Source organism: Comamonas sp. MYb69 (genome assembly GCF_037479315.1).
In the GTDB taxonomy this organism is placed as follows: Bacteria; Pseudomonadota; Gammaproteobacteria; order Burkholderiales; family Burkholderiaceae_C; genus Comamonas.
Genome location: NZ_JBBGZG010000002.1, coordinates 315,549 through 373,219 on the forward strand (window position 1 = coordinate 315,549; position 57,671 = coordinate 373,219).

At 62.3% G+C, this 57,671-nt stretch carries 47 protein-coding genes (1 of these 47 only partly in view); 38 read left to right on the plus strand and 9 right to left on the minus strand.

Going from position 1 to position 57,671, the window contains the following annotated elements; genetic code table 11:
* Nucleotides 1-299 precede the first annotated feature (299 nt).
* The 5 genes from WH303_RS03575 to WH303_RS03595 all read left to right on the plus strand — a co-directional run bounded on the left by WH303_RS03575 (nucleotide 300) and on the right by WH303_RS03595 (nucleotide 4,706).
* Nucleotides 300-1,532, plus strand: coding sequence for an ammonium transporter (locus WH303_RS03575; RefSeq protein ID WP_027010741.1), 1,233 nt, complete (start codon nucleotides 300-302; stop codon nucleotides 1,530-1,532).
* A gap of 191 nt (nucleotides 1,533-1,723) precedes the next feature.
* Complete coding sequence (locus WH303_RS03580; RefSeq protein WP_339517030.1) at nucleotides 1,724-2,044, plus strand: hypothetical protein; 321 nt, start codon at nucleotides 1,724-1,726, stop codon at nucleotides 2,042-2,044.
* 160 nt (nucleotides 2,045-2,204) lie between these two features.
* Nucleotides 2,205-3,545 carry an aspartate aminotransferase family protein gene (locus WH303_RS03585; RefSeq protein WP_339517031.1) on the plus strand — a complete coding sequence of 447 codons (1,341 nt, stop codon included), beginning with the start codon at nucleotides 2,205-2,207 and terminating at the stop codon, nucleotides 3,543-3,545.
* Between the two features lie 35 nt (nucleotides 3,546-3,580).
* On the plus strand, nucleotides 3,581-4,150 hold the full coding sequence (locus tag WH303_RS03590; protein ID WP_339517032.1) for a carboxymuconolactone decarboxylase family protein: 570 nt from the start codon (nucleotides 3,581-3,583) through the stop codon (nucleotides 4,148-4,150).
* A gap of 28 nt (nucleotides 4,151-4,178) precedes the next feature.
* Nucleotides 4,179-4,706, plus strand: coding sequence for a GNAT family N-acetyltransferase (locus WH303_RS03595; protein ID WP_339517033.1), 528 nt, complete (start codon nucleotides 4,179-4,181; stop codon nucleotides 4,704-4,706).
* 67 nt (nucleotides 4,707-4,773) lie between these two features.
* Here WH303_RS03595 and WH303_RS03600 read toward each other — a convergent pair whose 3' ends face one another.
* A complete protein-coding gene (locus WH303_RS03600; RefSeq protein ID WP_148293103.1) occupies nucleotides 4,774-5,292 on the minus strand; it encodes a PepSY domain-containing protein in 519 nt (172 codons plus the stop codon).
* A gap of 217 nt (nucleotides 5,293-5,509) precedes the next feature.
* Here WH303_RS03600 and tkt point away from each other — a divergent pair, with 217 nt between their 5' ends.
* On the plus strand, nucleotides 5,510-7,549 hold the full coding sequence (gene tkt, locus WH303_RS03605) for a transketolase (RefSeq protein WP_339517034.1): 2,040 nt from the start codon (nucleotides 5,510-5,512) through the stop codon (nucleotides 7,547-7,549).
* A 110-nt stretch (nucleotides 7,550-7,659) separates the two neighbouring features.
* Here tkt and WH303_RS03610 read toward each other — a convergent pair whose 3' ends face one another.
* Nucleotides 7,660-8,655, minus strand: a complete 996-nt coding sequence (locus WH303_RS03610; RefSeq protein ID WP_339517035.1) for a glycosyltransferase family 2 protein — start codon at nucleotides 8,653-8,655, stop codon at nucleotides 7,660-7,662.
* Between the two features lie 376 nt (nucleotides 8,656-9,031).
* Between WH303_RS03610 and gap the strand changes: the two genes are divergently transcribed.
* On the plus strand, nucleotides 9,032-10,033 hold the full coding sequence (gap, locus tag WH303_RS03615) for a type I glyceraldehyde-3-phosphate dehydrogenase (RefSeq protein WP_021026203.1): 1,002 nt from the start codon (nucleotides 9,032-9,034) through the stop codon (nucleotides 10,031-10,033).
* Nucleotides 10,034-10,186: 153 nt separating this feature from the next.
* Nucleotides 10,187-10,594, plus strand: a complete 408-nt coding sequence (locus tag WH303_RS03620; protein WP_339517036.1) for an OsmC family protein — start codon at nucleotides 10,187-10,189, stop codon at nucleotides 10,592-10,594.
* Nucleotides 10,595-10,769: 175 nt separating this feature from the next.
* On the opposite strand, the gene WH303_RS03625 is transcribed toward WH303_RS03620, so the two are convergent.
* The gene (locus WH303_RS03625; RefSeq protein WP_021026201.1) at nucleotides 10,770-11,012 is read right to left on the minus strand and encodes a hypothetical protein; all 243 of its coding nucleotides are present in this window, start codon (nucleotides 11,010-11,012) and stop codon (nucleotides 10,770-10,772) included.
* 324 nt (nucleotides 11,013-11,336) lie between these two features.
* Between WH303_RS03625 and WH303_RS03630 the strand changes: the two genes are divergently transcribed.
* Nucleotides 11,337-12,251, plus strand: a complete 915-nt coding sequence (locus WH303_RS03630; protein WP_339517037.1) for a pirin family protein — start codon at nucleotides 11,337-11,339, stop codon at nucleotides 12,249-12,251.
* Here WH303_RS03630 and dinG read toward each other — a convergent pair.
* On the minus strand, nucleotides 12,248-14,431 hold the full coding sequence (gene dinG / locus WH303_RS03635; protein ID WP_339517038.1) for an ATP-dependent DNA helicase DinG: 2,184 nt from the start codon (nucleotides 14,429-14,431) through the stop codon (nucleotides 12,248-12,250). The genes WH303_RS03630 and dinG overlap by 4 nt on opposite strands.
* 305 nt (nucleotides 14,432-14,736) lie before the next feature.
* Here dinG and WH303_RS03640 point away from each other — a divergent pair, with 305 nt between their 5' ends.
* The 13 genes from WH303_RS03640 (at nucleotide 14,737) to WH303_RS03700 (ending at nucleotide 30,549) form a co-directional block, all read left to right on the plus strand.
* Nucleotides 14,737-15,090, plus strand: coding sequence for a DUF2304 domain-containing protein (locus WH303_RS03640; RefSeq protein ID WP_021026198.1), 354 nt, complete (start codon nucleotides 14,737-14,739; stop codon nucleotides 15,088-15,090).
* A gap of 38 nt (nucleotides 15,091-15,128) precedes the next feature.
* Nucleotides 15,129-16,589 carry a mannose-1-phosphate guanylyltransferase/mannose-6-phosphate isomerase gene (locus WH303_RS03645; protein ID WP_021026197.1) on the plus strand — a complete coding sequence of 487 codons (1,461 nt, stop codon included), beginning with the start codon at nucleotides 15,129-15,131 and terminating at the stop codon, nucleotides 16,587-16,589.
* On the plus strand, nucleotides 16,586-17,395 hold the full coding sequence (locus WH303_RS03650) for an ABC transporter permease (protein WP_339517039.1): 810 nt from the start codon (nucleotides 16,586-16,588) through the stop codon (nucleotides 17,393-17,395). The genes WH303_RS03645 and WH303_RS03650 overlap by 4 nt, the downstream gene beginning before the upstream one ends.
* Nucleotides 17,395-18,609: an ABC transporter ATP-binding protein gene (locus tag WH303_RS03655; protein WP_021026195.1), complete on the plus strand. Its 1,215-nt coding sequence runs from the start codon at nucleotides 17,395-17,397 to the stop codon at nucleotides 18,607-18,609. Before WH303_RS03650 ends, WH303_RS03655 begins: the two co-directional genes overlap by 1 nt.
* Nucleotides 18,606-19,862: a class I SAM-dependent methyltransferase gene (locus tag WH303_RS03660; protein ID WP_339517040.1), complete on the plus strand. Its 1,257-nt coding sequence runs from the start codon at nucleotides 18,606-18,608 to the stop codon at nucleotides 19,860-19,862. The genes WH303_RS03655 and WH303_RS03660 overlap by 4 nt, the downstream gene beginning before the upstream one ends.
* On the plus strand, nucleotides 19,846-22,449 hold the full coding sequence (locus WH303_RS03665) for a glycosyltransferase family 4 protein (RefSeq protein ID WP_084635742.1): 2,604 nt from the start codon (nucleotides 19,846-19,848) through the stop codon (nucleotides 22,447-22,449). Before WH303_RS03660 ends, WH303_RS03665 begins: the two co-directional genes overlap by 17 nt.
* Nucleotides 22,446-23,426, plus strand: coding sequence for a glycosyltransferase family 2 protein (locus WH303_RS03670; RefSeq protein WP_027010735.1), 981 nt, complete (start codon nucleotides 22,446-22,448; stop codon nucleotides 23,424-23,426). Before WH303_RS03665 ends, WH303_RS03670 begins: the two co-directional genes overlap by 4 nt.
* On the plus strand, nucleotides 23,423-24,067 hold the full coding sequence (locus tag WH303_RS03675; RefSeq protein WP_021026193.1) for a class I SAM-dependent methyltransferase: 645 nt from the start codon (nucleotides 23,423-23,425) through the stop codon (nucleotides 24,065-24,067). The genes WH303_RS03670 and WH303_RS03675 overlap by 4 nt, the downstream gene beginning before the upstream one ends.
* Nucleotides 24,067-24,927, plus strand: a complete 861-nt coding sequence (locus WH303_RS03680; protein ID WP_339517041.1) for a hypothetical protein — start codon at nucleotides 24,067-24,069, stop codon at nucleotides 24,925-24,927. Before WH303_RS03675 ends, WH303_RS03680 begins: the two co-directional genes overlap by 1 nt.
* A 15-nt stretch (nucleotides 24,928-24,942) precedes the next feature.
* Nucleotides 24,943-27,162: a hypothetical protein gene (locus WH303_RS03685; protein WP_148293102.1), complete on the plus strand. Its 2,220-nt coding sequence runs from the start codon at nucleotides 24,943-24,945 to the stop codon at nucleotides 27,160-27,162.
* Between the two features lie 197 nt (nucleotides 27,163-27,359).
* Nucleotides 27,360-28,394: a GDP-mannose 4,6-dehydratase gene (gene gmd / locus WH303_RS03690; protein WP_021026191.1), complete on the plus strand. Its 1,035-nt coding sequence runs from the start codon at nucleotides 27,360-27,362 to the stop codon at nucleotides 28,392-28,394.
* Entirely contained in the window at nucleotides 28,394-29,362 is a 969-nt protein-coding gene (locus tag WH303_RS03695; protein WP_339517042.1) for an NAD-dependent epimerase/dehydratase family protein, read from the plus strand. Before gmd ends, WH303_RS03695 begins: the two co-directional genes overlap by 1 nt.
* A gap of 359 nt (nucleotides 29,363-29,721) precedes the next feature.
* The gene (locus tag WH303_RS03700; RefSeq protein WP_339517043.1) at nucleotides 29,722-30,549 is read left to right on the plus strand and encodes a glycosyltransferase family 4 protein; all 828 of its coding nucleotides are present in this window, start codon (nucleotides 29,722-29,724) and stop codon (nucleotides 30,547-30,549) included.
* Between the two features lie 33 nt (nucleotides 30,550-30,582).
* Here the strand turns inward: WH303_RS03700 and zigA are convergent, their stop codons facing one another.
* Nucleotides 30,583-31,824: a zinc metallochaperone GTPase ZigA gene (gene zigA / locus WH303_RS03705; RefSeq protein WP_339517044.1), complete on the minus strand. Its 1,242-nt coding sequence runs from the start codon at nucleotides 31,822-31,824 to the stop codon at nucleotides 30,583-30,585.
* Between the two features lie 174 nt (nucleotides 31,825-31,998).
* Here zigA and WH303_RS03710 point away from each other — a divergent pair, with 174 nt between their 5' ends.
* The 11 genes from WH303_RS03710 (at nucleotide 31,999) to WH303_RS03760 (ending at nucleotide 45,645) form a co-directional block, all read left to right on the plus strand.
* Nucleotides 31,999-32,259 (plus strand): hypothetical protein, encoded by a 261-nt coding sequence (locus tag WH303_RS03710; protein WP_339517045.1) that lies wholly within the window; start codon nucleotides 31,999-32,001, stop codon nucleotides 32,257-32,259.
* A gap of 27 nt (nucleotides 32,260-32,286) precedes the next feature.
* Nucleotides 32,287-32,715 carry a Fur family transcriptional regulator gene (locus WH303_RS03715; protein WP_339517046.1) on the plus strand — a complete coding sequence of 143 codons (429 nt, stop codon included), beginning with the start codon at nucleotides 32,287-32,289 and terminating at the stop codon, nucleotides 32,713-32,715.
* A 330-nt stretch (nucleotides 32,716-33,045) separates the two neighbouring features.
* Entirely contained in the window at nucleotides 33,046-33,780 is a 735-nt protein-coding gene (locus tag WH303_RS03720) for a metal ABC transporter ATP-binding protein (protein WP_339517047.1), read from the plus strand.
* Nucleotides 33,777-34,670: a metal ABC transporter permease gene (locus WH303_RS03725; RefSeq protein ID WP_339517048.1), complete on the plus strand. Its 894-nt coding sequence runs from the start codon at nucleotides 33,777-33,779 to the stop codon at nucleotides 34,668-34,670. Before WH303_RS03720 ends, WH303_RS03725 begins: the two co-directional genes overlap by 4 nt.
* Complete coding sequence (locus tag WH303_RS03730) at nucleotides 34,667-35,641, plus strand: metal ABC transporter substrate-binding protein (RefSeq protein ID WP_339517049.1); 975 nt, start codon at nucleotides 34,667-34,669, stop codon at nucleotides 35,639-35,641. Before WH303_RS03725 ends, WH303_RS03730 begins: the two co-directional genes overlap by 4 nt.
* Nucleotides 35,642-36,318: 677 nt before the next feature.
* Complete coding sequence (locus tag WH303_RS03735; RefSeq protein ID WP_339517050.1) at nucleotides 36,319-36,807, plus strand: type IV pilin protein; 489 nt, start codon at nucleotides 36,319-36,321, stop codon at nucleotides 36,805-36,807.
* A complete protein-coding gene (locus WH303_RS03740; RefSeq protein ID WP_339517051.1) occupies nucleotides 36,807-37,307 on the plus strand; it encodes a GspH/FimT family pseudopilin in 501 nt (166 codons plus the stop codon). Before WH303_RS03735 ends, WH303_RS03740 begins: the two co-directional genes overlap by 1 nt.
* 56 nt (nucleotides 37,308-37,363) lie before the next feature.
* Nucleotides 37,364-37,831, plus strand: a complete 468-nt coding sequence (locus WH303_RS03745) for a hypothetical protein (RefSeq protein ID WP_182344482.1) — start codon at nucleotides 37,364-37,366, stop codon at nucleotides 37,829-37,831.
* Nucleotides 37,832-37,841: 10 nt separating this feature from the next.
* Nucleotides 37,842-38,999 (plus strand): PilW family protein, encoded by a 1,158-nt coding sequence (locus WH303_RS03750; protein ID WP_339517052.1) that lies wholly within the window; start codon nucleotides 37,842-37,844, stop codon nucleotides 38,997-38,999.
* Nucleotides 38,996-39,580: a pilus assembly PilX family protein gene (locus WH303_RS03755; protein WP_339517053.1), complete on the plus strand. Its 585-nt coding sequence runs from the start codon at nucleotides 38,996-38,998 to the stop codon at nucleotides 39,578-39,580. Before WH303_RS03750 ends, WH303_RS03755 begins: the two co-directional genes overlap by 4 nt.
* Nucleotides 39,581-39,735: 155 nt before the next feature.
* Entirely contained in the window at nucleotides 39,736-45,645 is a 5,910-nt protein-coding gene (locus tag WH303_RS03760) for a pilus assembly protein (protein ID WP_339517054.1), read from the plus strand.
* 157 nt (nucleotides 45,646-45,802) lie between these two features.
* On the opposite strand, the gene WH303_RS03765 is transcribed toward WH303_RS03760, so the two are convergent.
* Together WH303_RS03765 and WH303_RS03770 are read right to left on the minus strand one after the other, a co-directional pair.
* Nucleotides 45,803-47,818, minus strand: a complete 2,016-nt coding sequence (locus tag WH303_RS03765) for a sensor histidine kinase (RefSeq protein ID WP_339517055.1) — start codon at nucleotides 47,816-47,818, stop codon at nucleotides 45,803-45,805.
* A complete protein-coding gene (locus tag WH303_RS03770; RefSeq protein ID WP_339517056.1) occupies nucleotides 47,815-48,525 on the minus strand; it encodes a response regulator transcription factor in 711 nt (236 codons plus the stop codon). The genes WH303_RS03765 and WH303_RS03770 overlap by 4 nt, the downstream gene beginning before the upstream one ends.
* Nucleotides 48,526-49,016: 491 nt before the next feature.
* Here WH303_RS03770 and lldP point away from each other — a divergent pair, with 491 nt between their 5' ends.
* The 4 genes from lldP (at nucleotide 49,017) to dld (ending at nucleotide 54,603) form a co-directional block, all read left to right on the plus strand.
* Nucleotides 49,017-50,699 (plus strand): L-lactate permease, encoded by a 1,683-nt coding sequence (lldP, locus tag WH303_RS03775; protein WP_339517057.1) that lies wholly within the window; start codon nucleotides 49,017-49,019, stop codon nucleotides 50,697-50,699.
* 150 nt (nucleotides 50,700-50,849) lie between these two features.
* Nucleotides 50,850-51,626, plus strand: coding sequence for a transcriptional regulator LldR (lldR, locus tag WH303_RS03780; RefSeq protein WP_312988237.1), 777 nt, complete (start codon nucleotides 50,850-50,852; stop codon nucleotides 51,624-51,626).
* A 60-nt stretch (nucleotides 51,627-51,686) separates the two neighbouring features.
* A complete protein-coding gene (lldD, locus tag WH303_RS03785) occupies nucleotides 51,687-52,823 on the plus strand; it encodes an FMN-dependent L-lactate dehydrogenase LldD (protein ID WP_339517058.1) in 1,137 nt (378 codons plus the stop codon).
* 25 nt (nucleotides 52,824-52,848) lie between these two features.
* The gene (gene dld, locus WH303_RS03790; RefSeq protein WP_339517059.1) at nucleotides 52,849-54,603 is read left to right on the plus strand and encodes a D-lactate dehydrogenase; all 1,755 of its coding nucleotides are present in this window, start codon (nucleotides 52,849-52,851) and stop codon (nucleotides 54,601-54,603) included.
* 91 nt (nucleotides 54,604-54,694) lie between these two features.
* Here dld and WH303_RS03795 read toward each other — a convergent pair whose 3' ends face one another.
* Nucleotides 54,695-55,609 carry a LysR family transcriptional regulator gene (locus tag WH303_RS03795; RefSeq protein WP_339517060.1) on the minus strand — a complete coding sequence of 305 codons (915 nt, stop codon included), beginning with the start codon at nucleotides 55,607-55,609 and terminating at the stop codon, nucleotides 54,695-54,697.
* Between the two features lie 636 nt (nucleotides 55,610-56,245).
* On the opposite strand from WH303_RS03795, the gene WH303_RS03800 reads away from it, so the two are divergent.
* The gene (locus WH303_RS03800) at nucleotides 56,246-56,500 is read left to right on the plus strand and encodes a hypothetical protein (RefSeq protein WP_312988232.1); all 255 of its coding nucleotides are present in this window, start codon (nucleotides 56,246-56,248) and stop codon (nucleotides 56,498-56,500) included.
* 96 nt (nucleotides 56,501-56,596) lie between these two features.
* Here WH303_RS03800 and WH303_RS03805 read toward each other — a convergent pair whose 3' ends face one another.
* On the minus strand, nucleotides 56,597-57,671 hold the 3' portion of the coding sequence (locus WH303_RS03805; RefSeq protein ID WP_339517061.1) for a CitMHS family transporter. Its footprint extends 362 nt past the window's final position; only the last 1,075 of its 1,437 coding nucleotides appear in the window; its start codon lies off the right edge, out of view; its stop codon occupies nucleotides 56,597-56,599.

A 57,671-nucleotide genomic window follows, 5' to 3' on the forward strand; every position in this document is an offset into this window, starting at 1 on the left:
AGGCGCTCGACCCGCGGGGGCTGATCACCCCGGCCACGGTACGGGCGGCGGACTGAATCCTGTTTTCGCCCTCTCCAACAGCGCCGGCGCTTGCAGCGATGCAAGCGCCGGTTTTCTTTTGGGGGCTGGTCCATCGCCCAGGGCACCGATGTGGTGCGATCGGGCTTTAGCCGGCAGCGCTGGCCAGCACTGCGCATGCCTGCAGGCCCCGTATCCAGGCGCTTTCCCGGCCGATGGCATAGAAACTGCTACCTTTTGAAACAAACCCGCAATGGATGACAACGTACAAAGGGGATGGCATGCAAATGGTGCAGATGGCTGCGATTGACAAGGCCGATACGGCCTGGCTCTTGGTCTCTACGGTGCTGGTGTTGCTGATGACACTGCCGGGTATTGCGCTCTTCTATGCCGGGCTGGTGCGGCGCAAGAACGTGGTCAACACGATGGTGGCCGTGTTTGCGGTGGCGGCCGTGGTGGCGCTCACCTGGTTTGCGCTGGGCTACTCGCTGGCCTTCAGCAAGTCCAGCGCCTGGCTGGGCGGACTTGACCGGGCCTGGTTCTCATCGATGCGCCTGGATGCGGCAGCGGGCACCGTGTCGGTCAGCCACCTGGCGCCCCATCTGCCCGAGTCGCTCTATGCGCTGTTCCAGATGGCCTTTGCCGTCATCACCACCACCTTGATCATTGGCGCCGTGGTCGAGCGCATGCGCTTTTCGGCGCTGCTGCTGTTCTCGGGGCTGTGGAGCGTGCTGGTCTATGCGCCGGTGGCCCACTGGGTCTGGGAGAGCGATGGCTGGCTCAACAAGCTGGGCGCGCTGGACTTTGCCGGCGGCGCGGTGGTGCACGTCAATGCGGGCGTCTCGGCCCTCGTCTGCGCGGCCATGCTGGGCCGGCGCCAGGGCTATGGCCGCCAGGCCTTTGAGCCCCACAGCCTGGGCTGGACGGCGATGGGCGCCGCGCTGCTGCTCATTGGCTGGTTTGGCTTCAATGCCGGCTCGGCGCTGTCGGCCGATGGCCGTGCCGCGCTGGCGATGCTGGTGACCATGGTGGCGGCCGCTGCTGGCGCGCTGTCCTGGATGCTGGTCGAGTGGTGGGTGCGCGGCGCGCCCACCTTGCTGGGCGTGCTCTCGGGCCTGATTGGGGGGCTGGTGGCCATTACCCCGGCGGCCGGCTTTGTGCAGGTGGGCGGCGCGGTCGCCATTGGCCTTATTGCGGGCGTGGCCTGCTTTTGGGGCGCCACCTGGCTCAAGCGCCGCCTGGGCGTGGATGACTCGCTCGATGTGTTTGGCGTGCACGGCGTGGGCGGCATTGCCGGCTCGCTGCTCACCGCCTTGTTTGCCGACCGCGCCATTGCCGGTGTGGATGCGACCGTGCTCAACCAATTGGTGGCTGTGGCGGCGGTGGCCGTCTACAGCGCAGCGGGCACCGCTATTTTGCTGACCATCATCCGGGTGCTGCTGCCTTTGCGGGTGACGGCGCAGCAGGAGCTGGATGGCTTGGACCAAAGCCTGCACCAGGAAAGCCAGCATTGAGAGTCGCTCACACGCCCCTGGATACGTCGTTGCAAACCCTTGTCGTACGCGGTGTACAGCCTACGGATTTGCGCCTCGTCTCCACCGCAAACCTGCGGTGTGCGGGGCCGTGTTAGCGCCTCTTATTGAGGCAGGTTGCGCCGCCTGGGGCGCGCAGCCTATCCATCAGGTTCTGCCACGGAGGAGCTTGTATGAATGACAGTGAACGCCTGGCGATCGCCGCGCATTTGCATGTGGCGCTGCGCCGCAAGACGGGCCGGGTCACCGATACCGAGTGGATGGCCAGCGATACCGCCTACGGCCAGGCCATGGCCCAGTTTGCGCTGAACCATGCCCGCAGCAACCAGGATGCGGAGCTGGAGCGGCTGGCGCTGCGTTTTGCGGCCAGCCTGCCGGGCGCGCCAGCACCGGCGGCAGCGGCCGTGGGTGCTGCGGCGGCGGGGCCGGCTGCGGATGCCGTTGCGCCGGGCCTGGTGGCTAGTGCCAAGCGCTATGTAGGCGGCTTGCGCTGAAGGGATAGCGAGAGAGGGAGGGAAGGGGAAGCCTGGGAACAGAAATTGATCGAAATGGAACAAATGATCCAATAATCTATTGAAAAATTACAAATGATCCTTATACTATGCGTATCGCTGCCGGCGCAGGGCTGGTGACGCATTGTGAAGGAGTGCTCGCATGAGCCATGTCATCCATCGTTCTCTGGCCCAGGTTCCTCTTGTTGCGGTTGGCGGCAAAGGCGTGGAATTGTTTGACCAGGCCGGTAAGGCCTACCTGGATGCCAGTGGCGGGGCAGCCGTGTCGTGCCTGGGCCATGCCCACCCGGATGTGCTGGCAGCGATGCACCGCCAGCTCGACCAGCTGGCCTATGCCCACACCAGCTTTTTCACCACCGAGGTGCAAGAGGCGCTGGCCGACCACCTGGTCGCGCATGCGCCAGCGGGCATGACGGATGTCTACTTTGTCTCCGGCGGCTCCGAGGCGGTGGAAGCGGCGCTGAAAATGGCGCGCCAGTATTTTGTCGAGATCGGCCAGCCCGAGCGCACGCACTTTGTCGCGCGCCGCCAAAGCTACCACGGCAACACCCTGGGTGCCTTGGCCGTGGGCGGCAATGAATGGCGGCGCAAGCAGTTTGCCCCCATCCTGATGGACGTGGGGCGCGTGGCCCCCGCCTATGAATACCGCGACCGCCTGGACGGCGAGAGCCAGCCCGCCTATGTGGCGCGCTTGCTGGCCGAGATCGATGCCAAGTTCCAAGAGCTGGGCCCAGACAAGGTGATCGCCTTTGTCGCCGAGCCCGTGGTGGGTGCGACCCTGGGCGCGGTGGCCGCCCCTGCCGGCTACTGGCAGGGCCTGCGTGCGCTCTGCGACCGCTATGGCATCTTGCTGATCGCCGATGAGGTGATGTGCGGCATGGGCCGCACCGGCACCCTGCACGCGGTCGAGCAAGAGGGCATCAGCCCCGACCTGATGACCATTGCCAAGGGCCTGGGCGGCGGCTACCAACCGATTGGCGCGGTGCTGGCGCAGCGCAAGATTGTGGACGCCATGCGGCGCGGCAGCGGCCTGTTCCAGCATGGCCATACCTATATCGGCCATGCAATGGCGGCGGCTGCTGCGCTGGCGGTGCAGCAGGTGATACAGCGCGACCAGCTGCTGCCCCAGGTGCTGGCACGCGGCGCCTATCTGCAAAAGCAGCTGCATGCGCGTTTTGATGCGCACCCGCATGTCGGCGATATCCGGGGCCGGGGCCTGTTCTGGGGCGTGGAGCTGGTGCAGGACCGCAGCAGCAAGGTCACGTTTGACCCGGCGTTCAAGCTGCATGCCAAGGTCAAGGCGCAGGCCATGGCCCATGGCTTGCTGTGCTACCCCATGGGTGGCACGATCGATGGCCTGCATGGCGACCATGTGCTGCTGGCGCCGCCTTTTATCAGCAGCGAGGCCGAGCTGGACCAGGTGGTCGAGCGCCTGGGCGATGCGATTGACAAAGTGCTGGCCCAGCAACCGGTAGCCGCCTGAACACGCTCCCGAAACGATCTGAAAGAACCCGCCCGATGACGCCTACCCAGGACCGCATGCCGCCCCTGCCCCCCGAGGCCTGGAGCGAAGAGCAGCGCCGCTATGCCCAGCCCATCATCGATGGCCCGCGCGGCGCGCTGATATCGCCCTTTGTGCCCTTGCTGCGCAGCCCCGAGTTGATGGACCACACCCAGCGCCTGGGCGAGTACCTGCGCTACCGCAGCGCCATCGGCGTGCGCCTGACCGAGCTGGCCATCCTGGTCACGGCCCGCCAGTGGACGCAGCAGGTGGAATGGGCCATCCATGCACCGATTGCGCTGCGCGAAGGCCTGAGCCAGGCCACCGTGGACGCCGTGGCCCAAGGCCGCCGCCCCGATGCGATGCCTGAGGATGAGGCCGTTGTGCATGACTTCTGCATCGAGCTGCACCTGCAGCGCCAGGTGAGCGACGCCACCTGGGCGCGCGCGCAGCAGCTGTTTGGCGACAAGGGCGTGATGGACCTGATCGGCATCAATGGCTATTACAGCCTGCTGTCGATGGTCATGAATGCCGCGCGCACCACGGTGCCGGCATCGACGGCGCAGCCGCTGGCGCCTTTGGGCTGATCGCTGCGGCATCGCCGACAATCGGCCGATGCGTTTTCATTCCAACGACCAGCCCCTTTGGTCTCTTGAACCCCTGACCGCGCAGCACCTGGATGGCCTGATGCAGGTGCAGCTGGCCTGCTATGGCGCGGACTTTATGGAGAGCGCCGCGCTGTATGCGGCGCGCTTGGCCAGCCCGGTGCAGTGCTCGCTGGTCATCGTGCAAGGCAGTGAGGTGCTGGCCTATCTGGCCGCCTACCGCTCCGTGCTGGGCAAGGTGACCCCGCTGCATGGCGGCTTTGCTGGTGCAGCGCCTGCTGACACGCTGTACCTGCATGACATGGCCGTGGCTCCTGCGCGCGCTGGCGAGGGCCTGGCCTCTGCGCTGCTGCAGGCCATGCTGCAACAAGCCCAAGCCGATGGGTTGCGCTACTCGGCGCTGGTGTCGGTGATGGGCTCGCAGCCGTACTGGCAGCGCAAAGGCTATGCAGCGCTGCTGCCCTGGTCGGCCCAGGAGCGTGAGGCCTTGCTGAGCTATGGCGAGGATGCGCAGTACATGGCGCAAGCTTTGGTTTGAGTCCAAACCCCGGGCGCAAAAAAGGCCAGCACGGGAGCTGGCCTTGGCATCTTGCATTTAATGCCGCTTACTGGTGGATATTGCCTTCAACGGCGTTGACGCGCACTTCCACCTCGGTATTGGCCGCGTTGAGGATCTTGACGTCATAGGTCAGCACGCCCAGGTGGTCGTCCAGGTCCACTTCGATGGCCTTGCCGGGGGTGTGCTTCAAGGCGGTGGCGATGGCATCGTTGATGCCGATCTTGGCGGCAGCCAGGCGGTCGGTATCCTTTTTCTCGGCGGCGCCATCGTCCTTGTTTTCCGTCACCTTGGCGGCGTCCAGCGCGCTGAACTTGAGCTTGATCTCACGGCCCTGGGCGTTGATGCCGCTGACTTCGTAGATGGGCTGCTTTTTCTTGGTATCGATCTCGGCCTTGAGCACCTTGAGGCCATGCTGGCTCTGCGCGCTCTGGACGGCCTGGGCCAGGTCGAAGCGGGCCGCTTGCACGGCGGCAATCTTGTCGGCGGTGCTGGCCAGGGCGCTGCCGCTCAGTGATGCCAGGGCGAGCGTCAAGGCCAGAGCGGTGGTGGAGAGGGTGCGTTGCATGGTCAATCCTTTCAAGCGGTAGCTAACAAACGATAGTCAGTATAAATAATATTAATAGAATTTTATTGGCGATAGCTTGCGCATTGTCAGTGTTTGCCCAAGCCCTTGGGGTAGGCGGTGGCCCTGCACCGACGTAGGCCAAGACTGGCGTATAGGACGCCGCGAACGGCAGGCCGCTAAAATGCGGCCTTTGTCGCTTTTTTCTTCCTCCACTCCCATGGTCAACAATCAGAATATGGCGAATGCGATCCGCGCACTCGCAATGGATGCCGTTCAACAAGCCAATTCCGGCCACCCCGGTGCGCCGATGGGCATGGCCGATATGGCAGTGGCCTTGTGGAGCAAGCACCTCAAGCACAACCCGCTCAATCCCCAGTGGATCAACCGCGACCGTTTCATCCTGTCGAATGGCCACGGCTCGATGCTGATTTACGCGCTGCTGCACCTGACCGGCTACGACCTGCCGATCAGCGAGCTGAAGAACTTCCGCCAGCTGCACAGCAAGACCCCGGGCCACCCCGAAGTGGACATCACCCCCGGTGTGGAGACGACCACCGGCCCGCTGGGCCAGGGCGTGACCAACGCCGTGGGCTTTGCGCTGGCAGAAAAGCTGCTGGCCGCTGAATTCAACCGCCCCGGCCACGATGTGGTGGACCACCACACCTATGTGTTCCTGGGCGATGGCTGCCTGATGGAAGGCATCAGCCACGAAGCCTGCGCACTGGCCGGCGCCTGGAAGCTCAACAAGCTGATCGCGCTGTACGACGACAACGGCATCTCGATCGACGGCAAGGTGCAGCCCTGGTTTGTGGACAACAGCGCCCAGCGTTTTGAAGCCTATGGCTGGAACGTGATCGGCCCGATCGACGGCCACGACCCCAAGGCCGTGAGCGACGCGATTGCCAAGGCCAAGAAGGTGGCAGACAAGCCCAGCTTCATCATCTGCAAGACCTCCATCGGCAAGGGCAGCCCCAACCGCCAGGACACCAGCAAGGCCCACGGCGAGCCGCTGGGCGCCGAAGAAATCGGCCTGACCCGCGCCGCGCTGGACTGGACCTCGGCACCGTTCGAGATCCCGGCCGATGTCTACGAAGCCTGGGACCACAAGACCTTTGGCGCCAAGGCCGAATCCACCTGGGATGCGCAGTTTGCCGAATACGCCAAGGCCTTCCCCGAGCTGGCCGCAGAACTGAAGCGCCGCATGGCCGGCGACCTGCCCAAGCAGTTTGCCCAAGTGGCCGTGGAAGCCGTGGCCCAGGCCCACACCCAGGGCGAGACCGTGGCCAGCCGCAAGGCCAGCCAGCTGGCGCTGGAAGCCTTTACCGCTGCCATGCCTGAGCTGCTGGGCGGCTCGGCCGACCTGACCGGCTCCAACCTGACCAACACCAAGTCGACCCCCGCTTTCCGTGTGGACGACAGCAGCGCTGTGGTGAAGACCGAAGACGGCAAGATCGGCCGCCACATCAACTACGGTGTGCGCGAGTTCGGCATGGCCGCCATCATGAATGGCGTGGCGCTGCATGGCGGCTTCATCCCTTACGGTGGCACCTTCCTGACCTTCAGCGACTACAGCCGCAATGCCATTCGCATGGCTGCGCTGATGAAGCGCCGCGTGATCCACGTCTTCACCCATGACTCCATCGGTCTGGGCGAAGACGGCCCCACCCACCAGTCGATCGAGCACGCCGCCAGCCTGCGCCTGATCCCCAACCTGGATGTGTGGCGCCCGGCCGATACGGCAGAGACCACCGTGGCCTGGAGCGTGGCACTGACCAACCGCAACAAGCCCACCGCGCTGCTGCTGTCGCGCCAGAACCTGCCTTATGCGCCCAAGAATGGCGACGCGATCGGCAACATCAGCCGCGGCGCCTATGTGCTGTCCGAGCCCTCGGACATTGGCCTGAACAAGAAGGCGCAAGCCGTGATCATCGCCACCGGCTCGGAAGTGCAGCTGGCCTTGAAGGCCCAGCGCCTGCTGGCCGAGCGCAAGATCGCCGTGCGCGTGGTCTCCATGCCCAGCACGACCACCTTCGACCGCGAAGACGTGGCCTACAAGCGCAGCGTGCTACCCGCTGGCCTGCCACGCGTGGCCGTCGAGATGGGTGTGACCGACTTCTGGTGGAAGTACGGCTGCGCGGCCGTGGTGGGTATTGATTCCTACGGCGAATCGGCCCCCGCTGGCGTGCTGTTCGAGCACTTTGGCTTTACCGCCGACAACGTGGCCAACACGGTGCAAGTGGCGCTGCAAAAGCGTTAATCGCTCAGCGCCTCAGCAACCAATAACGCAGGGATGCGGGCCGCAGGGCCTGCAGCCTGCGTTTTTTTATGCCTGTTGCTGGGTGATCGCGGTAGCGGGCAGGGCAGTGCTTATCGGCCCAGGCCTTCGCCGTCGTGGCGGTGCGATTGCGTGGGCTCGGACGCCACATCGAAAGCGATAAAGGCCAGCACGAGTTGGACGCCCAGGATGATGGGCAGCGCGCTGACCATGACGGTGCCCGCGGTGGTGGCCACATTGGAGACGATGGACTGGACCCAGTGGAACAGGCCAAACACGGTGCCCCAGGTGATGAGCAGCAGGCCCAGCGGCAGCTCCAGCGAGGCCACCGACATGCCGCGCAGGTAGTAGTTGTAGAAAATGCGCTTGCAGAAGTTGCGCAGATGGCCGCTCATGAACTCGGTCAGCACCTTGGAGATCTTGAGGTTGCTGACCTCGTCCTCGTAGCGCGAGTCGATGGGGATATCCAGGACTACTGCGCGCACCGTGTTCAGGCGGAACAGCATGTCGGTCTCGAAAAAATAGCGCTGGCTGATCTTGTGCAGCGGCAGCTGCGCGGCCGTGCTGGCGGCAATGGCGGTAAAGCCATTGGTGGGGTCAAAGCTGCTCCAGTAGCCGGTGGAGAACTTGGTCATGAACGACAGCACCGCATTGCCAAAGATGCGGATGCGTGGCATGCGGGCGATCTTTTCGAGGTTGAAAAACCGGTTGCCCTTGGTGTAATCGGCGCGGCCACTGGCAATGGGGGCCACAAAGCGGGGCACCAGGGTCGGGTTCATCTGCCCGTCGCCATCGATCTTGACGAGCACGCCATAGCCGTCTGCAATTGCTGCGCGGTAGCCCGCCATCACGGCGCCGCCCACGCCCAGGTTGACCTCGTTGAACAGCACCCGCACGCGCGCGTCGGGGCAGTGCTCCTGCACAAAGCGGCCGCTGCCGTCGGGGCAGCAGTCGTCGACGATGTAGATGCCATCGACCTCTGGGCCGATCTCGGCAATCACCGCCAGGATATGGCGCGTCACCTTGTAGCAGGGAATGACGACTGCCGTGCGCAGGCTGGAAGGCGAAGAGGGGAGCGACTGGCTCATGGCGTTTGTGAGGCGGCCCACCATCTGGGGCAGTGTTGCTGCAGGCTGTTGAAAGGATGCCGGGAGGGCGCCCGTGCTGGCAAGGATTGTTGCACAGCCTGGGGCCCGGGCCGGCAACGGCTGTTGCGCGCTGGCAGTCACGCCGGCGATAGCTGGCGCGGGGCGGGCAATGGCCCACTATTCCAGGGCCCAGCCAGTGTTCTCTACAATACGCGGCAAAATCAGACCGCCCCTCCTCGCACCTTCCCGGCCCGCTCTCTGTAGTGTGCCCCTGGCTGCGGTTTGGCAGGTCTGGCCCCTCCGGCAAGTGGCGCCAGCGGCAGCGAGCGTGGCCCAGGCCGGCGGGCATGCGGCATTTCATTACTTGGAGATCACTATGGCAATCAAGGTAGGCATCAACGGCTTTGGCCGTATCGGCCGCAATGTGCTGCGCTCTGCAGTGCAGAATTTTTCCGATATCGAGATCGTTGCGATCAACGACCTGCTCGAGCCTGACTACCTGGCCTACATGCTGCAGTACGACAGCGTGCACGGCCGCTTCCAGGGCACGATTGCCGTCGAAGGCAACACCCTGATCGTCAACGGCAAGAAGATCCGCCTGACGCAAGAGCGCGACCCTGCCAACCTGAAGTGGGACGAAGTCGGCGCCGATGTGGTGATCGAATCGACTGGCCTGTTCCTGACCAAGGAAACGGCACAAAAGCACATCGATGCGGGCGCCAAGAAGGTGATTCTGTCGGCCCCCTCGAAGGACGACACCCCCATGTTCGTGTTTGGCGTGAACTGCAAGACCTATGCCGGTCAGGCGATCATCTCCAACGCATCCTGCACCACCAACTGCCTGGCCCCTGTGGCCAAGGTGCTCAACGACAAGTGGGGCATCAAGCGCGGCCTGATGACCACCGTGCACGCAGCGACTGCCACGCAAAAGACCGTGGACGGCCCCTCGAACAAGGACTGGCGCGGCGGCCGTGGCATTCTGGAAAACATCATCCCATCGAGCACGGGCGCAGCCAAGGCGGTGGGCGTGGTGATTCCTGAGCTGAACAAGAAGCTGACCGGCATGTCCTTCCGCGTGCCTACGTCTGATGTGTCCGTGGTCGACCTGACGGTGGAGCTGAACAGCGAAGCGACCTACGAAGAGATCTGCGCCGAAATGAAGGCCCAGTCGCAAGGCGCGCTCAAGGGCGTGCTGGGTTACACCGAAGACAAGGTCGTGGCCACCGACTTCCGTGGCGAGACCTGCACCTCGGTGTTCGATGCCGAAGCCGGTATTGCCCTGGACAAGACCTTTGTGAAGGTCGTCTCCTGGTACGACAACGAGTGGGGCTACTCGAACAAGTGCCTGGAGATGGTGCGCGTCGTCACCGCCAAGTAAGCGCCTGGCGCGGTCTGTGCCCGGGCGATGGCCCGGGGCATGCGGCACACACAACCAGCACCGGCAACGGCGCTGGTTTTTTTGTGCCCGTTTGCAACCGTGCTTGGGCAGAAAGGCCTATATTGCCTTATCAAATTGAGGAGATCTACCGATATGGCGCAGCAGGCACAAGCCCAGGCACAGAGCACGACCAGCAATTACCGCGTGGATCTGCAAGATCCACAGGGCCATCTGTGGCATGGCGATGAGCCCCAGGCCGTGGGTGGGGGCGATACGGCCCCCAGCCCCATGCAGCTGCTGCTGTCGGCCCTGGGTGCTTGCACGACGATTACGGTGCAGATGTATGCACAGCGCAAGGCCTGGCCACTGACGGGGGTGAGGGTGGAGCTGGCGCTCAACCCCGATGGCGCCGCCGCAGCGGGCAACGACATCGTGCGCCGCATTCACCTGGAGGGTGATCTGAGCGACGAGCAGCGCAGTCGGCTCCAGCAGATTGCAGAAGCCTGCCCGGTGCACAAGTTGTTGGTGGGGGAGGTGCGGGTGGTCACAGCGCTGGCTTGAGGCTGGCCGGACACCCAATAAAGCGCGCAGGCCGTACAGAGCGGCATGCAGGTGAAAGCGCTTTGCAGCGCTTGAAAACGTTCAGAGTGGCTCACACAACCTAGGGACGATGCACAAAGCGGTTAAGGAAATTAACAGCTCTGTAGCAAGGTTTCAAAGGCCGTGGTCGTCGCTCTTATTGCACAACGATATTGTTGTGGTCGATGTGGTAGTCAAAGTCGGGCTTGGCCAGTGACACGGTCACGGGTTGGCCCTCGATGGTCCAGGACAGCACAAAGCTGGCGATGGCCGTCGAGACATCGACTTCCATGGGGCTTGGGATGGTTTCGAGCTGACCGTCGCCGATGCGGTGCTGAACAATGCCTACCACACGAGCCTTGAAGTTCTCGGGGTAGTTGTGGGAGTGTTGAGTCGTCATTGGTTGTCTCCTTTCAATGAGGGGGCACCGAATTCCAGCCTGGCATCATGCGTTGCCAAGCCGGAGTCATGGAAGCCGCCAGCACGACCTGGCAAATCTGAGAGTTGCACCGGCTGCCAGAGCGAATCCCTGGGAGCCTGTCGTCGCGCCGGCTGCTGCCGGGCGCTAACACGTTGGAATATGTGGCAGTGACGCCCTCTCTGGTCATCACTTCCGCACCACTTGTTTGTACCATACCTGCAAGGCAGTGATGTGTAGGTCTGTTTCGGCGGAATGTGCGCGCCTTCGCGCAAGCGCACCCGCCCCCGATGAAGGAGATGGAAAATGAGTATCGATAACAAGGCCTTGCGGCATTACCCCGGGCGCGTTGCGGATGTGGGCGGTGTGCCGGTGCTGCGCGCGCTGCCCCAGCGCGGACGGCGCATGGTGGGCGCCTGGTGTTTTCTGGACCATGCGGGCCCTTCGCACTTTGAGAGCGGGCCTGGCATGCAGGTGGGCCCGCACCCCCACACCTGTTTGCAGACCTTCACCTGGATGATCGAGGGCGAGATCCTGCACCGCGACAGCCTGGGCAGCGAGCAGCCGATCCGCCCCGGCCAGGTCAACCTGATGACCGCCGGCAAGGGCATTGCGCATTCGGAAGAGAGCCTGGGCAAGCCGGACTTTCATGCGGTGCAGCTGTGGATAGCGCTGCCCAAGGACCAGCGCTTTATGCCGCCGCGCTTTCAGCACTACCCGCAGCTGCCCCGGCTGCAGGAACAGGGCATCCAGATGACGGTGCTGGCGGGCGATTGGCTGGGCCAGCAGGCACCCACCGAGGTGCACAGCCCGCTGGTAGCCGTCGATATGGAAGCGGCGCAGGCCAGCAGTGCCAGCCTGGCGTTGCGGCCCGATTTTGAATACGCGGTGCTGTGCCTCTACGGTGATGTGCAGGTCAATGGCGAGCCGGCCCCCAGCAACGAACTGGTCTACCTGCCCGATGGCCAAACCAGCCTGGATCTGCAATGCGGCGCCGGCAGCCGCTGCATTCTGCTGGGCGGCACGCCCTATGAAGGCGGCGTGATGATCTGGTGGAACTTTGTCGGCCAGAGCCAGAAAGAGATCGAGGGCTTTTTGCGCGACTGGCAAAACGGTGAAGGCTTTGGGGCGCCGGTGGCCTCGCCCTTGCCGGCGCTGGTGCCACCGTCGCTCGAAGGCGTGCACCTGCGCAGTCCGGGCGAGGCGCCCGCCAAGGACTAAGCAGTGCTGGCTGTGCGGCGCTGCAGCGTAAAAGGCGGCAGGCTGGCCAGCAGCCGCTGGCCATAGCCGGTGCGCACCAGGCGTTTGTCGTAGCAGTAGACATGGGCCTGGTCCACCTCGGTGCGGATCGCGCGCCCGACCCACTGGGCCAGCCGGATGGCGGTGGCGGGCACCACAATCTCGCTGAAGGGGTCGCGGCCCGAGTTTTTCAGCCATTCGGCGCGGGCCTCATCCACGGGGTCATCGGGCGGCGCAAAGGGCAGCTTGGTGATGAACAGCGATTCGCACAGCGCGCCGGGCAGGTCCAGCCCTTCGCCAAAGCTTTGCATGCCAAAGATGATGCTGGGCATGCCCGCGGCCACACGCTCGCGGTGCTGGTGCAGCAGCTGGCTGCGTGGCAAGGTGTTTTGCACCAGCACATGCTGGCGCATCGCGGTGGGCAGTGCATCGACGGCCAGGCGCATCTGCTCGCGTGAGGTGAACAGCACCAGGCCACCCGATTGCACCTGGGCCAGGTCTTCCAGCAGCGCATCGACCATCTCGTTGGCAAACTGCTGGGGCGTGCGCGGATCGGCCTGGGTCTCGGTGACGATCAGGCTGCCTTGTTCGGCATAGTTGAAGGGGCTGGCGACCTCCAAGGTCGAGACGGCCGGGTCGTTGTTGAGGCCCGATTCGCGCAAGAAGAAATCGAACTGACCGCCGCTGGTGAGCGTGGCCGAGGTCAGCACCGCGCCGCGCACCTGGCTCCACAAGTGGTGGCGCAAGGTGGAGCCGGGGATTACTGGGCTTGCATAGGCCTTGATCGCGACAAAATCGCCCACGACATCCAGGGTGAACCATTTGGCAGCCGGCACGCTGCCCTGGGGCGCATCCTGCAGCAGCAGCTGGGTGGTGTCATGCACGGCCTCCAGGCGCGGGGCCAGGCTGCCCACCTGGGCATACAAGGTGGACAGGCGCTTGGCCTCGTCGGGCCGGTCGCGCATCTGCGAGCGCAGGGCCTTGGAGATGGCCTGCAGCACATCCAGAAAAGCGCTGGCATGGTGCGCGGCTTGGGCCAGCGGCTCGACCAGCGCGGGCGGCAGCTCGCCCCGCGGCAGGCGCACGCGGGCGGGGCCCCGGCCGCCCGACTGCAGCTGCTGGCGCATGCCCTCGCCGTATTCATCCATCAGCAGCCTGGCGCAATCTTGCAAATGCTGGCGCAACTGGCCCGAGTGGCGCGGGATATCGGCAATCTCGCTGACTTCGACCAAGGCGCCCACGCGCTGGGCGCGGCTGGCGAGCTTGTCGATCCAGGTGAGCTGGCTCAGGTTCATCTCGCAGGCGAACTGCGACAGCGCAGTGGCGGGCAGGTGGTGGGCCTCGTCCAGGATCAGCAGGCAGTTGTCCAGCTCGGGCAGCAGGCGTGCGCCCAGGGTGGACAGCAGCAGATCATGGTTAGCCACCAGCACCTGGGCCTGGACCAGGTCCTTGCGTTTTTCGTAATAGCTGCAGCTGCCAAACACCGGGCAGTGCTTGCCGGTGCAGGAGCTGCCTTCGGCGGCGACCGGGCTCCAGACCTCGGGCTCGGGCGGCGTATCCAGGCTGTCGCGGTCGCCATCCCAGCCCCGGGTGGTCAGCGCATCGGCCATGCTGGTGTAGAACTGCAGGCGCGCGGCGTTTTCTTGCGGGCTGCGCTGCGACTGGCGTGCCTGCGCCGCTTCTTCGGGAAAGAAATCGTCGTCGATGGGCTCGCCGCCCTCCGCACCATCCCCCTGGACCACGCTGGCCAGGCGCTCAAGCTTGAGCTTGCAGACATAGCGGCCCCGGCCCTTGGCCAGCGCGTATTTGAAGGGCTGGTCCATCTGCTGGGCCAGCGCCGGTAAATCCTTGTTCACCAGCTGCTCCTGCAGCGCGACGGTCGCCGTCGAGATCAGCACCCGGGTGCCCCGCTGCAGTGCCATCGCAATCGCCGGCACTGCATAGGCGAGCGACTTGCCCACCCCCGTGCCCGCCTGGATCACCGCAATGGCGCGCTGTGGCTCCTCGTCCTCTTCGAGCTTGCCCAGCTGGGCAGCTGCAAAAGTCTCGGCCACTTTCTCCGCCATCAGCCGCTGGCCGGGGCGCGAGCGAAAGCCACCCTCGACATTGACCATGCGATCGAAGGCGGAAACAGCGCTGCGGGCCCATTCGGAACTAGACATAGGCGGGGAGTGTGGCATGGATTGGCCGCTATCGCGGGTACTGGGGTTTTATGCGGTAGTCGCCGAAACCCAGGCGGCTGTCAGGAGGAAGACGGACGTGCCTATCCGCTAAGCAAAGGGCTTGTAGTGACATTTGGCTGCAATCCCCGGCGTCCCTGCACAGTAGAATCATGCGGCTGTTCAAATAAGCGATTTGAGCAGGGTAAAAGAATTTTCTGTTTCAGGCAGTAAAGACGCCGCCATGGGGCATGCGCCGCTTGCGCCTTATCCGGGCCTTCGGTATGTCCCTGTGAATCAAGGTTGGAATGGCCAATTATCAAATTACGACCACCGTTCTGGGTGTGCTTTTTGCTGCGGTGATTTTGTTTCTGATCCGCGGCGACCGGCTGTATTTGCGGCTGGGCCTGTTCTGGATGGCTGTTGCCCTGCTGGCCGTATTGCTGGGCGTGTGGCCGCGTCTGCTGGACCACTTTGCCGACGAGCTGGGGATTCGTTACTCCCCCACCTTGCTGCTGGTCTGTGCAGTCGGTGTGCTGTTTATCAAGGCCCTGCATGCGGATATGGTCAATACCCGTATTGAGCGGCAGGTACGGCGCCTGAACCAAAGCCTGGCGCTGCTGCAGCTCAAAAACCAGCAAGCGGCCAACGACAAGCGCTGAGGCGCTGCTGCAACTCCTATTTACCGAGATTGATTCGAATGCCAAAACTAACGCCTGTCATTCTGTGTGGTGGCAGTGGAACCCGCCTGTGGCCTTTGTCGCGCGAGCACTATCCCAAGCAGTTTTTGAGCCTGGGAGGCGATGGCCAGTCGATGTTGCAGAACACGGCGCTGCGCTTGAATGGCGTCCACCCCGGCATTACGCAAACCAGCCCTGTGCTGGTGTGCAATGCCGACCACCGCTTTTTGGCCGCACAGCAATTGCAGGAGCAAGGTATTGCTGATGCCAAGCTGGTGCTGGAGCCCGCTGGTAGAAATACTGCCCCTGCGCTGACCTTGGCCGCCTTGGCTGCAGACGCCGATGCGGTATTGCTGGCCATGCCGGCCGACCATGTGATGACGCGCCCCGAGCAATTGCACCGAGCCGTTGAAGCGGCTTGGCCGCTGGCCAGCGAAGGCGCGATGGTGACTTTTGGCATTGTGGCCAACCGCCCCGAGACGGGTTATGGCTATATCCAAAAGGGCGCTGCAGACAGCAATGGTGCTTTTGGCATCGAGAGCTTTGCCGAGAAGCCAACCCTGGAACTGGCCGAGCAGTACCTGCGCAGCGGCCAGTACCTGTGGAACAGCGGTCTGTTCATGGTGCGTGCCGACCAGTGGCTCAAGGCCATGGCCGCCCTGCAGCCCACGATGCTACAGGCCTGCGAGCAGGCCATGGCGCAGAGCAGCCGAGATATGGACTTTATCCGCCCCCATGCCGAACTGTTTGGCGCCTGCCCAGCCGATTCCATCGACTATGCGGTGATGGAAAAGTTGCCGGTTCGCCCCGAGCTGGGTGTGCCCGCACGCGTAGTGCCGCTCGATGCCGGCTGGTCCGATTTGGGGGCCTGGGATGCCCTGTGGGATGTATTGCCGCGTGATGCACAAGGCAATGCCGGCAGTGGCGAGACCCTGGCCATCGACACCAACAACAGCCTGCTGTTCTCGGAAAGCCGCCTGATCGCTGCAGTGGGAATGGACAATGTGGTGATCGTCGAGACCCCCGATGCGGTATTGGTGGCCGACAAATCCCGTACCCAGGATGTGAAGAAAGTGGTGGCTGAGCTCAAGGCCCAGAACCGTAGCCTGGCCTCGGCCCACCGCAAGGTGCACCGCCCCTGGGGTTGGTACGACAGCATCGACAGCGGCAGCCGTTTCCAGGTCAAGCGCATCGTCGTCAATCCGGGCGGACAACTGAGTTTGCAGATGCACCACCACCGTGCCGAGCACTGGATTGTGGTCAAAGGTACGGCGGAGGTGACCAAGGGCGACCAGACCTTTCTGCTCAGCGAAAACGAATCAACCTATATTCCGCTGGGCCATGTGCACCGGCTGGCCAACCCCGGCATGGTGCCACTAGAAATCATTGAAGTGCAGTCGGGCAGCTACCTGGGTGAGGATGATATTGTTCGGTTTGAGGATACCTATGGGCGTGCGCCCGATCTGGTGAGCGGCAAATGAGTTTGCCGGGCTTGTCGATGATGCGTGCGCTATGGGCGTACCGCAGTTTTGTGTGGAGCAGCGTCATGCGCGAGTTCCATGGCAAATACCGAGAGTCGCTGCTGGGTGCTTTCTGGTCGGTGGCCAATCCGCTGACGATGATCATCATCTACACGGTGGTGTTTGGGCAGCTGATGCGCAACACCTTGCCCGGCCATGAGCAGACGCCTTTCGCCTTCAGCATCTACCTGTGCGCCGGTGTCGTCACCTGGAGCCTGTTTGCCGAGATGCTGTCCCGGCTGAACAATGTGTTCCTGGAGCATGGCAACCTCATCAAGAAATCCAATTTCCCCAGGATCTGCCTGCCCGTCATCGTCACCGTCTCGGCGTTGATCAACTTTGGCATCGTCTTTGCGCTGTACCTGGCATTTCTTGCACTCATTGGCCACTGGCCGGGTATTGCGCTGCTGGCGGTGCTGCCGCTGCTGGCATTGCAGATCCTGTTTGCCTTGGGTCTGGGCGTTTTTCTGGGCACGCTTAATGTGTTCTTCCGGGACGTGGGCCAACTCACCGGGGTGGTGCTGCAGTTCTGGTTCTGGTTGACGCCGATCGTCTATACCCTGCCTGCGTTGCCGCTCCAGGTGCGGAGTCTGGTGGCGCTGAACCCCATGCAGCCCTTGATGGCCGCCTACCAGCAGATCTTTCTGGACAAGACGCTGCCAGCCTTTGGCCCGCTGCTGCCATTGCTGATGCTGACTGCGGGCTTTCTGCTGCTGGGCGCTTACTTTTTCCAGGCCCGCGTGGGTGAGCTGGTGGATGAGCTGTGATGACTGCGCTGACTGTTACCAATATCGGCAAGGCCTACAAACGCTACCCCAGCAAATGGATGCGGGCCTGGGAGTGGATCACGCAACGCACCAGCCACGAAAAAACCTGGGTGCTGCGTGACATCAATTTCACGGTGCAACCGGGCGAGGCGGTGGGCATCATCGGTGTCAATGGCGCCGGCAAGAGCACCTTGCTCAAGATCATCACCGGAACCACACAGCCCACTCAGGGAAAGATCAGCAGCCAGGGCCGTGTGGCAGCTTTGCTGGAGCTGGGCATGGGTTTTCACCCCGACTTCACGGGCCGGCAGAACGTTTTCATGGCAGGGCAGTTGCTGGGCTTGAAACAGGAAGAAATTGCTGCCAGTTTGCCCGCCATTGAAGCGTTTGCTGAGATTGGCGACTACATCGACCGCCCCGTGCGCATGTATTCCAGCGGCATGCAGATGCGCCTGGCATTCAGCGTCGCCACCGCTGTGCGCCCCGACCTGCTGATCGTGGACGAGGCCTTGTCGGTGGGCGATGCCTACTTCCAGCACAAGAGCTTCAGCAAGATTCGGGAGTTTCGGCAACTGGGAACGTCGCTGTTGATCGTCTCGCACGACCGTGGCGCCATCCAGAGCCTGTGTGACCGTGCCATTTTGTTGGAGCGCGGCTTTGTCATCAAGGATGGTGCTCCGGAAGAGGTGATGGACTATTACAACGCCTTGATCGCGGAAAAGGAAAACGCCACGGTGGAGGTCAAGCGGCTGCAAGATGGGCGCGCACAAACCCGGTCGGGGACAGGAGAAGCTCGGGTCCAGGGCATCAGGCTGCTCAATGCCAAAGGCGAGGCTGTTGAATATGTGAATGTGGGCGAGCCAGTGCAGCTGGACGTGCAAATCCGCCTGCATGCCGACTTGCCCGAGCTGGTACTGGGCTACATGATCAAGGATCGTCTGGGTCAGCCGGTCTTTGGCACCAACACCTACCACCTGGGCACGGACTTGAAGCAGCTCAAGCAGGGCGAGACACTGAATTTGCGGTTCTCCTTCCCGGCCAATATGGGCCTGGGATCGTATTCGGTGTCCACCGCGCTGCATACCTCGGACTCCCATCTCGCTGCCAACTATGAGTGGCAGGATCTGGCGCTGATGTTCAACGTGGTCAATATCGATCGACAACCGTTTGAGGGGCTCAATTGGTTACCTCCTGACGTGGAATGTAAAAGATGAGTGTTGCTGGTTTTTATCGCGCCTTTGAAGATCGCCACCGTGGCTCGCGCGAATTGATTCGTGAACGTCTCCAAGTCTATCTTCCCTACATCAAACCGCTGCTGGCGCTGCACCCGCCAGCGGCGGCCCTGGATCTGGGCTGTGGCCGTGGTGAGTGGTTGGAGTGGTTGGGCCAGCTTGGTTTTCAAGCGCATGGCGTGGACCTGGATGCCGGCATGCTGGAGGCCTGTGTCTCGTTGGGCTTGTCAGTGTCGCAGCGCAGTGCGCTTGTGCAGTTGGCTGATCAAGAATCTGAGTCGCTGAGCATCGTGTCCGGCTTTCATATCGCGGAGCACTTGGAATTTGCAGATCTGGAAAAGCTGGTGATGGAGGCGATGCGGGTACTCAAGCCCGGTGGCTTGTTGATCCTGGAAACGCCGAACCCCGAAAATCTGGTTGTTGGTAGCTGCAATTTCTACATGGACCCGACGCACCAACGGCCAATCCCACCTTTGCTGCTGAGTTTCCTCGCCGAACACCAGAATTTTGCGCGGGTTGGAACACTGCGTTTGCAGGAGTCTCCCAGCCTGTATGCGCAGAGGGACATCGGACTGATGGATGTGTTGGGCGGTGCCAGTCCGGACTATGCCATCGTGGCCCAGAAGCACGCTGCGCCTGAGGCGATGGCCGGTTTTGATGCGGTGTTTGAGGCCTCTTATGGCCTGCAAATCCATCAGTTGGCTCAGCGCTACGACAGCAAGTTGACTGAACTTAGCCAACGCATTGCCAGCACGGAGATGCAGTTAATCAGCCTTTCCCGGCTATCAGAGTGCGTTGAGGAAAAGATGCAATTGGCAGCAGCGCTGGAAGCGGATAACGCTGCGTTGCGTAGCAGCTGGTCATGGCGTTTGACTGCACCGTTGCGTTGCGCTATGGGCGGCCTTGTCGGGATCAGGCAAGGGCTCCAAGAGCCTGATGCTGGCAGCAAAGTACAACCATCCATCGTTTGGATGATGGCGCAGGTACTGCGTCATCCCCGTCTGAGTAACCTGATCAATATCGGACTCATCCGATTTGCACCGGGTTTGCATGCCCGCTTGCTGGCGGTGGGGCGCAACCATGGCATGGTGGAGCAGTCAGAGGCTGCACAGCAGGAGCCGGCGATGACCTGGGCGGAGTTGACGCCCCAGGCGCGAAGGATATATACGGATTTAAAGCTGGACACAGAGCCGCGCCAGGATAGCAAGGGAGGCCCGCATGCGGATCGTCATTGACATGCAGGGTGCACAGACGAGCAGCCGCCTGCGAGGTATTGGCCGGTACAGCATGGCGCTGGCCCAGGCCATGGTCCGCCACCGGGGCGAACACGAAATCATTCTGCTGCTCAATAGCATGTTCCCGGAGACGATTGCACCTATCCAGCAGGCCTTCGCCGGTCTTCTGCCGCGCAAGAACATCCGTACCTGGCATGCCCTGGCGCCCGTGGCGATGGATGTTGCCGACAATCAGCAGCGGCGGCATATTGCGGAGGCCATCAGAGAAGATGTCATCCACCAACTGCAGCCCGATGTTCTGCACATTACGAGTCTGTTCGAGGGTTTTGGGGACAATGCCGTCCACAGCATCAGGGCCTATGAAAAATCGCCGCTGGTAGCGGCCACTTTCTACGACCTGATTCCGCTGATCCAGAAGGACATCTATCTCGACCCTAACCCCCGATTCAAAAAGTCCTACGGCGAAAGAATAGAGCATCTGAAACGTGCCGATTTGCTGCTGGCGATCTCCAGTTCATCACGACAGGAGGCCATAGACCACCTGGCCTTTGAAGAAGGCAAGGTGGTGAATATTTCTGCGGCGGCAGACGATTGCTTCCAACCGCTTGCACTGGATCAGGACGCCAAGGAGGCGCTGAAGCGGCGCCTGGGGATCAAGGGGGCGTTCCTGATGTATTCCGGTGCTACCGATGATCGGAAAAATCACCTCGGTTTGATAGAAGCCTACAGTTTGTTACCCGCATCTATGCGGGAGGCGTACCAGCTGGTACTGGTGGGTGGGCTGCCTTTGGCGCATCGCCAGAAATTCGAAGGCTATGTACGCAAGCTTCGCTTGAACAAGGCCGACGTAATCATCACTGGGCGTGTCAGCGACGAAGATCTCATCGGGCTGTACAGCATTTGCGATCTCTACGTATTCCCGTCCTGGCATGAAGGCTTCGGTTTGCCGGTGCTGGAGGCGATGTCCTGTGGTGCTCCCGTTATTGGTTCCAACAACACCAGCGTTCCCGAAGTGATTGGTTTTGAACGCGCGTTATTTGACCCCTATTCGCCCCAGTCGATCGCGGACAAGATACAGGAGGTCCTGAACAACCAGACGTTGCATGCCGAACTGAAGACCCATGCCCTGATCCAGGCTGCGCAGTTCTCCTGGGAAGCCTCTGCACGGCGCAGTATTAAGGCCCTGGAGGCGCTGTATGAAAATGCCCAACGTGCAGGAGCGCCCCCGCATGTCGAGCCGACAGAGCACGCTGGCCTCCATCACCATGTGGTGGAGATCCTGAAGCGGGACAAGCAGAAGCTGGATTTGCTGCGCTTGTCGCAAATCATGGCCCGGAATGTGCAGCTCAGCAGGCCACAGCTGCTGGTCGATGTTTCCGAGCTGGTGCAGCGCGACTCGCGTTCAGGTATCCAGCGGGTGGTACGCAGCATTCTGAAAGAGTGGCTATCGTATTCTTCGGAGAAATTCGATGTGCGCTTGGTGTATGCCAATGACACCGAACTGGGCTACCGCTATGCCGCCCGCTTCGCCAAATCATTTTTGTCCCAGGATGGTCAGCTCGCAGCGCAGGCCTCAGAAGACGATGCACCGATCGATTTTTACTGCGGTGATCATTTTTTTGTACTGGACATGCAGCATGAGGTGCAGATCTTCCAGCAGCCCTTCTACCAGAGGATGCGTGAGAGAGGCGTGACGCTGCAATTCCTGGTGCACGACATCCTGCCGGTGACCATGCCTGCTTTTTTCCAGGAACGCGCGGTTGCAAACCACGAGGCATGGCTGCAAGTAGCAGCAGCAGGCGACACCGTCATTTGTGTATCTCATGCCACAGCGCAAGCACTGCAGGCCTGGATGGCTGTGCAGGCGCCAGACGGCCGCAAGCCGGAGGTGGGCGTGTTCCACCTGGGCGCAGACATCCACAGTTCCTTGCCCAGTACGGGCATGCCAGAAGATGCGGACTTCATCTTAGGGCAGCTATCAGAGCGTCCCACCTTTCTGATGGTCGGCACCCTGGAGCCTCGCAAAGGCCATGTTCAGGCTTTGGATGCCATGGAGGTCCTGTGGCAGACCCAGTGCGATGTGAATCTGGTGCTGGTTGGCAAGCTGGGCTGGCACATGGAAGAACTGGCACAGCGTCTGCACGACCACCCTGAGCGCAACCAGCGTCTTTTCTGGCTCGATGGCATCAGTGATGAGTACCTGACTCAGCTGTACCAGCACGCAGACTGCCTGCTGGCTGCATCTGTCGGAGAAGGTTTTGGTCTGCCTTTGATTGAGGCTGCCCGGCATCGATTGCCCATCATTGCGCGTGATCTGCCAGTGCTGCGGGAAGTGGCTGGCGAGTATGCCTACTACTTTAATGCAACGGATGCCGAGCAGCTCGCGCAGGCGCTGCGCCATTGGCTAAGCCTCTATGAAGCCAAGGAACACCCGGGCTCAGAGGAGATGACTTGGTTCAGTTGGAAGCAGAGTGCCCAAGATCTGTTTGAGCTGGTGCAAGGCAATCCGCCGCCGCATCTGACCACACGCGTCTCGCGCCCTGCGCTGTATCGCCAATGCCTGCCACAAGAAGAAAGCACTCCATGAAGCTGATCATTCAAATACCTTGCCTCAACGAAGCCGGCACCTTGGCCATTGCATTGCAGGCACTGCCTCGTCAGGTCGCGGGATTCGACGCCGTGGAATGGTTGATCATCGACGACGGCAGCTCAGACGATACCGTGCGCGTGGCCCAGGAAAATGGCGTGGACCACATCGTTCGCCACACGCGTAACCAAGGGCTGGCACGCGGCTTCATGACGGGGTTGGATGCCTGCCTCCGTCTGGGCGCCGATGTCATCGTCAATACAGACGCCGACAACCAGTACAACGCGCAAGATATTCCACTGCTGACCGCCCCCATCGTTGCTGGCACCGCGGACATCGTGGTGGGTGCGAGGCCGATAGAAACCATTGCGCATTTCTCACCCCTCAAGAAAATGCTGCAGAAGCTCGGTAGTTGGGTGGTGCGGGTTGCCAGCAATACCGATATACCCGATGCTCCCAGCGGTTTCCGTGCCATGGGCCGCATGGCCGCGCAGCGTTTGGTGGTCTTCAATGACTACACCTACACGCTGGAAACCATCATCCAGGCGGGCCAAAAGAACATGGCCATCACCTCGGTGCCCATCCGCGTCAATGGTGATCTGCGCCCCTCTCGTTTGGTCAAGAGCATCAGCTCCTACATCAAGCGCAGCATTGTCACCATCATTCGCATTTTCATCATCTACCAGCCCTTCAAGTTTTTCATTTCCATCGGATCGATACTTTTTGGCTTGGGTTTTTTGATTGGCCTGCGATTTTTATGGCGGTATTTTCACGGGGAAGGCTCTGGAAACATCCAGTCGCTGATCCTTTCCGGTGTACTGCTGGGGATGGGCTTTCAAACCTTCCTGGTGGCTTTCCTCGCAGATCTGCAGGCGGCCAACCGCAAACTGATGGAAGACATGCGTTTTGAATTGAAGCTGCAGAGCAGTGCGAAAGCTGTGTTGCACAGCGACAGCGAAAGGAAAACCCAGGGATGAAGATTTCCGGAGGCTTGCAGGAGCAGGGTATTGTCGTGGGGAATAATTATGATAAATACTCCTCGAAAAATCCGATAGCGCGTCGAATGGTGCAAGGTTTCTCCGATACCTTGTCATCGCTGGTGAAGAAGACCGGTGCGCAGACGATCCATGAGGTGGGCTGTGGTGAAGGCTATTGGACCTTGGGTTGGAATCGGCAGGGCATGGATGCCAGAGGCAGCGACTTTTCTGAGCAAGTGATTGCGCTTGCGCAGGACAACGCAAGGTCGCAAGGGATTTCACCCTCCATATTCTCCCAGCGCAGCATCTATGATCTCGTGCCCGCCAGTGACGGCGCAGAGCTGGTGGTGTGCTGCGAGGTGCTCGAGCATCTGGAAGATCCCCGGGCGGGTCTGGAGGCGCTCCAGCGGGTGGCCCAGGAACATGTCATTCTGAGCGTCCCGCGGGAGCCCATCTGGTGTGCGCTGAACATGGCCCGAGGCAAGTACTGGGGAGATCTGGGCAACACACCCGGGCATATCCAGCACTGGTCCAGCGATAAATTTGTCCACCTCGTCTCCGAATATTTTGAGGTCCAGGAGGTCTGCAAGCCTTTGCCGTGGACCATGCTGCGATGTAAAAAATTCCAGTCCTCCACTTGATGCCTGCCAAATTATTCTCCAAAAAATACCTGCACCTGATAGGCGGGGTGCTGGGTGTTCTAGGTATATTTTTTGTTGCAGCGCGGCTCTATAAATACGCTGACCAAATTAGCATCGCGCATTTCTCATCCCGAGAAATTTTCTGGATGGTATTGGCTGTGTGTGTGTATGGCGCGGCCAATGTCCTTCTGGCACTGGCCTGGCAAAAAATACTGGCTTTCTTTGATGCACCTGTCGCAACCCCGTGGGCGATTCGAGCCTATGGCGTTTCGCAGTTGGCCAAATATGTACCGGGCAATATCTTTCAATTTGCGGGGCGGCAAGCCATCGGTATGGCCGCTGGCCTGGAAGCGCGCGCTTTGCTGAAATCCACCCTCTATGAGTTGGGCTTGCTGGCGCTGGTTGGCGCATGCTATGGGATTCTGGCCTTGCCACTGTTGCTCGGCTGGCTGAACGGATGGATGGCCTTGCTGCTCTTTATCGCGACGATCAGCGCTTTGGCATGGGGCATCCACCACTTTTTCTCTGCAAAACTGGCTGCCGCGTGGGGAATGCACACGCTATTTCTGTTGGTGTCTGGCCTGATTTTCTGGCTGATTTTGCAAAATATCAGCCATGCCACGCCGCTGCCGGTCGCTGGCGTGGCAGGGGCCTATGTGTTGGCATGGCTGATTGGCTTGGTCACCCCGGGGGCCCCCGCTGGCGTGGGTGTTCGAGAGGCGGTGCTGTTGTTTCTATTGGGTGCCTGGGTACCACCAGGTCAGTTGGTGTTCACCATTGTGGTGGGGCGTATGGTGACCGTGATCGGTGATCTGCTTTTTTTCGGCGTCAGTTGTGCAATGAAGCGCAGCCCAGCCTGAGCTCATAAAAAATATATGCGTTTTTCTTTTCCCAAGCCGGGGATGTCGGTATCGGGCATGGGTCTGGCTGGTGTTTATGCAGCTGCCTGTCTGTTTGTGCTTTTTGTCAATGGTGCACTTCCTTTTGTGGGCATCCCGACCCTTGGTCAAGCGGTATGGACCACCGGCTTTTCTCATTCGTTTGCGAATGAGTCCATGCTCAGTATCCATGCCCACAATTTTGGCGCGCCCCATCCCGCCGCGATGGCTTTCGGTTTGGCTGGCGCATGGCTGGCTGGGGTGTTCATCAGCCTGGGGCTGCATGCCGCTGATGCCTATGCCTTGATGGTGGCATTTTGGCTCGCGTTGGCTTTCTGGGGCGCTTACCAACTGTCCCGGGCATGGGATGTCTCTGCGTCTTTGTCGATACTCGCAGCACTGGCATGGGGAACCATGCCCATGGTCTGGAACCATGTCGCCTATTCGATGCTCTCGACAGGTATTGCGCTGCTGCCGTTTTATGTCTGGGCGGCATGGCGATTCTTTAATGCACCCTTCGCCAGCGCCAAGGGCAAAGCAGCTCTTTATGCCTTGGTTTGCGTACTGTCCATTTTTATGGACGGCTACAGTTTCATGATGTTTGCGGTAGCTGCCAGCATCGTGGCCATCGCTGCTTACTGGAGAAAAACGGCCGGCTTGGCGCATTTGCTGGTGCATGGCCTGTGTTTTGCCATCGCCTATGTGTTGTTTGCGCTCTATATTGGCAAGGGGCAGTACAGTGCCGCCAATCTGGATTTCTTCCGAGGCTGGGGTGCCGACATCAGCTTTTTCCTGATCCCGTCCAAAGGGGTGCATTGGCTTGCCGATCTGATGGGCTGGAGCAGAGCCAGGTCCATGAACGAATATTTCGGCGACACATCGGTCTGGATCACGACGTTCTGCCTGCCTTTGCTGGTGTTTGCTACTGTTTTTTGCTTCTTGCTGAAAAGCCAATACAAATATCCGCTGATGGTGGTGGCCTTGTTTGGTTTCTATATGGCCATGGGGCCCTCGCTGAAATTCAACTCGGTCAAGCCAAGCCCTGAAACGCCCGACTTGATGGAGGCCCGGTATGCCATCGCCCCGACGGGATCGGGACTTCTTTCTGAAAATCTCCCGGGCTTCAAGAATATGCGTGCCAGCTACCGCTGGGGTGCCTTGGGCTTCTTTGGTGCCTGGGCCCTGATGGTGGTCGCGCTTTCTGGAAAACAGCGCAGGGGACTGACGACGGCTGCCGCTCTGTCGATGCTGTGCATCACCGCGCTGAACCTGCCAGACTTGCCTAAAAAATATGTGTTGTACAAAGCCTATCGTTCGCAGTTCATGCAGATTGACCATGATCTGGTGCTGAAGATGGGAGACTATTTGAAGCCGCGAGAGAAAGTGGTCTTCCTGCCTTGGAGAAACGATTTTCTGGTGAATTATGTGGCGGGGAAATTAAATATCGTTACCTACAATGTTGGCGGTGACAAGAACTATGAGGATGCGCGACCATTCTGGCCGGGTGTCTTGAAGGCGGTGCCACAGGGCACCAGCCCGGAGGACTTTTCCATCCGCGTCACCAGCCTGCTGATGAACGGCGACGCAGACGCCGTGGTCGTCCCTTACATCGACATGCTGTGGGCGGCACACCGCTGGCCGTACCCGGCATCAGAAAAAATGGCATTGGCACCCAAGATCCAGGAATTAAAGGATTCTGCCTATGTCAGCGTGACCGAGGAGGCTTTGTATGCCGCCGTGAGGCTCAAGGCCGGGGGTGTCTCTGCTGCGCAGCGCCAGGAATTTGCAGAGCAGATCCAACAAGACTATTGCTTGGAGCAGAGATGCTTGAAGGTTCAGCGTTTCTCCAAATTGCCATTTACCCAGGTGGGTCGCCTGCAAGACGATCAGTTGGTATCTTCCGGCAAGGCTGGCTTCATGCACTTTGGGCCCTATGCACCGATGGAGTCTGGTGATTACCTGCTACAGGTACGAGGTGAAGCGCCATTGCCGGCAGGTGCATGGGTCGACGTGGTCAGCGGCAATGGATCGCTCAACCATGGGAAGTTCCTCATCGGGCAGCCGGACGCATCGCGTCCAGGGGTGCTGGTCCAAGAACCGATTCATCTAGCGAATGCGGTGCAGGATCTGGAGATCCGCCTTTACGTGAGTGCAAATACGCAGCTGTCCTTGGCGGGCTACGACATGAAGTCATTCAATCGCGCGGGACAGCATTAAGCCTATCGCTTTATTCCATGGGCAGACACGTAGCCGACGATATGGAGCAGACAAAGAGTTTTAATTTTGATTACAAATTGGGCGAGGTTTCGCCAGTGCCTCAGGGGAAAAATACTGCATAGTCAGGCGGGTTTCTGTCCTTGCAATGGCTCTCCAGCAGGCAACCGTGGTTCCATAGATTCAATGAGAAATTTGTCATGAAAAAAGCCATCATTACCGGCATTACCGGCCAAGACGGGGCCTATCTGGCCGAGCTACTGCTCTCCAAGGGTTACACCGTGTATGCCACGTTCCGCCGTACCAGCTCGGTCAACTTCTGGCGCATCGAAGAGTTGGGTATCCAAAACGATCCGAACCTGCATCTGGTCGAGTACGACTTGACCGATCTGTCATCCAGCATCCGCCTGCTGCAGACCACGGAAGCCACCGAGGTCTACAACCTGGCGGCACAAAGCTTTGTCGGCGTGTCGTTTGAGCAACCGGTAACCACGGCAGAAATCACCGGTCTGGGCGCTGTGAACCTGCTTGAGGCCATTCGCATCGTCAACCCCAAGATCCGCTTCTACCAGGCCAGCACCTCCGAGATGTTTGGCAAGGTGCAGGCGGTGCCGCAGAAGGAAGACACGCCTTTCTACCCGCGCAGCCCCTATGGCGTTGCCAAGCTGTATGCGCATTGGATGACGGTGAACTACCGCGAGAGCTATGGCATCTTTGGCGCCAGCGGCATTCTGTTCAACCACGAAAGCCCGTTGCGCGGTCGCGAGTTCGTCACCCGCAAGATCACCGACAGCGTGGCCAAGATCAAGCTGGGCAAGCTGGGTGTGATGGAACTGGGCAATATCGATGCCAAGCGGGATTGGGGTTTTGCCAAGGAGTATGTCGAAGGCATGTGGCGCATGCTGCAGGCCGATGCGCCTGACACCTTTGTGCTGGCCACCAACCGCACCGAGACCGTGCGCGATTTTGTGCGCATGGCGTTCAAGGGCGCCGGTATGGATGTGGATTTCCAAGGCAAGGCTGAGGATGAGACCGCCATTGATACTGCCACCGGCAAGACGGTGATGAGGGTCAATCCCAAGTTCTACCGTCCTGCCGAGGTGGAGTTGCTGATTGGCGACCCCGCCAAGGCCAAGGCCAAGCTGGGCTGGGAGCCGCAAACCTCGCTGGAGCAGCTGTGCCAGATGATGGTTGAGGCCGATATGCGCCGCAACCAGGTCGGGTTCTCGTTCTGATGAACGCCGCTGCCAATGCCGTGGGTGCAGCAGCGCAAAAGCGGGTGCTTCTGACGGGTGCGCAAGGCTTTACCGGCCAGCATCTGGTGCCCTTGCTGCGCGCTGCTGGCTGGGATGTCTGGTCGCTCGATCGCTCGCCACCCGAGGGCGCTGGGCTGATTCCAGCAGCGCAGTGCCTGCAGGCGGATCTGCTGGACGACGCTGCCTTGCAACGCGCCGTGCACCAAGTGGAGCCGCAGGCCGTGGTGCATCTGGCTGCCATCGCCTTTGTGGGCCATGGCTCGGCGGATGACTTTTACCGCGTCAACGTAGTGGGCACACGGCATTTGTTGCAAGCCTTGAGCACCTTGCCAGTCAAGCCGCAATGCGTGCTGCTGGCCAGTAGCGCCAATATCTACGGCAACAGCCATGAAGGTGCCTTGCCCGAGAGCACTACCGCCAACCCTGCCAATGACTATGCGGTGAGCAAGCTTGCGATGGAATACATGGCGCGGCTGTGGCTGCCGCAGTTGCCGGTGGTGTTGGTGCGGCCTTTCAATTACACGGGTCTGGGCCAGTCGCCGCAGTTTCTGATTCCCAAGATCGTGGACCATGCTCTGCGCAAAGCCGAGGTGATTGAGCTGGGAAACCTCGATGTGGACCGCGATTTCTCGGATGTGCGCGATGTGGCCGCTGCCTATGTGCGGCTGCTCGATAGCGCGGCGCAAGGCCTTGCGGTGGGAAGGGTGTTCAATGTGGGTTCGGGCCGCACTTGGTCGTTGCGTAACGTATTGGCGCAAGTGCAGCAGATCAGCGGGCATGGGATGGAGGTACGGGTGAATCCTGCCTTTGTGCGAGCCAACGAAGTGCGTATCTTGCGGGCTGACACCACTGCATTGGAACAAACTATTGGTGAGTGGCGAAGATACCAATTGGTAGACACCTTGCGTTGGATGCTAGATGCTCAAAGGACAACATGGGTGGTTTAGACATTATCTTGGGTGCGGATGCACTCCATGCGCCGTTGACCGGCATTGGGCGCTACAGCTATGAGCTGGCAAGCCAGCTGCGTCAGCACTCCGATGTGGATCGTTTGCGCTACTTCTCTTTGGGCCGTTGGGTGGCTGACCCGCTGGCCTCGCTGGATGCCAAGCCTTCAAGCCTAGGCAAGGCTCAGGAGGAGCAGCGCGTATCTACTAGCACTTTTCTCCCGAAGACCTCAAAGGTGCGCAGAGTTCTTTCTGCCAACCGCGTAGCCGTACGTATTTATCAGGCTCTGGTGCCTACCCTGTCGCGCTGGCAATTGCGCGGGCAGTCAGAGGCGATTTTTCATTCTCCCAATTTACTGGTGCCGGATTTTCCTGGGAGAACGGTCAACACCGTGCATGACCTCTCGCATGTGTTCTACCCGGAGTTCCACCCACAGGCGCGGGTGGACTTCATGAACATGGCTTTTGGCAGCAGCCTGCGTAACACGACGCATGTCATCACCGATACGGAAACCGTGCGCCAGGAGTTCATCCAGCACTTTGGCTGGTCGGCGGACAAGGTCACGGCCATTGGTCTGGGCATGGACGCCGCCTACCACCCGCGCAGCGATGCTGAGCTGGCCCCGGTACTGGCCAAGCATGGGCTGCAGCCGCGCAGCTACGCGCTGTATGTGGGCACCATTGAGCCGCGCAAAAACATCGGCCGTTTGCTGCAAGCTTACGAGCAGCTGGACCCGGCCTTGCGCAAGGCTTGCCCGCTGGTGCTGGCGGGTGGCAAGGGCTGGAAATCGGAAGACGTACACCGCCGCATGGAACAAGCGGCGAACGAGGGTTGGCTGCATTACCTGTCCTATGTCGACCAGGCCGACCTGCCCATGCTCTATGCGGGCGCGCGCCTGTTCGCCTACCCCTCGCTCTACGAAGGCTTTGGGCTGCCGATTGTGGAGGCCATGGCCAGCGGCACGCCGGTGCTGACGTCTGACGCCTCCTGCATGCCCGAGGTGGCTGGCGGCGCAGCGGCCCTGGTCAACCCGCTGGATGTGGACGACATTCTGCGGGGCCTGCAAAGCCATCTGGGTGATGAGGTGTGGCTGCGTGATGCCAGCGCCAAGGGCCTGGCGCGTGCAGCCACCTACTCCTGGCAGCGCTGCGCAGCGGAGACCTTGGCTGTCTATAAGGCGCTGTAAGGCGGTAAAGGTCCTAGACCTTGTTAGGCCTGGTTAGATCTTGCTATCAGGCCAATCCACAAACGAATGCCGCCACCCCGTCCACACTGCGGGCCCCTGAGCCATCTCTGCATCGCTGAGCAAGCAACTGTCCAGCTGCGTGCGCAGGGCGGGCTCATCCATGTCCATGCCGATCAACACCAGCTCCTGGCGGGCATCGCCTACGCGCTCATCCCAGGCTTTGCGGATCAGGGCTAGCGCCTCTGCGTCCTGTGGCCAGCGTTCTTCGGGCACGGCGGCCCACCAGTAGCCGGCAGCGCTGTGGCGGGCCACGGCACCGGCCTGTGACCACTGGCCTGCCAACGTGGGGTGGCTGGCCAGCCAGAAAAAGCCTTTGGAGCGCACAACCCCCGGCCATTCCTGGTTGATCAGCGCAAAAAAGCGCTCGGGGTGGAAGGGGCGGCGGGCGCGGTAGACAAAGCTGCCAATGCCATAGGCCTCCGTCTCAGGCTGGTGGCTGCCGCGCAGCTCCTGCAGCCAGCCGGGGGCCTGGGAGGCCTGCTCAAAATCGAACAGACCCGTTTGCAGCACCTTGTGCAGGGGCACCTGGCCAAACTCGGCCAGCTCGATGCGGGCGCGCCGGTTCAGGCCGCGCAAGATGCCCATCAGCTGCGCGCGCTCGGCGTCAGACACCAGATCGGCCTTGTTGAGCACGATCACATCGCAGAACTCGATCTGCTCGACCAGCAGGTCGACCACGGTGCGCTGGTCCTCATCGCCCAGCGATTGGCCGCGTGCCCGCAGGTGGTCGCGCGAGCTGTAGTCGCGCAGAAAATTGAAGGCATCGACCACGGTGACCATCGTGTCGAGCTGCGCCACATCGCCCAGGCTGCGGCCGTCCTCGCCGGCAAAGGTAAAGGTCTCTGCTACGGGCAGGGGCTCGGAGATGCCGGTGGATTCGATCACCAGCTGGTCAAAGCGGCCTTCGCTGGCCAGACGGCTGACTTCCAGCAGCAAATCCTCGCGCAAGGTGCAGCAGATGCAGCCATTGCTCATCTCCACCAGCTTCTCATCGGTGCGCGACAGCTCGGCCCCGCCTTGGCGCACCAGGGCTGCGTCGATATTGACCTCGGACATGTCATTGACGATAACCGCCACGCGCCGGCCTTCGCGGTTGTTCAGGATGTAGTTGAGCAAGGTGGTTTTGCCGGCGCCCAAAAAACCGGAAAGCACAGTGACGGGGAGCTTGGCTGGGCGTGTCGTTGCCAGTGGATAGGAGGGGGCGGTGGAAGTCATCGTGGAATGTGGGGTTGGCGCGGCTTGGGTGGCTTGCTGCATGCCAAAGCCAGCGTTGGGTGGTGCGTGTGTTGCGGATGTGATATGTTATAACATAACAAATTGAAGCTGATTTTTCTCAAGCGTTCACGGGGGACCGGGGCTGGCAGCCGTTGAGATGTGGAAAGAACACTGATGATTCCAAGAACCTACGCGCAGTGGCGGCACTGCATCACCGTCGAATGCGGCATCCCCTTGAGCGCCGACTTCATCGCGCAACGCCTGGCGGTGTGGCGCAATCCGGGGCTGGAAGAGACCCAGCGTTTTAGGCGCCTGTATGGCGATGCGCATTGGCAGGCGGTGCAGCGCTGGTTGGTGCAGGCGGCGCAGGAGCAAAAGCAGGAGGGCACCGCTGCGGTGCCCCCGCTGGCGGCGCCTGCACAGCAGACCGGCTAAACTCGGGCCTCTGCCTTTGTTGTCACCATGTCCACAGCCGCCAAAACGCCCCAGCCCGAGTTGACCAAGCACCAAGCCCTGGTGCTGCAAGCGCTTGCGCGCGAGGCCAATCCGGCCAGTGCCTATGCGCTGCTCGACCAGCTGCGTGACGAGGGCATGCGTGCGCCCCAGCAGGTGTACCGCGCGCTGGACAAGCTGATCGAATACGGTCTGGTGCACCGGGTGGAAAGCCTTAACTCCTTTGTGGTTTGCGCCCATACGCATGCCAAAGGCCATGACCATGGTCTGGTGGTGTTTGCCATCTGCGACAACTGCGGCCAGGTCGATGAGTTCCTGGAGTCTGCGGTGGAACGGCGCCTCAAGACCTGGTCGAAGGCCAACGGCTTCCGCCCCAGCAGCACCCATGTCGAGATGCATGGCACCTGCAGCCGCTGCGCTGCGGCACCGGCGGCCTAAGCGCCTCGGCCAGCCTCCTTCTCTCCTCACAACTCACGATTTTTCTGCTTCGGTGCATGGCGGCCTGCGCCAGGCTGGGCTGCGCAATTTCCGTTGGTATTTTCATTTGATGTTATAACATCACATTTTGAAAATGCTGCAGATGCATCGCTGATGCTCCCAGCTTGACTGGGGAGGCAGGGCACCTGCGAATGGGTGAGTTATGGGATCAATACAAACAACCAGGCGCCGCAGCGCCTTGCAGGCGTCTGCGCTTTCGCGCTGCCTGCTGGCGCTGGGCCTGAGCGCGCTGCTCTGGGGCGTGGTGCTATGGGCGGTGCAGCAGCCATGATGCAGTCTGTTCCCAGCCTGCCGGCGGCGGCAGTGCATGGCATCGATTTTGAACTCTCCAACCTGGGCCTGGGCTATGGCGGCAAGCTGGCGCTGCGCGGTGTCAGTGGGCAGTTTGCGGCCGGCTCGATGACGGCCATCGTCGGCCCCAATGGCGGCGGCAAATCGACCTTGCTCAAGGGCTTGCTGGGGCAGCTTGCGCCGATGCAGGGGTCGCTGCGCTGCCGCTATCCACGCGCCGCGCTGGGCTACCTGGCGCAGGCCTGCGAGGTGGAGCGTGACTTTCCCATCAGCGTGGAAGACTTTGTCAGCATGGGCCTGTGGGCGCAGACGGGTGCGTTGGGGGCCGTCAGCGATGCGCAGCGGGCGCAGATCAGCGCAGCGCTGGCGACAGTGGGCTTGCAGGGCTGGCAGCCGCGCTGGATTGCCGAGCTCTCGGGCGGGCAGTTCCAGCGCATGCGCTTTGCCCGGCTCTGGGTGCAGAACCCGCCGGTGATCCTGCTGGACGAGCCCTTCACCGGCGTGGATGAGCCCTCCATCGATGTGCTGCTGCAGCTGTTGCAGCAGTGGCATACGCGGGGCCGTACCGTGCTGGCCGTGCTGCATGACCGCGAGATGGTGGAAGCGTTTTTTCCGCAGGCCTTGGCGCTGGCAGGCATCCAGCTGGCCTGGGGTGCAAGCGCCGATGTGCTGCCGTGCCTGGCTGCGCGCGCGGGTGCCAGGAGGCGCGCATGATCGCTGAGCTGTTGTGGCAGCCCTTTGTGGACTACGGCTTTATGCGCCGCGCGTTGGCCGGTTGCCTGGCTTTGAGCGCCGGCGCCGCACCCTTGGGCACCATCTTGCTGCTGCGCCGCATGAGCCTGGTGGGCGATGCGATGTCGCATGCCATCTTGCCAGGGGCCGCCCTGGGCTATTTGCTGTTTGGCCTGTCCTTGCCGGCGATGACGATCGGCGGCCTGGCGGCTGGCCTGATCGTGGCCATGCTCTCAGGCGTGGTGACCCGCTACACCGCCTTGCGCGAGGACGCCAGCTTTGCCGGTTTCTACCTGATCTCGCTGGCGCTGGGCGTATTGCTGATCTCGCTGCGCGGCTCCAATGTGGATCTGCTGCATGTGCTGTTTGGCTCGGTGCTGGCGCTGGATGACCCCACCTTGTACCTGACCGCGACCATCGCCAGCCTGTCGATGCTGGGCCTGGCATTGATGTACCGGCCCTTGCTGATGGAATGCCTGGACCCTGGCTTTTTGCGCCTGCAGGGGCGCATGGGCAGCATCAGCCATGGGCTGTTCATGCTGCTGCTCGTGCTCAACCTGGTGGGGGGCTTCCATTCGCTGGGCACCTTGATGGCGGTGGCCCTGGTGGTGCTGCCCGCCGCCAGTGCGCGGTTCTGGCTGCGCGGTGTGGGCCTGCAGATGGCGCTGTCAATGGGTATCGCCATGGCTGGCAGCGTGCTCGGCCTGCTGCTGTCCTACCACGCGGGCATTGCGGCATCGGCCGCCATCACCTTGAGCCTCGGCTGCCTGTACCTGCTGTCGCTCTGCCTGGGGCGGCTGGGCAGCGTGCGCGCGCAGCGCCAACGGCCGGCCAACGATTCTGTGTCTGAACCAATGGGAGTATCCGAATGAGCAACTTTTACCTGAACCGCCGCGCGCTGCTGGGGCTGGCGCTGACCAGCGCCTTGCCTGCCAACGTCGTCTGGGCCGCGGGCCAGCCGCTGCCCGTGGTGGCCAGCTTTTCGATCTTGCAGGATCTGACGCGCCAGGTTGGCGGTGATCGGGTCAGCGTCTCTGCGCTGGTCGGCCCTGACGGCGATGCCCATGTGTTTGAGCCCACGCCGCAGCAGGCACGCCAGTTGCAGCAGGCCAAGGTGCTGGTGGCCAATGGGCTGGATTTTGAGGGCTGGTTGCCGCGCCTGAAAAAAGCGTCGGGCTTTCAAGGCCAGGAGATCGTGGCATCCCAAGGCATTGCCGTGCGCAGCTTGCCCAAGGGCCAGGGTCATGACCACGGCGCTGGCAAGGAAGGGCATGACCATGACCATGACCATGGGAACGGCCACCACCATGGCCCCAACGACCCCCACGCCTGGCAGGATGTGAAAAACGCCATCGCCTATGTGCGCAATATCGCCAAGGGCCTGGCCAAAGCAGATCCGGCCAATGCGGCCCAATACGACCAGCAGGCCACGCAGTACATCGCCCGCCTGACAGCGCTGGACGCCAGCCTGCGCCAGCGCTTTGCCGCGCTGCCGGCCGATCGGCGCAGTGTCGTCAGCACCCACGATGCCTTTGGCTATTTTGCACAGGCCTATGGCCTGCGCTTTGTGCCGGTGCGCGGCCTGTCAACCGAGTCCGAGCCTTCGGCCCGTGATCTGGCGGCCCTCGTCAAACAGGTCCGCGAAGAGCGCATTGGCGCCATCTTTGTCGAGAACATCTCCGACCCGCGCTTGCTGGAGCAACTCGCCCGCGAGACCGGTGCTGCCATCGGTGGCCGCCTGTACTCCGATGCGCTGTCGCCCGCCGGCGGCCCTGCCAGCACCTATGTCGACATGGTCGAGGCCAACGCTGCTAGCTTGCTCAAGGCCTTGCAGGCGCGCTGACCCAGGCCTGCTGGAGCCCACAGCACTGCCTGGCGCTGCGCCATGGCAGATCGCGGTGGGTAAGGCGGCCGGCGCATGGGGGTGGCCTGGTCACGGCGGCCCAGCCACCATTGTTTGCTGCGGCGCACATCGCCAGTGCGACTGGCTCTTTCACTACTTGGCGGCCAATGGTCTGGTCTTGCAGCTGCAAGCTTGATATGCATCAAGCTGCACATTTGCAACAGCATGGGCTGTGTAAACCGATGCCCCGCCATCGGTTGCGCCTGCGCGCTTGCGGGTTGCCAAACGCACGCCGCTCCTCACTGTCACCCGTGGCTCTTCAGCCTTTCAGCATCCGCCAACCAACGTTATTGCTATCTAGACTGCTATCAAAATATTTCTATTGTGGCGTTGCGGACCGCTCCAAGTCCTCTGCGCAGAGCGCATTGACTCGCCCAAAATTTAGGCAGTTATAGATTTATAAAATAACTATTGATGTAAGTTATTGGAAAGTAATTTACTAACAGACACGTATGATGCCCTCCTGATGAAATTCATATGGATTTCTGAATTTCAATAAATGAAATCGATGGATGGAAGCCTTCCGACTCCCTGGCGGAGTCTGCCGGGAGGAATCCAGCAGCCGGTTTTCTGGAGCATTGCCGCCTCTGGTGCAGCGGCGGTGAGGGGGTGTCGTTATGAAGGTTTCTCAAGCGGTCCGCTTAGCGCTGACGCGAGTCCACACGGGCCGCAGCGGCCCTGTACGGCGCTGGGTGCAGCGGGGCTTTACGTTGATCGAGGTGATGATCGTCGTGGCCATTGTGGCCATCCTGGCGGCGATTGCCTTGCCCAGTTACAGCGAATACATCAAGCGCGGGCAGATTGTGGAGGGCATCACGCCATTGGCCGATATGGGGGCCAAGATGGAGCAGTTCTACCAGGATCACAGGACCTATGTGGGCGCCTGTCAAAGCAGGATAGCTGCGGAGCCGGCGGAAACTGCCCGCTTTAAGTACATCTGTAACGGGCACAAATCTTATTACACGGTGAAGGCGGAGGGCAAAGGATCCATGTCCGGTTTTGTTTTCGTCTTGACCCACGAAGGCGCGCGTAACACCGCAAGCACACCGTCGGGTTGGACCAAGGGCAGCGGCTGCTGGTCTATCCGCAAGGATGGAAGCTGCTGATGCACAGGCTCCATTCCAACCAGGGGTTTACCTTGATCGAGCTGATGGTTGGCTTGGCGCTCACCGTCTTTTTGCTGCTGATGGCCATGCCATCGGCCAGTGTCTATATCTTGGATTCCAAGATCCGCACGGTTGCCCAGGCCTACTATGACGGCGCTCAGATGGCAAGGGCTGAAGCGCTGCGCCGCAATGCCAATGTGGCTCTCGGGCTGACGGACAGCGGCCTGGGCTGGAAGCTGATGGTGGGTGAGATACAGATTGCCAGCAAGCCAGCAGAGAGTGCAACGGCCGTGACGGTGGAAACCGAGCAAGAGACGGTCTCCTTTGACAGCCTGGGCCGCGCATCCGAGGCCATCGCCGTGAACTTCAAATCTACCAACGCTGCCTGCCTGGAAGACAGTGGTAGCCAGCGTTGCATGCGCGTGGTTATCTCGCCGGGAGGCCAAGTCCGGCTGTGCGATCCGTCCATCACCGATGAGGGAGACAACCGCCAATGCTGATATCTCGCATGGCCTTGCCCGCCCATTCCCACGCAACTGCCGCAGGGCAGAGGGGCATGATGCTGATCGAGTCGCTGGTTGCCATCATGATCATTGTGTTTGGCATTCTGGGCATCGCCGGGCTCACGGCACGGTCTGTCAACTGGTCGGGCCAGGCGCATTACCGCACGGAGGCGGGCATGTATGCCTCCCAAATTGTGCAGGCCATCTCACTCAAGGTCGATCGCAGCTCGCCACAGGCGCTTGCTGCGTCACTGCAAAAAATGCAGCACAGGGTGAGTGGCAGTGTTGAGCGATGTAGTTTCAGCGGGGCTGAGGCAGACAACAACGATGTCATCAACCTGCTTTCTGCCGCGCGCGGTGGCCCGCAGCATGTGCTGGGTTTACCTGGTGCGGTACCCACAGGGCAACAGATTTTGGTCGACACCACAGACGGCCTCAATAAAGTGACGGTCACGCTGTGCTGGCAAGCCCCGCACGACGCCGGCTTGCGCAACTACCAGATCCAGGCCTATGTCCATTAGGCCCCCCCGCATGAAAACGACGTCTATGCCCCGTCTGCAGCGCAGCAGGCCCAAGGGCTGCGGCCAGCTGCAGCGCCCCTCGCAAGCGGGCTTTTCCATCATTGAAATCCTCGTGGGTGTTGCCATCGGCATGGCCAGCATGCTGGTGATCTACCAGCTCTATGGCGTGTCTGAGAAGCAGCGCCGCACCGTCTCTGCCGTGACCGACGCCCAAACGGCGGGCGCATTGGCCCTGTTCAGCATTGAGCGCGACATCCGCTCGGCGGGCCTGGGCTTTGCGGCGATGGAGGCGCGGCATTTGGGCTGTTCGGTGCAAGCCAATAACAATGGCCTTGCCTTCACATTTCCGCTGGTCCCCGTGCGCATCGCAACCTCTGAAGGTCGTACGCAGCTCTGGGTGCTCAGCGGCTCTACGGCCAATATGGTGAGCGGATCGCGCTACGAGGCCAGTGCCAATGGCGTCCTCAGCATGGAGAAATCCAATGCGGGCCTGCATGCGGGCGATGTGGCGGTGGGTACCTCGGACAGCGATAACCGAGACTGCCTGATGATGGAGATCACCGCTGGCGCGGGATCTACAGTGGCGGCGAACACGGGCAGCGTAACCTATCCCAGCAACCGGGTGAGCCAGGGCACCGGCAGCTACACCAACTTCTATACCGGCAGCGTAGTGGCTCCTCGCTTCAACCATGGCGGCCGCCGCAATATGCTCGACGGCGGCATGACCAGCCTGGGCGAGGGCGCGCTCTACAACCTGGGGCCCGAGCCGCAGTTGCATGTCTGGAGCCTGGAAGGCCAGGAGCTGGTCTATTACAACCACCTCAACGAGACCAGCGCGGGCAGCGTGGCCGTGGCACACGATGTGCTCAGCTTCCATGCGGAATATGGCTATGACCGGAACGGTGACGGCCAGATTGACGGCAATGACCAGTGGACAACAACCTTTAGCGACGGCTGGACCTGGGACAGGGTGCTGGCGGTGCGCCTGGCCGTGCTGGTTCGCAGCTCCCAGTACGAGCGCGATGAAGTCACCCAGGAGCCACCGCGCTGGGCCAATGGCAGCAAGCAGTTCGAGCTGACTGGCGATGGCTGGAAGCACTACCGCTACCGCGTCTACGAAAGCGTGATTCCGCTGCGCAACACCTTGTGGGGGCAACAAGCAACATGAAACGCCAAGACCGCACAAGGCTCCCCGCAACCCGCTCACAGGCCGCACGCGGCGTGGTGCTGCTCGTAGCGCTCATCGTGCTGCTGGTGATGACGCTCACCAGCCTTGCGCTGGTGCGCACCACCACCACAGGCTCGTCCATTGCCGGTAGCCTGGCTTTCAAGCAGACCGCAACCACCGGGGCTGATCTGGGCCTGGAGCATGGACTGGCGCAGCTCGAACAGCTGTCGCAAAACGGCACCGCACTGGATCAAAACAACCCCAGCCAGGGCTATTACGCGCTGGTTGTTCCCGGCATCGCCGCCAAGGACCTGCCATGGAGCGCCGGTGCCAAACAAGCCAGCGCCGATGACGGCCTGGGCAATGAGGTGCACTACATGATCCACCGTCTGTGCAGCAATACCGGAGCCTGGAATGCAGATGGCCAGTCCTGCGTCACGCCACCAAACACCGGTTGCCCGGGCTCATCGGACGACGCAGGCAGTGTGCTGCCCTGCAACGACCGGCCCATGTACCGCATCAGCGCCCGGGCGCTGGGCCCGCGCGCGACCCTGAGCTATGTGCAGATGACGGTGTATTGAAGGCGCAGCGCAGAAGGCCAGCCCTGCAATGGGCCGCCTCTGCCAAGGTCAGACAGGAAAAAAATCAGCAAGGTCGGCAGTGAACAGCGCGCAGACGCCCGCAGCAGCCGCAGGCCCGCAGGGGCCGATCAGCCATGAGGACGAAGGAGAGGGAAATGCTTCAGAAATTCAAACCCCCGCTGCGCGGGCGCCGGGCCGCAGGCCTGGGGGCCATGCTCGCCGCCGCTGCCGCTGCCGTGGCAGCGGGCTTGTTTGCCAGCAGCGCGGCAGCCGATTCCGCATCGTCAGATGCGGTGGACATTGCCGATATTCCGCTGGGCATCCTGGCCGACCAGGCCAAGCCCAATGTGATGCTGCTGCTCGACACTTCGGACTCCATGAAATGGAGCCATATGCCCGATGACTGGGAGAAAAACGCCAACTTTTTCCCGGTGGGCTACAAGAGCGCGCTGTGCAATACGCTCTACTACAACCCCGATACCAGCTATCCGCTGCCCAAGCGGGCCGATGGCATCACCGACATGCCGGTGCCCAGCTTCTCTGCGGCCTGGAAGGATGGCTATGACCAGGCGCGCGGCGCCGTCAACCTTGCCACCACCTTTCGGGCCTATGACGGCGACACACGCCGGCAGAGCCTGAACGACGACCCGCCCCAGCGGGCCTATTATTTCCAATGGCAGCCCAGCAGCGCCACCTACCCCACGATGCCCAGCTGGGAGCGGGAGTCCAGCTGTACCTGGCCCGATGTCCCCAGCCTCCATGCCGATGATGGCAGCGTGCAGGACAGCGGCACCGTGGCCCAGCCGATCGAGGGGGTGCCAGGCGGCCAGATGCGCGGCCGCTGGAGCCGCGTCAAGCTGGCCAACGCTGCCGCGCAAGAGCGCAACTTTGCCATCTGGTACAGCTACTACCGCACGCGCATCAACATGGCCAAGTCCTCCGTCAGCCTGGCCTTTGGCACGCTCAATGACAACTTCCGGGTGGGCTTTTTGACGGTGGCCAAGCCAGGCACGGGCCCAAACAGCCATTTTCTGCCGGTGCAAGATTTTGCCGGCAGCGACAAGCAGGCCTGGTTTCAGGCCATCCAGGGCACCAAAACCGGGGGCACCTCGCCCACGCGCGAGGCGCTGGCGCGGGTGGGCCGCTATTACGCGGGCAAAAGCGACAGCATCAATGACAGCATGCGGCCCTTTGTCGATCCCGTCGTCTCCGCCTGCCAGCGGCACTATGCCATCGTCACCACTGATGGCTACTGGAACGTAGGCCAGGAGACCCAGGGCAAAGGCCCGGTGCAAATCGATGGCACCACCCTGGTTGGCCAGCAGGATGGCCCGCCGCTGTCGCTGACCGGGCCCGAGGGCTTGCGCCCCCGCCCGGTCTACGATGGCTCAGTCAATGGCTACAAGCTGGAGCGGGATGCATCGGTGACCTACGACCTGGCCGACTGCACCGCTGGCTGGAAGCTGACCGTGCCCGGTGGCGGCACCAAGACCGAGACGGTCTACAAGAAGATCATCAAAAAGGATGTGCTGCGCCAAAGCCAGAGGGTCGGCTCTCTGCGTTGGGTTCAAAAGCGGTACAACCAAACACTGCTGGTGTCCCACAAAGCCCGAGCCCCAGGAGACGGCAATTTTTCGGCGATGCAGACTGAGTACTGGTATGCCCAAGGCACGCATACCGTCAGCAAAAACCAGTACCAGCAGAGAATCAGCTGGAACTACATCACCAAAAAACAGTACCGCAACAAGCTGGTTACCACCTGGAGCACGGAAACCCAAACGCCCTGGGCCCGGGCGGTAGCTGGCCAGACGCGTGAGAAGCGCTATTTTTACTGGTACAAAAACCCGGCGCTGGGCGAGGTGGAGCTCAAGACCACCGACAAGGCAGTGTGTGAGGCCTTTGCCAGCGGCTGCAAGGTTGAGCCGCCCGGGGGCGACAGCTGGAAAGTGGTGCAGTCTTGCACACCGGGCAGAGCGGGAGACTACCTGGTGGAGTGCGATGGCCCCACCGACCGCGATGTCAGCGCCTCGGCCTATTGCAGCCGCAATGGCCAGTATGTGCCCGGCGTGGGCACCATTGCCTGCGAAGGCGTAGCCGTGCCGGCCTACAGCGGCCCCGTGTTGGCCTGCAACAGCCTGCACCCCCAGTTGGCGGCCGATATTGCCGCTGCTGGCGGCAGCACCGCGCTGGTGGAATACAGCAACTGCAACAGCAGCCACCGCGAGGAGCGCTATGTGCCCCAGGACCAGTGTGTTCCTCAGGCGGCCAGCCAGGCCAATGGTTTTCGGCATACCAGCTGCACCCGTGAGGCTATCAATGGTGACGAGGGTGAAACTGACAACAGCTGCCCGGTCACCAGTGCACCGGTATGGGATGCTGCCAGCAGCACCTATACCGAGTGCCGGCAGCGCGGCGCCTCAGAGAGGGTGGCCGTCTGCAGGCCCGGTGAATTGCCCGACCGGCCCGGCCGCATCAACATTCTGTGTGAGCCGCGAGGCGCACCCTTGACCAGCACGGTGGCACCCAGCGCTTGCAAGGCCGGAATCGAGGGTAACTACATGGTGGAATGCAGCAACATCCGCAACAGTTGGGGTGGCCCGGTGCAGCAAGACTCCGCGAACTGCCGCACCCATTCCACGCCGCTCTACGACCTGACGTGCGGGATGCAGTACAACCCTTGGCGGGCGGTGTCATCGTGCACGCCTAGGACACCATCTGCCGACAATGGCTGGATGGGCATCCTATGCCAGGACAACAGCGACGGAACACCACAACCGGGCCAATGCACGCCTGCACCGGGCATGGAGGGCGTGCAGCCGCCCCCTCCAACGCCAACCAACCCGGCCACCTGTACCCCGCAAGATGCAACACCAGCGAATGGCTGCATTTACAGCGTGTGCCAGCCGAGGCTGCAGCGCACGGAGAATGTGCAGGCATGCGTGATTGAGGCGTCTGGCCCTCCGGAGTGGACGCAATCGAGCTGTCAACCCATGACAGAGCCCGTGCAGCCCGTACCCGGCTGCCAAGGCCTGGTGGATGGCTATAAAGTGGTCTCCAACTGCAGACACCGCAGCTATGACGTTGACCTTGCCTATGGAACCTGTGAAGCGCTGGTTGCACAGTCGGAGGGCGCAGGGCGCCCCACCAAGGAAAATGGCTGGACCACCAGCACCTGCGAGAGCTTCGACGAAAGCACCCCCGACGGCCTGGTCTACCTGCAATCGGCCGAAGCCTTTGCCGCCTGCCAGCCGGGCACCAATTCCATTGGTGTAGAGACCCAGTGCGTGCAAGAAGGCCCCACCACCATCAACGTGCCGCAAGGCGAGCTGTGCGTGCCCGGCTACAACCCAGTGACCCATGTGGTGACCGACTGCAGCGGCGTGGGCCTGGGCTCGACCACGATTGTGCCCACCAAGCCCGACAACTGCCCGGCAGCCACCTGTGAGGAGTACAAGGGCCAGAAGAAGGTCTTCAACGGCCAATACACCACCCACAAGGTGAGCCTGGTGGGTACTGCAGAAACAGGCCGTACGCTGGAGCCGCCAGGCATCGTCCTCTTCAGCGGCGATCTGGAATCCCCTGCGGTCTGCTACCCGCTCGACGCAGCGCCGCCGGTGGTCCGGCCTCTCGACCCTCCCAATCGCAAACCCCAGCCTGGCACGGCCCCCTGGTCTGCGCTGCCAGCGGCCCATACCCGCTGCGGCAAGCTGCCCTGCGACGACGAGCACCTGAGCCCGGCAACGGGCGGCAGCAGCAACTCGCTGGCCGATGTGGCCCAGTACTACTACGCGACCGATCTGCGCCCGGGCAGCAGCAGCGATACGCCGCGCGGCTGGGACAACAAGGTGCGGCCCGTGGGGACGGGCGCCGAAGACGACAAGGCCACCTGGCAGCACATGAGCACCTATGTGATCGGCATGGGCGTCTCGGGTGCCTTGCGCTATGACAAGAACTACAAGAGCGGAGCGGGCGATTTTGCCGACCTGCGCAGCGGCCTCAAGACCTGGCCCATCTGGCCCAAGGACGACACCCGCGACTACGAGCGCCCCGAGTCCATCGATGACTTCTGGCACACCGCCGTCAATGGCCGCGGGCTGTACTTCAGCGCCAACGACCCGGTCGCCATCCAAGCCGGCCTGGCCGAGGTGTTTGCCGATATCCGTGCGGCCCTGGGCTCTGGCGCCAGTGTCGGCGTGTCCTCGCCCATCACCGAGGCGGGCAACAACTTTGCCTATGCCGCCACTTACCGCACCGGCCGCTGGTCGGGCGATCTGCAGGCCTTTGAAATCGGCCTGAACTCGGGCCGGCGCACACCCATCGTCGGCTGGTCGGCCAAAGAGGCGCTGGACAAGCGTGACCTGGCTACCGACAACCGCCGCATTCTGTTCATGAATGCCGGTGCGCTGACCGAATTCAGCTATGCCAACCTGGGCAGCTTGCGCAGCCATTTCGATGCCCCGGCCATCAGCACCCGCCTGGCCCAGTATGCGCAGATGAGCGATGCACAAAAACAGGCTGCAGTAGGCGCCAACCTGCTGAACTTTCTGCGCGGCGACCGCAGCCTGGAGGGCTTTGCACTGGGCGATGCCCAGCGCCTCTACCGCCCGCGCGAGAGCCGGCTGGGCGACATCATCGGCTCGCAGCCGCTGTATGTGGGCAAGCCCACCCGCCGCTACCGGGACGACGGCTATGCCGCCTACCGCCTGAGCCAGCAAAACCGCAAGCCCATGGTGTACGTGGGCGGCAATGACGGCATGCTGCATGCGTTTGATGCCGAGACCGACCTGCGCAAGACAGAAACCGTCGGCGGCCGGGCCGTGCCCCAGGCAGCGCGCGAGCTCTGGGCCTTTGTTCCCACCGCCGTGATGCCCGAGATGGCGCGGCTGGCGAGCGTCGACTACGACGGCGGCCACCGCTACTTTGTCGATGGCGCGCCCGTGGTGGCCGATATCCGCGACGCCAACGGCTGGAAAACCATCCTGGTGGGCGGCTTCAACAAGGGCGGCAAGGGCTACTACGCGCTCGACATCAGCGACCCGAAGAACCCCAAGCCGCTGTGGGAAGCGAGCCTGCCGAACATGGGCCTGAGCTTTGGCCGGCCCCTGGTCTCCAAGCACCCCAATGGCACCTGGGCCGTGTTCCTGACCTCGGGCTACAATAATGCCGATGGGCGTAACCATGTGTTTGTGCTCAATGCCAGCACCGGGCAAGTCATGGAGCAAATGACCACCCCCACGGGCAGCGGCCTGCGCGAGCTCAACAACTACCTGCGCGACCCTGCTGGCGACAACACCACCCGCTTGCTCTACGGCGGCGATCTGGAAGGCCATGTCTGGCGCTTTCAGTGGAATGTGGCGACCAGCCGCTTCGAGGTGAACAAGGTGGTGCAACTGGTCCATGGCGGCAAACCCCAGCCCATCACCACCCGTGTGGAACTGGTGCAGGGCAGCAGCCAGCTGCCGCGCATTCTGGTGGCCACCGGGCGGCTGTTTGGGCCTGCGGATTTGGGCAATGCGGACCCGCAGTCCATCTATGGCTTTGATGACAGGGCAGAGGGCTACACCTCCACTGGGCCAGCCTTCCGCGCAGACCTCAAGCAATCAGTCTTGAGCAAAGCCAGGGACAACGAGGGCAATTTGGTGCGCCGCATCAGCTGCGCAAGCAACGAGGCGGCCTGCAAAGACCGCAAAAAAGGCTGGTATGTGGACCTGCCCGATAGGCGTGAGCGGGTGAACGTCAATCTGCGCCTGGCCGGCACGACCTTGGTCGTTGCCAGCAATGTGCCCACGGATGACCCCTGCGAGGCAGGCGGCTACGGCTGGCTCAACTACCTCAACGTGGAGACCGGGCAGGCGGTGGTCGATGGCCCCGACGGGGGAGCGGCGGGCGTGCAGGTGCCCGATACCCTTATCGTCGGCAATGCGCTGACCGCTGACAAAGATGGCACCGTCACCAGCCACGTTCAAACCGGTGTGGTGGGCGATCCGATTGATATCCGTATCCCCGTGGCAGCCCCCAAGCCCCAGGGCAAGCGCATCAGCTGGCGCGAGGCCGTCAAGCACTAAGCGCTGATCTTTGTTGCGGATAGAGTCCCAAGGCCACCACAGGCAGCTGTCTGTGGTGGCCATTTTTTGATGACGAGCCATGGGCCTTCTACACCGCGAGCGGCAGCAGAGCCCGTCACCTCACCCCTCCCGTTGTCTGTAGCGCGGCAGACCGCGCTCAACGCGCAGCGGCCCCCGGTGCTGCCGCAGGCAGCCCCGCCCCCAGCTGCAGCACCGCCGTCACCATCGTGCCGGCCGGGCTCGATTGCACGCTGAAGCTGGCGCCCAGGCGTTCGGCGCGGGCGGCCATGCTGCGCATGCCCACCGATTGGCCGGCGCGCTGCACGGCCTGCACATCAAAGCCCACGCCATCGTCCTCGACCCGCACCAGCAGCTGGTTGGGCCGGGGCTGCGAATACTCCACCCGCACCTTGCTGGCATGGCTGTGCTTGATGACGTTGGACAGCGCCTCCTCCACCAGCCGGGTCAGCAGCAGGCATTGCAGCGCATTGGGGCGCTTGCCTTCTTCGACGCTGCCCTGCCACTGCGCGGCAATGCTCCAGTGGGTCTGCACGCCAATCTCATCCAAGATGCGGGTGATGCGGTGGCGCAGTGGCGCGGCCCATTGCACGGGGGTGTCGGGCACCGATGCGCCGGCGCTGGAGCCGTAGTCGATCAGCTGGTTGAGGTCATCGCGCATGCTTTTGAGCAAGGACAGCACACGCGCGCTGCTGATGGTCTCGTCCGCCTGCTCGACCAGCGCCATGCTGCGCACCAGGGCACCGCCCAGGCCGTCGTGCAGGTCATGGGCCAGGGCCATGCGCTCTTGCAGCTTGGCGTTCTCCAGCGCCTGCACATGCTCGCGCTGCAGCGCCTGGGCCAGCTCGCTGCGGGCAGATTCCACCCCTTGTTTGAGCTCGCGGTTAAAGCGCCGCACCTCATGCATCTGCCGCACCAGCTGGCCGCCCAAGAGCAGCATCAGCAGGCCAATCACCAGCACGCCGCTGAGTGCCGCCCAGTCGCGCGCCACCTGCCAGCGGTCCAGCACCGAGTACAGGTTGTTGAGCGCCACCAGGGTCAGCAGCAGCCAGATGCAGGCGAGCAGGATATGCGCCAGATTGCGCGGCCGTTTGCGCGGGAACCAGGCATGGAGCTGGAACTGCAGCCCATTGACCAGGAACACCGCCGTCGCGCCCTGCCACACCAGGCTAAAGCCCTGGCGCGCATGCTCGGCAGGCACCAGACAGGTGATCGCTGCACCGACAAAGGCCAACAGCCACAAAAAGCGCTCCACCCAGGGCAGCTTTTGCGCGCCAAAGCGGAAGGTGAAGATGCACACGCTCAGCACATAGCCCAGCAGCGCCACCAGGCTGAAGCGGGCACGGGTGAGCGAATCCGGCCAGGGCCACTGGCTGCCCGCCAGGTAGGTGCTTAAATACAGCATCCAGCACAAGGCCATCAGCGCAAACCAGCCATAGGTGCGGGCTTTGCGCTGCAGTAACCAGATGCTGAAGAACAGCACCCCGGCCATCGCACACAGCACGGCATTGACAAAGTAGACCGTGCGCTGGCGCCATTGCTTGCCCGCCTGCACCTGGGCCACCTCTTGCGGCGCGCCCAGGCGCAGCTGGCCCAGGCCCGGGCTCAAGGCGCGGTGGCCCACCGCATACACCCAGATAGTGTTGACCCCGGGCTGCAGCAGCGATTCTGGCAGCAGCCACCAGCGCGGCACATTCCAGCTGCGTGACAGCGGCTCGACCAGGGAGGCATCGCTCCAGAGCAGGTCATGGTTCACATACACCGCACCGGCCACGCTGATGCCATCAATGCCCAATGCAATGGACTCAGGGGGCGAGGAGGACTCGGCATCGAGCCCAGGTGGTGGGCTGGCGCAGCTGCGCTGCCAGGCAATGCGGTACCAGACGGCGCCATCGTGCGCAGGCCAGCGCTGGGTCCAGAGATCGGGCAGCGTGACCGGCTCCCAGCCCTCGGTCGGGGCTGGCAGCTGCGGGTTGAGTGCGCTGGCGCGTGCCGCATCCACGTGCAGGATTTGCGCCTTGCAGCTGCCGGCCTGGGGAGTGCTGGCTGGCGCGGTTTGGGCCATCGCAGGCCCAGCCAGCAGTACAAACAGCAGCACCAGCAGGTACGCCCCGGCTTGCAACAGGCGGGGCAGGGGGTGAGCGCGCGGGCTCACTCAATCATTCCCCGGGCGCGCGCCTCGCGCACCGCCATCATGCGCGAGGAGACGGCCAGCTTGCGGTAAATGCGCTTGACATGGCTCTCCACCGTATGGCGGGACAGATGCACTTCGTTGGCGATCTCACGGTTGCTCATGCCATCGGCCACCAGGCGCAAGATCTCGGCCTCCCGGGGCGTCAGGCCCACATCGGGCTCGCCGCCGCTGGCAGCGGGCGCTGCGTGGTCGGCCGGCTTGGGCACGCGCAGTGGCAGCAGCTGCAAAATGCGCCGGGCAATAAAGGGGTCGATCGGCGCGCCACCGCGCAGCACGCTGCGGATGGACAGCATCACCTCGAAATCGTCGCGCTGCTTGAGCACATAGCCCGTGGCCCCGGCGCGCAAGGCGCTCAGGATCAGTTCTTCGGAGCTCCAGGCCGACACCACCAGAATGCCCAGCCCCGGATCCTCGGCCCGCAGCTCTTCGATCAGCGACTGGCCATTGCCATCGGGCAGGCGCAAATCCACCAAGGCCAGGCCCACCGGCCCCTCGGCGACCACAGCCCGCGCCTCTGCCAGCGTGCCGGCAAAGATCAGCGTATCGTCCTCATAGCCAAGCTGGTGCAGCACCTGGCGCAAGCGTTGTTGCAGAAGCGGCTCGTCCTCCACGACCAGGACGGGGACAGGCAAAAGAGCATCTTCAACAAGCAACGAAGGTTCAAGCATGGATAAGCAAAAAAACGCGCGGGCGGACCCCCGCGATGGTATGCGAGTGGGCGAAAAATGCTATCCCTGAAATTGGGGAATTTCTCTGACGTTCCCCTTGGCGGAGGACGGGTGAGCGGTCACTGCCATGCCAGCACTGTGGCGAGTGGTCAGTGCCCTCATTCAGCGACCAAAGTCAATTTTGCTGGTTTGAATTGGTATTACCAATAATGAAAATTGGCCTATGAATTGTTAAATTTCGGGTTTACCCTAGAAGTAAATAGGCTTAATTCCCCAATAATCGCCCAACTTTGCCGCAGGTTGGCGATTTCGTGGTTTATTGGTAATACCAATTTAAACCAAAGGTCCAACCAACGGCATAGCGAACAAGCCATTCACCAGGCAAGGCCAAGAACCGGGCATCCCAAGCAGCCCGTTAGCCCTATGCCGCCGGTGAACAGCCCAAGACCAAGGCGCCACAAGCGCCCCTCCAATAACTTCGAGACATCGCCATGCAAACTCTCTGGCAGCAAAACTACGACCCGGCTGGCAACATCTGGGTGTCGGCCCTGGTGGCCTTGATTCCGATCCTGTTTTTCTTTTTGGCACTGACTAAGCTGCGGCTCAAGGGCTACCAGGCGGGCACCATCACGGTGGTGCTGGCCCTGGCGGTGGCGTTGCTGTTCTACCGCATGCCCGTCAGCGCAGCGCTGGCCTCGGCCGTCTACGGCTTTTTCTACGGCTTGTGGCCTATTGCCTGGATCATTGTGGCCGCCGTATTTCTGTACAAGATCTCCGTCAAAACGGGGCAGTTCGATGTGATCCGCTCGTCGATCCTGTCGGTGACGCCCGATCAGCGCTTGCAGCTCATCCTGGTGGGCTTTTGCTTTGGCGCGTTTTTGGAAGGCGCGGCAGGTTTTGGCGCACCGGTCGCGATCACGGCGGCCTTGCTGGTGGGCCTGGGCTTCAAGCCGCTGTATGCCGCAGGCCTGTGCCTGATCGCCAATACCGCCCCGGTTGCGTTTGGCGCCATGGGCATTCCGATCATCGTGGCTGGCCAGGTGTCGGGCGTCGATGCGTTTGCGATTGGCCAGATGGCGGGCCGCCAGCTGCCTTTCATGACCGTGCTCGTGCTGTTCTGGCTGATGGCCATCATGGATGGCTGGCGCGGGGTGAAGGAGACCTGGCCTGCGGTGCTGGTCGGTGGTGGTTCGTTTGCGATCGTGCAGTTCCTCACCGCCAACTACATTGGCCCGGAGCTGCCTGATATCACCTCGGCCATCGTGTCCTTGATTGCGCTGACCCTGTTCCTCAAGGTCTGGCAGCCCAAGCGCATCTTCCGTTTTACGCCAGAGGCGGGTGAACAAGGCGCAGCAGCCGTGCCCGTCGTACCTGTCAGCTCGGGCGCGCCGCTCACCGCCGCTGCGGTCATCAAGGCCTGGTCGCCCTTTATCATCCTGACCGCCATGGTCACGGTCTGGAGCATCAAGCCCTTCAAGGCGCTGTTTGCGGCAGGTGGCCCGCTGGCGTCCACCGTCATCAATATTCCGGTGCCGTTTCTGCACAACCTGGTTGAGAAGACGCCGCCCGTCGTGGCCGCTGCTGCCCCTTACGGCGCTGTTTACACCTTCAACTGGCTGCTGGCCACCGGCACCGCCATCCTGATTGCGGCGCTGATCACGATTGCCTTCACTCGCCTGTCGCCGTCCAAAGCGGTCGCTACCTTGGGGGAGACTTTCAAGGAACTGGCGGTGCCGATCTACTCCATCGGCATGGTGCTGGCCTTTGCCTTTGTCGCCAATTACTCGGGCCTGTCGGCCACCCTGGCGTTGGCACTGGCGCATACGGGCCAGGCCTTCACCTTCTTCTCGCCCTTCCTGGGCTGGATAGGGGTGTTCCTGACGGGCTCGGACACCTCTGCCAATGCACTGTTTGCCGCGCTGCAGGCCACCACCGCGCAGCAGCTGGGCCTGCCCCAGGTGCTGACCGTGGCCGCCAACACCACCGGCGGTGTGACGGGCAAGATGATCTCGCCCCAGTCCATCGCCATTGCCTGCGCGGCCGTGGGTCTGGCGGGGCGCGAATCGGATCTGTTCCGCTTTACGGTAAAGCACAGCCTGATCTTTGCCGTCATCATCGGTTTGATGACTACGCTGCAGGCCTACGTGTTTCCGTGGATGATTCCAGGTCATTGAGAGTCGCTAACCCAGCCCTTGATACGTCGTTGCCAAGCCTTGTCGTACTAAAGTACTGCCTGCGGCTTGGCGCCTCGTCTCAATCGCAAACCTACGGTTTGCTGGGCTGCTTTAGCGACTCTAGGCAACCAACACCTGAAAGCTCTCCCCATGCGCCTCGCTGACCATGTTGTCGAAAAACTGCTTGCCCTGGTGCAGGCCCGTGGCTTGCAGCCGGGCCAGCGCCTGCCGGCCGAGCGGCAACTGGCGCTGGAGCTGGGGGTGTCGCGCACGTCAGTGCGCGAGGCGCTGCAAAAGCTCATCAGCCAGGGGGTGCTGTCGGCCCGGCGCGGCGATGGCACCTATGTGCAAACGGTGCCATCGGCAGATTGGCTGCAGGAGGCCATGGGGCCGCTGGCCGGGCTGATCGAATCGGACCCCAACTACCGCTATGACGTGCTGGAGACCCGCCATGCGCTGGAGAGCAGCACCGCCTGGCTGGCCGCGCAGCGTGCCACCGCGCAAGACAAGGAACGCATCCAGCGCTGTTTTGATGTGATGATCGAGCACCAGCAAAGCGGCCATGCCGAGCTGGCCGCGCGTGCTGATGCGCAGTTCCACCTGGCGATTGCCGAGGCCTCGCACAATCTGGTGCTGGTGCAGGTGATGCAAAGCCTGTTCACCGTGGTGCTCTCTACCGTGGAGCGCAACCGCCACGACATGTTCCGCCTGAGCGCCCCCGTCACGCTGCAGCAGCTCACCGTGCAGCACCAAAGCCTGATGCAGGCGATTTTGGAGGGCGACCCGCAGCGCGCCCGCGCCTGCATTGGCGAGCACCTGGAGCATGTGCGCCACACCATCTTGCAGATGGACGAAGAGCGCGCACGCCGCGAGCGATCGATGCGCCTGCCGGCCGAGCTGATGCCCAGCCTGCCGGGTGTGCCCTGATCTGCGCGGATCCTGACAACCAACATACCGAGACAAACACCCAGCCCTGAGAGCGCCACCATGATCATCTCTTCCGCATCCGACTACCGCGCCGCCGCGCAAAAGCGCCTGCCGCCCTTTCTGTTCCACTACATCGATGGCGGCGCCTATGCCGAGCAAACGCTCAAGCGCAATGTGGCCGACTACGCCGATGTTGCACTGCGCCAGCGCGTGCTCAAGGACATGAGCCAGCTCGACACCAGCATCGAGCTGTTTGGCGAAAAGCTCTCTATCCCCGCCATCCTCGCGCCCGTCGGCCTGCTGGGCATGTTTGCCCGCCGGGGCGAGGTGCAGGCCTCGCGCGCCGCCGCTGCCCATGGCATTCCCTTCACCCTGTCCACCGTCTCGGTCTGCCCGATTGAAGAGGTGGCGCCGGGCCTGGGCCGGCCGATGTGGTTCCAGCTCTATGTGCTCAAGGACCGGGGCTTTATGAAGAACGCGCTCGAGCGCGCGCAGGCCGCCGGCTGCTCCACCCTGGTGTTCACCGTCGATATGCCCGTGCCCGGCGCCCGCTACCGCGATGCGCATTCGGGCATGAGTGGCCCCAATGCGGCGATGCGCCGCTACTGGCAGTCCCTCACCCACCCGGCCTGGTCCTGGGATGTGGGCTTGAACGGCCGACCGCACGACCTGGGCAATATCTCCGCCTACCGGGGCAGCCCCACGGGCCTGGCCGACTACATCGGCTGGCTGGGCAGCAATTTTGATCCATCGATCTCCTGGAAGGACCTGGAATGGATCCGCGACTTCTGGAAGGGCCCGATGGTCATCAAGGGCATCCTCGATCCGGAAGACGCCAAGGACGCCGTGCGCTTTGGCGCCGATGGCATCGTGGTCAGCAACCATGGCGGCCGCCAGCTCGATGGCGTGCTGTCGTCGGCCCGCGCGCTGCCGGCGATTGCCGATGCGGTCAAGGGCCAGATCAAGATCCTGGCGGACTCGGGTATTCGCAATGGCCTCGACATCGTGCGCGCCATCGCGTTGGGGGCGGACGCTACCTTGCTCGGCCGCGCCTTTATCTATGCGCTGGCCACCTCCGGCCAGGCGGGCGTCAAGCACCTGCTGGAGCTGATGGAAAAGGAAATGCGCGTGGCGATGACCTTGACCAGCGTGGCCAAGGTAGCCGATATCAACGGCGATCTGCTGGTGCGCCAGTAAACGACGCACCCTACCAAGACCTGCCATGACCGCTGCCACCACCACCCCCGTCTCGCGCGATGCGCTGCTGGCCCAGCTGCGCGCCGCCGTCGGCCCCGCCCATGTGCTGACGGGCGACCAGGCCACGCGCCGCTTTCGCAAAGGCCACCGCACCGGCGAAGGCCCGGTGCTGGCCGTGGTGCGCCCGGCCAGCCTGTGGGAGCAGTGGCAGGTGCTGGAGGCGGCTGTGGCAGCCGACCGCATCGTCATCATGCAGGCGGCCAACACCGGGCTTACCGGCGGGTCGACGCCCGACGGCAGCGGCTATGACCGCGAGATCGTGCTGATCAACACCTTGCGCATCACCGGAGTGCAGGTGATTGGCGATGGCGCCCAGGTCGTCTGCCTGCCGGGGGCGACCTTGGACAAGTTGGAGCAGGTGCTGGCGCCGCTGGGCCGCGAGCCGCATTCGGTCATTGGCTCGTCCTGCATCGGTGCCTCGGTGCTGGGGGGCATCTGCAACAACTCCGGCGGCTCGCTGGTGCGGCGTGGCCCGGCCTATACCGAGCTGGCGCTCTATGCCCAGGTGCGGGCCGATGGCTCGCTGGCGCTGGTCAACCACTTGGGAATAGAACTGGGCGCCACGCCGCAGGAGATCCTGACCCGCCTGCACAACGGCGACTACCGCGAGGCCGACATCACGCACGATGCGCAGCGCGCCGCCTCCGACCCACGCTACGCCGCCGCCGTGCGCGATGTGGACCAGGATTCGCCCGCGCGCTTCAATGCCGATCCCTCGCGCTTGTTTGAGGCCTCGGGCTCGGCCGGCAAGCTCTGCCTGTTTGCGGTGCGGCTCGATACCTTTCCCAAAGTGCCCAGCACCGTGTTCTATATCGGCAGCAATACGGCGGACGACCTGACCACCGTGCGCCGCCATCTGCTCACTGCGTTGCCGGAGCTGCCGATTGCCGGTGAGTACATCCACCGCACCGCCTACGACATTGGCGAGCAATACGGCAAGGACACCTTCTTGCTGATTGACCGCTTTGGCACCGCCCGCGTGCCTGCGGCCTTTGCGCTCAAAAGCCGGGTCGATGGCTTCTTTGAGCGCCTGGGCCTGCGCGGCGTCAGCGACCGCATCATCCAGGCGGTCACCAACCTCTTGCCCAGCCATTTGCCGCCGCGCATGCGCCAGTGGCGCGAGCGCTATGAGCACCACCTGCTGCTGCGCGTGGCCAACGACACGGCAGACGCCACACGCGCGTTTCTGAGCACGCATTTTGCTGGCAGCGCCAGTGGCGGCTGGTTTGAGTGTGATGCTGATGAAGGGCGCAAGGCCTTCCTGCACCGCTTTGCGATTGCCGGCGCCGCCATCCGCTACCGCGAAGTGCACCGCGCCCAGGTCGAAGACATCGTCGCGCTCGATGTTGCCCTGCGCCGCAATGACCGCGACTGGGTCGAGCAGTTGCCCGCCGAGGTCGAGGCCGACATGGTGCACAAGCTCTACTACGGCCACTTTTTCTGCCATGTCTTCCACCAGGACTACATCGTGAAAAAGGGTGTCGATCCGCTGGCGATGGAGCACCGCATGTGGACGCTGCTCGATGCGCGCCGGGCCGAGTACCCGGCCGAACACAATGTGGGCCACCTCTATGTGGCCAAGCCTGCACTGGCTGATTTTTACCGCCAGCTGGACCCGAGCAACAGCCTGAACCCCGGCATTGGCCACACGGCGCGGGGCAAGAACTGGGAGGCCTGTTGTGAGCGGCCTGGTGCCTGGCCCAAAGGCTATTCAGACTAGCGCCGGTCTGGGCTGCGGCGCTGGCGCACTGGCGCCGGGGAAGGGCATGCAGTTGCCGGTTGGCAGTCCGTAAGCGGTGTCCGGGGCTGGCTCACAGCGTATCGCACAGCATGTCCCAGAAGGCCTGCACCAGCAACGGCGTTCCGGCCTGCTTGCCGTGCTTCATCAGGCAAATTTTTCTGGCCAGTTGCGGCCGGGTGATCGGCAGGTAGCACAGCTGCGGGTCAGAGTGCGCCTGCTTGCTCAGGCTGGATATCAGCCCGACTTTCAGATCGCTGTGCACCAGCGCGTACAGGGATTCGATCGACGACAGGTTGTGCGGCACATTGACATGCACGCCCTGCTCGCGCAGCACGGTGGTGATCATGTCATAGGTATTGCCCCGCCGCAGCACCGCCAGGGGCTGGTCCTTGAGATGGTGCCAGTGCAGCTTGGCCTGCTGGGCCAGCGGGTGGCGCGGGGAGAGCACGACCATGATCTCGTCCGTGGCGATCAGGCGCGAATCGATGTGCGAGGGCGTGTCGAACTGCAGGCCCACCGCGATGTCCGCATCCCCTTGCGTGATCGACTCGATCAGCGTGTCGCTGTGCATGTCGTCGAGCACGAAATGCACCTCCGGGTGGCGCTGCTGGAACTGGGCCATATACGGCGCAATCCACTGCGATGCCGAGGGGATGCAGTGGATGCGGATGGCATGGCTTTGGTGCTGCAGCCGCTGCAGCATCTCCTCCATGCCCTGGTCAAAGGTGGCAATCATCCAGCTGACCTGGGCGCGCACCGATTCGCCCGCCGGCGTCAGCCGCACGCGCCGCATGCTGCGGTCAAACAAGGTAACGCCCAGCGTGAGTTCAAGTTCGCGGATGGCGGAGGAAAAGGCCGGCTGGCTCATCGCCAGCGACTGGGCGGCCTGCGTGAAGGTGGGGTGCTCAGCGGCCTGCTTGAAGCAGCTGAGCTGCCGCAATGTGGGGATGGATGCCGATCTCTGCGGCTGGTAAACGTGGGTCATGATGAATTCATTTTTTCAAATCAAAATAATTACTCCAATTGTAAATTGCTATGTAATTAAATTTTTTACAGATGCGTAAAAAAATGGCTGGGAACAGGTGCCGATGGCAGCTGGATAGCACCAGGCCGGAGCGTAAAAGTTCCGGAGATTTTTACGAAAACGCCTCTGTTTTATCGGTGTTTTTACCGATGAATGGCGAAGCGCTGACGCCGCGATGGGTAGCGACTGTGCCACACATGGGGTAGATCGTGGGCGCACCTAACATTTGTTGAATTTATCGATATTTATTAACGATAGATATAGTATATTATTTAAGTTGGTTTTTTCGCACAGATCGGCCCGAGGCTGGCGTGCCGCCCACAGGGCGGTTTTGACCGGTGGCGTTCAGCGCCTCCCTGGCCCTGGGCCAGCGCACTGTCTGCCGCAGCCTGCTGCCCCCATGCTGCCCATGCGCTGTGCATGCCCGCAGCAGCCTGCCCCTTTGCCGAATGCCATGTCTTGACCGGGCCGGCGTTGCTGCAGCAAGGGCGGTCCCTGGTGCATTTCCGAAACTCCGCTGCTGGTGCTGCAGACCGGGCCCATCGACGGGCCGGGCGGCCGGCGCGGGGATGTCCTTTATTTTTTACAAGCTCAACTATGAATTTCTCAAGCATCGATTGGAGCCAGGCGCCAGAGGATGCGCGCTGGTGGGCCATGGACGGTGATGGCCATGCCTATTGGTACTGCAGGCCGCAGATTGCAGCGGCCACCACCTTCTGGTTTGCTGCGCGCCACCCGGCGCCCAGCTTTGGCTATGCGCGCGATTTCCGGCAGTCGCTGCAAGCGCGGCCGGCACCGGCCGAGGAGAGCGCGCCTGCGCGCGCTGCAGCGGTCCGTCTGCTGCGCCGCTAGCACGGTGCGCAGCGGGCGCTGTGGCTGGCCCAGGCCCGCCCAGCGCCGTGTTGCGCGGCCGGCCGCTGCCCTGGGGCAGGGCTGGCACCGTGCCGGTCAGATGATGCCCAGCATCCAGGTCAGCACCAGCAGCGACAGCGACAAGCCCCAGATCCAGAAGAACGAGTAGCGGATATGCTGGCCCATCGACAGCTTGGCCAGGCCCAGGCCCATCCACAGCGCTGGCGAGAACGGCGAGACAAAGGTGCCCACGATGCTGCCGATGATCATTGCGTAGGCTGCTGAGGTGGATGGCACCCCCGCCTGCGACGTGATCTGCTCGACGACCGGGAACAGCGCAAAGTAATAGGCATCGGTGCTCAGCACCAGCTCCAGCGGAATGCCGATCGCGCCAATGACCAGGTGCATATAGGGCAGCAGCACGGCTGGCAGCACATCGACCAAGGCCCGCGCAATGCTGTTGAGCATGCCCGACTCCTTGAGGATGCCCAGGAACGTACCGGCCGCCAAGATGATGCTGGCCATCATGATGGCGCCGCCCGCATGCGCATTGATGCGCTGGATCTGCACCTTGGGCTGGGGGTAGTTGATGACCAGGGCCACGCACAGCGCAATCATGAAGGTATAGCCGGGCGGGAACACGCCCATCACCAGCACCGCCAAGGTGAGCAAAAACACCAGCGCATTGACCCAGCGCAGCCGGGGGCGCAGCAGCTGCGCGCGCGCTTCATCGGCCGCCTTGGCTGCAGCGGCCTGGATGGCCAGTTCGGTGGCGGCATGGGGCTGCAGTGCAGCGGCCAAGTCGTCGACATGGCTGGGGTGAGCGGATGCGGGCGCCGATGTGGCCACCGGTGCAGGTACAGAGCCGGACGCCGCAGCAGGCAGGGCTTGCGCCAGCTCGGCCTTGAGCGCTTGCTGGCGGATGCGGCGCTGCTCGCGCAGGCCCAGAAACACCGCCAGCACCAGCAGCAAGGCCAGGCCCAGGCCCTGCACCACCACCAGCTCGCGCCACAGCGCCACGGCATCCATCTCCAGCACGGTCGCTACGCGGCCCACCGGCCCGCCCCAGGGCAGCATATTGACCACGCCGGCGCTGGCGGCCAGCAGCAAAAACAGCAGGTAGGGGCTCATCTTCAGCCGCTGGTACAGCGGCAGCAAAGGCGGCACCACC

Coding starts and splice junctions, on each gene's coding strand:
- WH303_RS03575 (WP_027010741.1), top strand. CDS start 300: ATGCAAATGGTGCAGATGGCTGCGATTGACAAGGCCGATACGGCCTGG.
- WH303_RS03580 (WP_339517030.1), top strand. CDS start 1,724: ATGAATGACAGTGAACGCCTGGCGATCGCCGCGCATTTGCATGTGGCG.
- WH303_RS03585 (WP_339517031.1), top strand. CDS start 2,205: ATGAGCCATGTCATCCATCGTTCTCTGGCCCAGGTTCCTCTTGTTGCG.
- WH303_RS03590 (WP_339517032.1), top strand. CDS start 3,581: ATGACGCCTACCCAGGACCGCATGCCGCCCCTGCCCCCCGAGGCCTGG.
- WH303_RS03595 (WP_339517033.1), top strand. CDS start 4,179: ATGCGTTTTCATTCCAACGACCAGCCCCTTTGGTCTCTTGAACCCCTG.
- WH303_RS03600 (WP_148293103.1), bottom strand. CDS start 5,292: ATGCAACGCACCCTCTCCACCACCGCTCTGGCCTTGACGCTCGCCCTG.
- tkt (WP_339517034.1), top strand. CDS start 5,510: ATGGTCAACAATCAGAATATGGCGAATGCGATCCGCGCACTCGCAATG.
- WH303_RS03610 (WP_339517035.1), bottom strand. CDS start 8,655: ATGAGCCAGTCGCTCCCCTCTTCGCCTTCCAGCCTGCGCACGGCAGTC.
- gap (WP_021026203.1), top strand. CDS start 9,032: ATGGCAATCAAGGTAGGCATCAACGGCTTTGGCCGTATCGGCCGCAAT.
- WH303_RS03620 (WP_339517036.1), top strand. CDS start 10,187: ATGGCGCAGCAGGCACAAGCCCAGGCACAGAGCACGACCAGCAATTAC.
- WH303_RS03625 (WP_021026201.1), bottom strand. CDS start 11,012: ATGACGACTCAACACTCCCACAACTACCCCGAGAACTTCAAGGCTCGT.
- WH303_RS03630 (WP_339517037.1), top strand. CDS start 11,337: ATGAGTATCGATAACAAGGCCTTGCGGCATTACCCCGGGCGCGTTGCG.
- dinG (WP_339517038.1), bottom strand. CDS start 14,431: ATGTCTAGTTCCGAATGGGCCCGCAGCGCTGTTTCCGCCTTCGATCGC.
- WH303_RS03640 (WP_021026198.1), top strand. CDS start 14,737: ATGGCCAATTATCAAATTACGACCACCGTTCTGGGTGTGCTTTTTGCT.
- WH303_RS03645 (WP_021026197.1), top strand. CDS start 15,129: ATGCCAAAACTAACGCCTGTCATTCTGTGTGGTGGCAGTGGAACCCGC.
- WH303_RS03650 (WP_339517039.1), top strand. CDS start 16,586: ATGAGTTTGCCGGGCTTGTCGATGATGCGTGCGCTATGGGCGTACCGC.
- WH303_RS03655 (WP_021026195.1), top strand. CDS start 17,395: ATGACTGCGCTGACTGTTACCAATATCGGCAAGGCCTACAAACGCTAC.
- WH303_RS03660 (WP_339517040.1), top strand. CDS start 18,606: ATGAGTGTTGCTGGTTTTTATCGCGCCTTTGAAGATCGCCACCGTGGC.
- WH303_RS03665 (WP_084635742.1), top strand. CDS start 19,846: ATGCGGATCGTCATTGACATGCAGGGTGCACAGACGAGCAGCCGCCTG.
- WH303_RS03670 (WP_027010735.1), top strand. CDS start 22,446: ATGAAGCTGATCATTCAAATACCTTGCCTCAACGAAGCCGGCACCTTG.
- WH303_RS03675 (WP_021026193.1), top strand. CDS start 23,423: ATGAAGATTTCCGGAGGCTTGCAGGAGCAGGGTATTGTCGTGGGGAAT.
- WH303_RS03680 (WP_339517041.1), top strand. CDS start 24,067: ATGCCTGCCAAATTATTCTCCAAAAAATACCTGCACCTGATAGGCGGG.
- WH303_RS03685 (WP_148293102.1), top strand. CDS start 24,943: ATGCGTTTTTCTTTTCCCAAGCCGGGGATGTCGGTATCGGGCATGGGT.
- gmd (WP_021026191.1), top strand. CDS start 27,360: ATGAAAAAAGCCATCATTACCGGCATTACCGGCCAAGACGGGGCCTAT.
- WH303_RS03695 (WP_339517042.1), top strand. CDS start 28,394: ATGAACGCCGCTGCCAATGCCGTGGGTGCAGCAGCGCAAAAGCGGGTG.
- zigA (WP_339517044.1), bottom strand. CDS start 31,824: ATGACTTCCACCGCCCCCTCCTATCCACTGGCAACGACACGCCCAGCC.
- WH303_RS03710 (WP_339517045.1), top strand. CDS start 31,999: ATGATTCCAAGAACCTACGCGCAGTGGCGGCACTGCATCACCGTCGAA.
- WH303_RS03715 (WP_339517046.1), top strand. CDS start 32,287: ATGTCCACAGCCGCCAAAACGCCCCAGCCCGAGTTGACCAAGCACCAA.
- WH303_RS03720 (WP_339517047.1), top strand. CDS start 33,046: ATGCAGTCTGTTCCCAGCCTGCCGGCGGCGGCAGTGCATGGCATCGAT.
- WH303_RS03725 (WP_339517048.1), top strand. CDS start 33,777: ATGATCGCTGAGCTGTTGTGGCAGCCCTTTGTGGACTACGGCTTTATG.
- WH303_RS03730 (WP_339517049.1), top strand. CDS start 34,667: ATGAGCAACTTTTACCTGAACCGCCGCGCGCTGCTGGGGCTGGCGCTG.
- WH303_RS03735 (WP_339517050.1), top strand. CDS start 36,319: ATGAAGGTTTCTCAAGCGGTCCGCTTAGCGCTGACGCGAGTCCACACG.
- WH303_RS03740 (WP_339517051.1), top strand. CDS start 36,807: ATGCACAGGCTCCATTCCAACCAGGGGTTTACCTTGATCGAGCTGATG.
- WH303_RS03745 (WP_182344482.1), top strand. CDS start 37,364: ATGATGCTGATCGAGTCGCTGGTTGCCATCATGATCATTGTGTTTGGC.
- WH303_RS03750 (WP_339517052.1), top strand. CDS start 37,842: ATGAAAACGACGTCTATGCCCCGTCTGCAGCGCAGCAGGCCCAAGGGC.
- WH303_RS03755 (WP_339517053.1), top strand. CDS start 38,996: ATGAAACGCCAAGACCGCACAAGGCTCCCCGCAACCCGCTCACAGGCC.
- WH303_RS03760 (WP_339517054.1), top strand. CDS start 39,736: ATGCTTCAGAAATTCAAACCCCCGCTGCGCGGGCGCCGGGCCGCAGGC.
- WH303_RS03770 (WP_339517056.1), bottom strand. CDS start 48,525: ATGCTTGAACCTTCGTTGCTTGTTGAAGATGCTCTTTTGCCTGTCCCC.
- lldP (WP_339517057.1), top strand. CDS start 49,017: ATGCAAACTCTCTGGCAGCAAAACTACGACCCGGCTGGCAACATCTGG.
- lldR (WP_312988237.1), top strand. CDS start 50,850: ATGCGCCTCGCTGACCATGTTGTCGAAAAACTGCTTGCCCTGGTGCAG.
- lldD (WP_339517058.1), top strand. CDS start 51,687: ATGATCATCTCTTCCGCATCCGACTACCGCGCCGCCGCGCAAAAGCGC.
- dld (WP_339517059.1), top strand. CDS start 52,849: ATGACCGCTGCCACCACCACCCCCGTCTCGCGCGATGCGCTGCTGGCC.
- WH303_RS03795 (WP_339517060.1), bottom strand. CDS start 55,609: ATGACCCACGTTTACCAGCCGCAGAGATCGGCATCCATCCCCACATTG.
- WH303_RS03800 (WP_312988232.1), top strand. CDS start 56,246: ATGAATTTCTCAAGCATCGATTGGAGCCAGGCGCCAGAGGATGCGCGC.